Origin of the sequence: Rhizobium sp. NRK18, from assembly GCF_024385575.1 — a bacterium.
Lineage (GTDB): Bacteria > Pseudomonadota > Alphaproteobacteria > Rhizobiales > Rhizobiaceae > JANFMV01.
Genome location: NZ_JANFMV010000001.1, coordinates 2,162,140 through 2,216,808, shown reverse-complemented (window position 1 = coordinate 2,216,808; position 54,669 = coordinate 2,162,140). Strand labels below are relative to the sequence as shown.

General features: G+C 62.2%; 60 protein-coding genes, 1 tRNA gene and 2 riboswitches (2 of these 63 cut by a window edge). Of the genes, 35 read left to right on the top strand and 26 right to left on the bottom strand.

The window, feature by feature from the left end; all coding sequences use genetic code 11:
- From NN662_RS10340 to NN662_RS10315, 6 genes are all read left to right on the top strand, one after another.
- Window positions 1–271: the 3' portion of a YdcH family protein gene (locus NN662_RS10340; protein ID WP_261930189.1), read on the top strand. It extends 8 nt beyond the left edge of the window; only the last 271 of its 279 coding nucleotides appear in the window; its start codon lies off the left edge, out of view; the stop codon is at window positions 269–271.
- Window positions 272–344: 73 nt separating this feature from the next.
- Window positions 345–1,790 carry a dihydrolipoyl dehydrogenase gene (gene lpdA, locus NN662_RS10335; protein WP_261930188.1) on the top strand — a complete coding sequence of 482 codons (1,446 nt, stop codon included), beginning with the start codon at window positions 345–347 and terminating at the stop codon, window positions 1,788–1,790.
- A gap of 34 nt (window positions 1,791–1,824) precedes the next feature.
- Complete coding sequence (locus tag NN662_RS10330) at window positions 1,825–2,079, top strand: GlsB/YeaQ/YmgE family stress response membrane protein (protein ID WP_261930187.1); 255 nt, start codon at window positions 1,825–1,827, stop codon at window positions 2,077–2,079.
- 51 nt (window positions 2,080–2,130) lie between these two features.
- Window positions 2,131–3,099 (top strand): lipoyl synthase, encoded by a 969-nt coding sequence (gene lipA / locus NN662_RS10325; protein ID WP_261930186.1) that lies wholly within the window; start codon window positions 2,131–2,133, stop codon window positions 3,097–3,099.
- A 74-nt stretch (window positions 3,100–3,173) separates the two neighbouring features.
- Window positions 3,174–3,740, top strand: coding sequence for an AAA family ATPase (locus NN662_RS10320; RefSeq protein WP_261930185.1), 567 nt, complete (start codon window positions 3,174–3,176; stop codon window positions 3,738–3,740).
- 9 nt (window positions 3,741–3,749) lie between these two features.
- Window positions 3,750–4,199 (top strand): type II toxin-antitoxin system RatA family toxin, encoded by a 450-nt coding sequence (locus NN662_RS10315; RefSeq protein WP_261930184.1) that lies wholly within the window; start codon window positions 3,750–3,752, stop codon window positions 4,197–4,199.
- Here NN662_RS10315 and NN662_RS10310 read toward each other — a convergent pair.
- Window positions 4,187–4,690 (bottom strand): CinA family protein, encoded by a 504-nt coding sequence (locus NN662_RS10310; RefSeq protein ID WP_261930183.1) that lies wholly within the window; start codon window positions 4,688–4,690, stop codon window positions 4,187–4,189. The two genes, NN662_RS10315 and NN662_RS10310, sit on opposite strands and share 13 nt — an antisense overlap.
- Window positions 4,687–5,901, bottom strand: a complete 1,215-nt coding sequence (locus NN662_RS10305) for a bifunctional 2-C-methyl-D-erythritol 4-phosphate cytidylyltransferase/2-C-methyl-D-erythritol 2,4-cyclodiphosphate synthase (RefSeq protein WP_261930182.1) — start codon at window positions 5,899–5,901, stop codon at window positions 4,687–4,689. Before NN662_RS10305 ends, NN662_RS10310 begins: the two co-directional genes overlap by 4 nt.
- Window positions 5,902–6,206: 305 nt before the next feature.
- On the opposite strand from NN662_RS10305, the gene dusB reads away from it, so the two are divergent.
- From dusB to NN662_RS10260, 9 genes are all read left to right on the top strand, one after another.
- Window positions 6,207–7,169 (top strand): tRNA dihydrouridine synthase DusB, encoded by a 963-nt coding sequence (gene dusB, locus NN662_RS10300; protein WP_261931929.1) that lies wholly within the window; start codon window positions 6,207–6,209, stop codon window positions 7,167–7,169.
- Complete coding sequence (locus NN662_RS10295) at window positions 7,166–8,320, top strand: two-component system sensor histidine kinase NtrB (RefSeq protein ID WP_261930181.1); 1,155 nt, start codon at window positions 7,166–7,168, stop codon at window positions 8,318–8,320. The genes dusB and NN662_RS10295 overlap by 4 nt, the downstream gene beginning before the upstream one ends.
- Window positions 8,317–9,765 carry a nitrogen regulation protein NR(I) gene (ntrC, locus tag NN662_RS10290; protein ID WP_261930180.1) on the top strand — a complete coding sequence of 483 codons (1,449 nt, stop codon included), beginning with the start codon at window positions 8,317–8,319 and terminating at the stop codon, window positions 9,763–9,765. Before NN662_RS10295 ends, ntrC begins: the two co-directional genes overlap by 4 nt.
- A gap of 132 nt (window positions 9,766–9,897) precedes the next feature.
- Window positions 9,898–12,219, top strand: a complete 2,322-nt coding sequence (locus NN662_RS10285) for a sensor histidine kinase NtrY-like (protein ID WP_261930179.1) — start codon at window positions 9,898–9,900, stop codon at window positions 12,217–12,219.
- A complete protein-coding gene (locus NN662_RS10280) occupies window positions 12,209–13,573 on the top strand; it encodes a sigma-54-dependent transcriptional regulator (protein ID WP_261930178.1) in 1,365 nt (454 codons plus the stop codon). Before NN662_RS10285 ends, NN662_RS10280 begins: the two co-directional genes overlap by 11 nt.
- Before the next feature lie 37 nt (window positions 13,574–13,610).
- Window positions 13,611–14,987, top strand: coding sequence for a Trk system potassium transporter TrkA (gene trkA, locus NN662_RS10275; protein ID WP_261930177.1), 1,377 nt, complete (start codon window positions 13,611–13,613; stop codon window positions 14,985–14,987).
- Between the two features lie 242 nt (window positions 14,988–15,229).
- Window positions 15,230–15,472: an RNA chaperone Hfq gene (gene hfq / locus NN662_RS10270; protein ID WP_183799062.1), complete on the top strand. Its 243-nt coding sequence runs from the start codon at window positions 15,230–15,232 to the stop codon at window positions 15,470–15,472.
- A gap of 80 nt (window positions 15,473–15,552) precedes the next feature.
- Entirely contained in the window at window positions 15,553–16,878 is a 1,326-nt protein-coding gene (gene hflX / locus NN662_RS10265) for a GTPase HflX (RefSeq protein ID WP_261931928.1), read from the top strand.
- A gap of 6 nt (window positions 16,879–16,884) precedes the next feature.
- Window positions 16,885–17,847 carry a DUF4424 domain-containing protein gene (locus NN662_RS10260; protein WP_261930176.1) on the top strand — a complete coding sequence of 321 codons (963 nt, stop codon included), beginning with the start codon at window positions 16,885–16,887 and terminating at the stop codon, window positions 17,845–17,847.
- A gap of 27 nt (window positions 17,848–17,874) precedes the next feature.
- Here NN662_RS10260 and mazG read toward each other — a convergent pair whose 3' ends face one another.
- Window positions 17,875–18,696 carry a nucleoside triphosphate pyrophosphohydrolase gene (gene mazG / locus NN662_RS10255; protein ID WP_261930175.1) on the bottom strand — a complete coding sequence of 274 codons (822 nt, stop codon included), beginning with the start codon at window positions 18,694–18,696 and terminating at the stop codon, window positions 17,875–17,877.
- A gap of 26 nt (window positions 18,697–18,722) precedes the next feature.
- Window positions 18,723–19,298 carry a deaminase gene (locus tag NN662_RS10250; protein WP_261931927.1) on the bottom strand — a complete coding sequence of 192 codons (576 nt, stop codon included), beginning with the start codon at window positions 19,296–19,298 and terminating at the stop codon, window positions 18,723–18,725.
- A 126-nt stretch (window positions 19,299–19,424) separates the two neighbouring features.
- On the opposite strand from NN662_RS10250, the gene NN662_RS10245 reads away from it, so the two are divergent.
- The 7 genes from NN662_RS10245 (at window position 19,425) to NN662_RS10215 (ending at window position 26,502) form a co-directional block, all read left to right on the top strand.
- A complete protein-coding gene (locus NN662_RS10245) occupies window positions 19,425–20,048 on the top strand; it encodes a TetR/AcrR family transcriptional regulator (RefSeq protein ID WP_261930174.1) in 624 nt (207 codons plus the stop codon).
- A 41-nt stretch (window positions 20,049–20,089) separates the two neighbouring features.
- A complete protein-coding gene (locus NN662_RS10240) occupies window positions 20,090–21,304 on the top strand; it encodes an MFS transporter (RefSeq protein ID WP_261930173.1) in 1,215 nt (404 codons plus the stop codon).
- Between the two features lie 166 nt (window positions 21,305–21,470).
- On the top strand, window positions 21,471–22,934 hold the full coding sequence (cysG, locus tag NN662_RS10235; protein WP_410010923.1) for a siroheme synthase CysG: 1,464 nt from the start codon (window positions 21,471–21,473) through the stop codon (window positions 22,932–22,934).
- Window positions 22,934–23,248 (top strand): DUF2849 domain-containing protein, encoded by a 315-nt coding sequence (locus NN662_RS10230; protein ID WP_261930171.1) that lies wholly within the window; start codon window positions 22,934–22,936, stop codon window positions 23,246–23,248. Before cysG ends, NN662_RS10230 begins: the two co-directional genes overlap by 1 nt.
- Window positions 23,249–23,256: 8 nt before the next feature.
- Complete coding sequence (locus NN662_RS10225) at window positions 23,257–24,927, top strand: nitrite/sulfite reductase (RefSeq protein ID WP_261930170.1); 1,671 nt, start codon at window positions 23,257–23,259, stop codon at window positions 24,925–24,927.
- 11 nt (window positions 24,928–24,938) lie between these two features.
- Window positions 24,939–25,451 carry a DUF934 domain-containing protein gene (locus NN662_RS10220; protein WP_261930169.1) on the top strand — a complete coding sequence of 171 codons (513 nt, stop codon included), beginning with the start codon at window positions 24,939–24,941 and terminating at the stop codon, window positions 25,449–25,451.
- Between the two features lie 238 nt (window positions 25,452–25,689).
- Entirely contained in the window at window positions 25,690–26,502 is an 813-nt protein-coding gene (locus NN662_RS10215) for a ferredoxin--NADP reductase (RefSeq protein ID WP_261930168.1), read from the top strand.
- Between the two features lie 52 nt (window positions 26,503–26,554).
- Here the strand turns inward: NN662_RS10215 and NN662_RS10210 are convergent, their stop codons facing one another.
- From NN662_RS10210 to NN662_RS10195, 4 genes are all read right to left on the bottom strand, one after another.
- On the bottom strand, window positions 26,555–27,202 hold the full coding sequence (locus NN662_RS10210; RefSeq protein WP_261930167.1) for a GntR family transcriptional regulator: 648 nt from the start codon (window positions 27,200–27,202) through the stop codon (window positions 26,555–26,557).
- 182 nt (window positions 27,203–27,384) lie between these two features.
- On the bottom strand, window positions 27,385–28,239 hold the full coding sequence (locus NN662_RS10205) for a sterol desaturase family protein (RefSeq protein ID WP_261930166.1): 855 nt from the start codon (window positions 28,237–28,239) through the stop codon (window positions 27,385–27,387).
- A gap of 20 nt (window positions 28,240–28,259) precedes the next feature.
- Window positions 28,260–28,532, bottom strand: a complete 273-nt coding sequence (locus tag NN662_RS10200) for a cysteine rich repeat-containing protein (RefSeq protein WP_261930165.1) — start codon at window positions 28,530–28,532, stop codon at window positions 28,260–28,262.
- 87 nt (window positions 28,533–28,619) lie between these two features.
- Window positions 28,620–28,928 carry a hypothetical protein gene (locus NN662_RS10195; RefSeq protein WP_261930164.1) on the bottom strand — a complete coding sequence of 103 codons (309 nt, stop codon included), beginning with the start codon at window positions 28,926–28,928 and terminating at the stop codon, window positions 28,620–28,622.
- A 186-nt stretch (window positions 28,929–29,114) separates the two neighbouring features.
- Here NN662_RS10195 and NN662_RS10190 point away from each other — a divergent pair, with 186 nt between their 5' ends.
- Together NN662_RS10190 and NN662_RS10185 are read left to right on the top strand one after the other, a co-directional pair.
- Window positions 29,115–29,834 (top strand): response regulator, encoded by a 720-nt coding sequence (locus NN662_RS10190; protein ID WP_261930163.1) that lies wholly within the window; start codon window positions 29,115–29,117, stop codon window positions 29,832–29,834.
- Window positions 29,831–31,180: a sensor histidine kinase gene (locus tag NN662_RS10185; RefSeq protein WP_261930162.1), complete on the top strand. Its 1,350-nt coding sequence runs from the start codon at window positions 29,831–29,833 to the stop codon at window positions 31,178–31,180. Before NN662_RS10190 ends, NN662_RS10185 begins: the two co-directional genes overlap by 4 nt.
- Before the next feature lie 12 nt (window positions 31,181–31,192).
- On the opposite strand, the gene NN662_RS10180 is transcribed toward NN662_RS10185, so the two are convergent.
- The 5 genes from NN662_RS10180 to NN662_RS10160 all read right to left on the bottom strand — a co-directional run bounded on the left by NN662_RS10180 (window position 31,193) and on the right by NN662_RS10160 (window position 36,818).
- The gene (locus tag NN662_RS10180; protein WP_410010922.1) at window positions 31,193–31,507 is read right to left on the bottom strand and encodes a flagellar basal body rod C-terminal domain-containing protein; all 315 of its coding nucleotides are present in this window, start codon (window positions 31,505–31,507) and stop codon (window positions 31,193–31,195) included.
- 182 nt (window positions 31,508–31,689) lie between these two features.
- On the bottom strand, window positions 31,690–34,554 hold the full coding sequence (gcvP, locus tag NN662_RS10175) for an aminomethyl-transferring glycine dehydrogenase (protein WP_261930160.1): 2,865 nt from the start codon (window positions 34,552–34,554) through the stop codon (window positions 31,690–31,692).
- Entirely contained in the window at window positions 34,554–34,916 is a 363-nt protein-coding gene (gcvH, locus tag NN662_RS10170) for a glycine cleavage system protein GcvH (protein ID WP_261930159.1), read from the bottom strand. The genes gcvP and gcvH overlap by 1 nt, the downstream gene beginning before the upstream one ends.
- A 28-nt stretch (window positions 34,917–34,944) precedes the next feature.
- Complete coding sequence (gene gcvT, locus NN662_RS10165) at window positions 34,945–36,084, bottom strand: glycine cleavage system aminomethyltransferase GcvT (protein ID WP_261930158.1); 1,140 nt, start codon at window positions 36,082–36,084, stop codon at window positions 34,945–34,947.
- A 67-nt stretch (window positions 36,085–36,151) separates the two neighbouring features.
- Window positions 36,152–36,240, bottom strand: a riboswitch (glycine riboswitch).
- A riboswitch (glycine riboswitch) is annotated at window positions 36,241–36,328 on the bottom strand.
- A gap of 211 nt (window positions 36,329–36,539) precedes the next feature.
- Entirely contained in the window at window positions 36,540–36,818 is a 279-nt protein-coding gene (locus tag NN662_RS10160) for a hypothetical protein (protein WP_261930157.1), read from the bottom strand.
- Between the two features lie 205 nt (window positions 36,819–37,023).
- On the opposite strand from NN662_RS10160, the gene NN662_RS10155 reads away from it, so the two are divergent.
- The 7 genes from NN662_RS10155 to queC are packed head-to-tail and all read left to right on the top strand — an operon-like array spanning window position 37,024 to window position 41,676.
- Window positions 37,024–37,557: a flavodoxin domain-containing protein gene (locus NN662_RS10155; protein ID WP_261930156.1), complete on the top strand. Its 534-nt coding sequence runs from the start codon at window positions 37,024–37,026 to the stop codon at window positions 37,555–37,557.
- A gap of 41 nt (window positions 37,558–37,598) precedes the next feature.
- Window positions 37,599–37,976 (top strand): fluoride efflux transporter CrcB, encoded by a 378-nt coding sequence (crcB, locus tag NN662_RS10150; protein ID WP_261930155.1) that lies wholly within the window; start codon window positions 37,599–37,601, stop codon window positions 37,974–37,976.
- A gap of 20 nt (window positions 37,977–37,996) precedes the next feature.
- Complete coding sequence (locus tag NN662_RS10145; RefSeq protein ID WP_261930154.1) at window positions 37,997–38,986, top strand: RluA family pseudouridine synthase; 990 nt, start codon at window positions 37,997–37,999, stop codon at window positions 38,984–38,986.
- A gap of 3 nt (window positions 38,987–38,989) precedes the next feature.
- Complete coding sequence (locus tag NN662_RS10140) at window positions 38,990–39,658, top strand: HAD-IA family hydrolase (RefSeq protein WP_261930153.1); 669 nt, start codon at window positions 38,990–38,992, stop codon at window positions 39,656–39,658.
- The gene (locus tag NN662_RS10135; protein WP_261930152.1) at window positions 39,651–40,439 is read left to right on the top strand and encodes an ATP12 family chaperone protein; all 789 of its coding nucleotides are present in this window, start codon (window positions 39,651–39,653) and stop codon (window positions 40,437–40,439) included. The genes NN662_RS10140 and NN662_RS10135 overlap by 8 nt, the downstream gene beginning before the upstream one ends.
- A gap of 42 nt (window positions 40,440–40,481) precedes the next feature.
- Window positions 40,482–40,937 (top strand): hypothetical protein, encoded by a 456-nt coding sequence (locus NN662_RS10130; RefSeq protein WP_261930151.1) that lies wholly within the window; start codon window positions 40,482–40,484, stop codon window positions 40,935–40,937.
- Between the two features lie 37 nt (window positions 40,938–40,974).
- Window positions 40,975–41,676 carry a 7-cyano-7-deazaguanine synthase QueC gene (gene queC, locus NN662_RS10125; RefSeq protein WP_261930150.1) on the top strand — a complete coding sequence of 234 codons (702 nt, stop codon included), beginning with the start codon at window positions 40,975–40,977 and terminating at the stop codon, window positions 41,674–41,676.
- A gap of 25 nt (window positions 41,677–41,701) precedes the next feature.
- Here queC and NN662_RS10120 read toward each other — a convergent pair whose 3' ends face one another.
- From NN662_RS10120 to NN662_RS10080, 9 genes are all read right to left on the bottom strand, one after another.
- On the bottom strand, window positions 41,702–42,712 hold the full coding sequence (locus tag NN662_RS10120) for a hypothetical protein (RefSeq protein WP_261930149.1): 1,011 nt from the start codon (window positions 42,710–42,712) through the stop codon (window positions 41,702–41,704).
- Window positions 42,713–42,785: 73 nt separating this feature from the next.
- Entirely contained in the window at window positions 42,786–43,616 is an 831-nt protein-coding gene (gene fghA, locus NN662_RS10115; protein ID WP_261930148.1) for an S-formylglutathione hydrolase, read from the bottom strand.
- A 22-nt stretch (window positions 43,617–43,638) separates the two neighbouring features.
- The gene (locus tag NN662_RS10110) at window positions 43,639–44,295 is read right to left on the bottom strand and encodes a DUF1345 domain-containing protein (RefSeq protein WP_261930147.1); all 657 of its coding nucleotides are present in this window, start codon (window positions 44,293–44,295) and stop codon (window positions 43,639–43,641) included.
- A gap of 2 nt (window positions 44,296–44,297) precedes the next feature.
- Complete coding sequence (locus tag NN662_RS10105; protein WP_261930146.1) at window positions 44,298–44,762, bottom strand: YaiI/YqxD family protein; 465 nt, start codon at window positions 44,760–44,762, stop codon at window positions 44,298–44,300.
- An 18-nt stretch (window positions 44,763–44,780) separates the two neighbouring features.
- Entirely contained in the window at window positions 44,781–45,257 is a 477-nt protein-coding gene (locus NN662_RS10100; protein WP_261930145.1) for a GNAT family N-acetyltransferase, read from the bottom strand.
- Window positions 45,257–46,384 (bottom strand): S-(hydroxymethyl)glutathione dehydrogenase/class III alcohol dehydrogenase, encoded by a 1,128-nt coding sequence (locus NN662_RS10095; protein WP_261930144.1) that lies wholly within the window; start codon window positions 46,382–46,384, stop codon window positions 45,257–45,259. Before NN662_RS10095 ends, NN662_RS10100 begins: the two co-directional genes overlap by 1 nt.
- A gap of 133 nt (window positions 46,385–46,517) precedes the next feature.
- Entirely contained in the window at window positions 46,518–47,780 is a 1,263-nt protein-coding gene (locus tag NN662_RS10090) for an SRPBCC family protein (protein WP_261930143.1), read from the bottom strand.
- A 90-nt stretch (window positions 47,781–47,870) separates the two neighbouring features.
- Window positions 47,871–48,563 (bottom strand): hypothetical protein, encoded by a 693-nt coding sequence (locus NN662_RS10085; RefSeq protein ID WP_261930142.1) that lies wholly within the window; start codon window positions 48,561–48,563, stop codon window positions 47,871–47,873.
- 74 nt (window positions 48,564–48,637) lie between these two features.
- Window positions 48,638–49,585 carry a DMT family transporter gene (locus tag NN662_RS10080; protein ID WP_261930141.1) on the bottom strand — a complete coding sequence of 316 codons (948 nt, stop codon included), beginning with the start codon at window positions 49,583–49,585 and terminating at the stop codon, window positions 48,638–48,640.
- Between the two features lie 307 nt (window positions 49,586–49,892).
- Between NN662_RS10080 and NN662_RS10075 the strand changes: the two genes are divergently transcribed.
- Window positions 49,893–50,285, top strand: coding sequence for a helix-turn-helix domain-containing protein (locus NN662_RS10075; RefSeq protein ID WP_261930140.1), 393 nt, complete (start codon window positions 49,893–49,895; stop codon window positions 50,283–50,285).
- Between the two features lie 70 nt (window positions 50,286–50,355).
- On the opposite strand, the gene NN662_RS10070 is transcribed toward NN662_RS10075, so the two are convergent.
- A tRNA-Leu gene (locus tag NN662_RS10070) sits at window positions 50,356–50,440 on the bottom strand.
- Between the two features lie 198 nt (window positions 50,441–50,638).
- Between NN662_RS10070 and lipB the strand changes: the two genes are divergently transcribed.
- On the top strand, window positions 50,639–51,397 hold the full coding sequence (lipB, locus tag NN662_RS10065) for a lipoyl(octanoyl) transferase LipB (protein ID WP_261930139.1): 759 nt from the start codon (window positions 50,639–50,641) through the stop codon (window positions 51,395–51,397).
- Here the strand turns inward: lipB and NN662_RS10060 are convergent.
- The gene (locus NN662_RS10060) at window positions 51,366–51,863 is read right to left on the bottom strand and encodes a peptide deformylase (RefSeq protein WP_261930138.1); all 498 of its coding nucleotides are present in this window, start codon (window positions 51,861–51,863) and stop codon (window positions 51,366–51,368) included. The genes lipB and NN662_RS10060 overlap by 32 nt on opposite strands.
- 248 nt (window positions 51,864–52,111) lie before the next feature.
- Between NN662_RS10060 and mgtE the strand changes: the two genes are divergently transcribed.
- Window positions 52,112–53,530, top strand: coding sequence for a magnesium transporter (gene mgtE, locus NN662_RS10055; protein ID WP_261930137.1), 1,419 nt, complete (start codon window positions 52,112–52,114; stop codon window positions 53,528–53,530).
- A gap of 73 nt (window positions 53,531–53,603) precedes the next feature.
- Window positions 53,604–53,990 (top strand): MerR family transcriptional regulator, encoded by a 387-nt coding sequence (locus NN662_RS10050; RefSeq protein WP_261930136.1) that lies wholly within the window; start codon window positions 53,604–53,606, stop codon window positions 53,988–53,990.
- A gap of 61 nt (window positions 53,991–54,051) precedes the next feature.
- Here NN662_RS10050 and NN662_RS10045 read toward each other — a convergent pair whose 3' ends face one another.
- Both NN662_RS10045 and NN662_RS10040 read right to left on the bottom strand, forming a co-directional pair.
- Window positions 54,052–54,525, bottom strand: a complete 474-nt coding sequence (locus NN662_RS10045) for a methyltransferase family protein (protein WP_261930135.1) — start codon at window positions 54,523–54,525, stop codon at window positions 54,052–54,054.
- Between the two features lie 18 nt (window positions 54,526–54,543).
- Window positions 54,544–54,669, bottom strand: partial view of a DUF1624 domain-containing protein gene (locus NN662_RS10040; protein WP_261930134.1) — the end only. The gene runs 840 nt beyond the window's last position; 126 of the gene's 966 nt are visible here — the last part of the coding sequence; the start codon falls outside the window, past its right edge — the gene reads right to left on this strand; it ends in the stop codon at window positions 54,544–54,546.

Here is a 54,669-nt window from a genome sequence, read left to right as displayed (position 1 = left end):
CACTCCGCACGAACTGGCAGACGAATTTCCCGAATATGTCAGCAAGATGCGATTTCTTCGCGAGACCGATGGACACTTCCATCGTCTGTGGACGGAATACCACGACGTAAACAGGGCCGTTCATCGCGCCGAAACGAATATCGAGCCGACCGACGACATGCGGATGGAAGACATGCGCAAGACTAGGATGCGGCTCAAGGATGAAATCTACGGGATGCTGGTCAGCCTCGAAGACGTGCCGGATGCCCTCTCCGAAGTGAGCAAGGACTGAAGGCCGGGGCCTCCCACTCCCGATCAGCGGGCGGAACAGCCGTTCGCATAACAATCGAGGAGTGGAAACGCCCATGTCGAATGCTTATGACGTCATCATCATCGGTTCCGGCCCCGGCGGCTATGTAGCCGCCATCCGCGCCGCCCAGCTTGGCATGAAGGTCGCCGTTGTCGAGCGCGAACATCTGGCCGGCATCTGCTCGAACTGGGGCTGTATCCCGACCAAGGCGCTGCTGCGCACCGCCGATGTCATGCACACCGCCGTTCACGCCAAGGATTACGGCCTGACGCTGGAAGGCGCAATGAAGCCGGACGTCAAGGCGATCGTCGCCCGCTCGCGCGGCATCGCCCATCGCATGAACAACGGTGTCGGCTTCCTGTTCAAGAAGAACAAGGTCGACATCATCTGGGGCGAGGCGAAGATCACCAAGCCCGGCGAGATCGTCGTCGGCAAGACGACCAAGAAGCCGATGGAGCCGATGGGCCCCGTGCCGAAGAACACGCTCGGCGAAGGCACCTACACCGCCAAGCACATCATTGTAGCAACCGGCGCCCGTCCGCGCGCGCTGCCGGGCATCGAGCCCGACGGCAAGCTTATCTGGACCTATTTCGAGGCGATGAAGCCTGAGGAGATGCCGAAGTCGCTGCTGGTCATGGGCTCGGGAGCGATCGGCATCGAGTTTGCGAGCTTCTACCGCACCATGGGCGTCGATGTGACCGTCGTCGAGATCATGAAGCAGGTGATGCCGGTCGAGGACGCCGAAATTTCGGCGCTCGCCAAGAAGCAGTTCGAGAAGCAGGGCATCAAGATCCTTCTCGAGGCGAAGGTCGCCAAGGTCGAGAAGGGCGCGAACTCCGTGACCGCGACCATCGAGCTGAAGGACGGCAAGACGGAAAAGATCACCGCCGACCGGATGATCTCGGCCGTTGGCGTTCAGGCCAATATCGAGAACATCGGCCTTGAGGCCGTCGGCGTGAAGACCGACCGCGGCTTCATCGTCGCCGACGGCTACGGCAAGACCAGCGTCCCGGGTATCTATGCGATCGGCGATGTCGCCGGCCCGCCGTTGCTCGCCCACAAGGCCGAGCATGAAGGTGTCGTCTGCGTCGAGAAGATCGCCGGCCTGCCGAACGTGCATGCGACCGACAAGAGCAAGATCCCCGGCTGCACCTACTGCAACCCGCAGGTCGCCTCCGTCGGCCTCACCGAAGCCAAGGCCAAGGAGCAGGGCCGCGACATCCGCGTCGGCCGCTTCTCCTTCGTTGCCAACGGCAAGGCCGTGGCGCTCGGCGAGGACCAGGGCATGGTCAAGACGATCTTCGACAAGAAGACCGGCGAGCTGATCGGCGCGCACATGGTCGGCGCGGAAGTCACCGAGCTCATCCAGGGCTTCGTCGTCGCCATGAACCTGGAGACGACCGAGGAAGAACTGATGCACACCATCTTCCCGCATCCGACCCTTTCTGAAATGATGAAGGAAAGCGTGCTCGATGCCTATGGACGGGCACTGAACGCCTGATTTCGGATCAACTCTCTATTCGGAGGAAATGTCGATGGACTTGAATGGTGTGGGCTGGCTCGGCGCGATCATTGTCGGTGGCATCGCCGGATGGCTTGCCGAACGCGTGATGAAGAGCAATATGGGCATCTTCATGAACATTCTGCTGGGGATCATCGGCGCGGCGCTCCTGAATTTCCTTCTGCGGAAGTTCGGCATCTATGCAGGAACCGGATTGCTGACCTACCTGATTGTGGGTTTCGGCGGCGCCTGCATTCTTATATTTCTCGGACGCGCCATCAGGCGCTGACGAACTAGGCACGATGCGGCGGGTGAGAAGACCCGTCGCGGAAGGACAGACATGGTCACGATTCTCGACAGGGTTTCTCCCGACGCCAAGCGCGTGCGGCATCCGGAAAAGGCACACCGCCCGGACACGGAAGTCATGCGCAAGCCGGACTGGATCCGGGTGAAGGCGCCGACGTCGAAGGGCTATATGGAAACCCGTTCGATCGTGAAGGAAAACAAGCTGGTGACGGTCTGCGAGGAAGCGGGCTGCCCCAACATCGGCGAGTGCTGGGACAAGAAGCACGCCACCTTCATGATCATGGGCGAGATCTGTACCCGCGCCTGTGCCTTCTGTAACGTTGCGACGGGCAAGCCAAACGCGCTCGACCTCGACGAGCCGGAAAACGTCGCCAAGGCGGTCCGCGAGATGGGCCTGCAGCATGTTGTCATCACCTCCGTCGACCGCGACGATCTGGATGATGGCGGTGCCGAGCATTTCGAGAAGGTGATCTTCGCGATCCGCGCGGCTTCGCCGGGGACGACGATTGAAATCCTGACCCCGGACTTCCTGAAGAAGCCCGGCGCGCTGGAGCGGGTCGTCGCCGCCAAGCCGGACGTCTTCAATCACAATCTGGAAACGGTCCCGGGCAATTACCTGACCGTGCGTCCGGGTGCCCGCTACTTCCACTCGATCCGGCTTCTGCAGCGGGTCAAGGAACTCGACCCGACCATGTTCACCAAGTCCGGCATCATGGTCGGCCTCGGCGAAGAGCGGAACGAAGTCCTGCAGCTGATGGACGACCTGCGTACAGCCGACGTCGACTTCCTGACGATCGGTCAGTACCTGCAGCCGACCCGCAAGCACCACAAGGTCGAGCGCTTCGTCACGCCGGACGAGTTCAAGTCCTACGAGACGGTCGCCTACACCAAGGGCTTCCTGATGGTCTCGTCCTCGCCGCTGACCCGCTCCTCGCACCACGCCGGCGACGATTTCGCCCGCCTCAAGGCCAACCGGGAAAAGAAGCTGGCCGCGGCGGAGTAACGCTGCACTCTTTGGTTGCGTAAAGCCAAATTCGCCCCTATTTTCCGCGGCCCTTTTGTGCCGCGGAGATCGCCATGAAATTCATTACAGTTGAAAACGCCGCAGCCATTCTGCCGGCGGCCAATCGCATCCTTGTCTTCGGTTGCTCGGGCAGCGGCAAGAGCACGCTTTCACGGAAATTGTGCGATCTGTTTGATCTGCCGTATCTCTCCATGGACAAGGAGTTCTTCTGGTTGCCCGGCTGGAAGATGCGCGAGCGCGGCGAGATCCGCCGGCGTATCGGGGAGGCGGTCGAGCATGAGCGCTGGCTGATGGACGGCACCAGTCCCGGAACGATGGATCTGAGGGTGCCGCGGACGGATCTCGCCATCTGGTTCCGTCCGCCGCGCTGGCGCTCGCTCTGGGGCGTCTACAGTCGCGTCTGGAAGTCTTACGGGATCGTCCGGCCGGAGATGGCGGAGGGCTGCCCGGAGCACTGGCCGGAGTGGAACTTTCTCACCTACATCTGGAACTTCGAACGCAGGGAGGTGCCGGAAATCGAAGAAAAATTCTCGACATACGGTCCGGATGTCCCGGTTTTGGTGTTGAAATCGCACAAGGATAGCAACCGCCTCCTTGAGATTTCGTCGCGCGCTCGCTAGCTCTGAACCATGCCGAAGTTCGAGACAGTCCGCTCCGTTCCCCACACGCCCGATCAGATGTTCGCGCTGGTGGCCGATGTCGAGCGCTACCCGGAATTCCTGCCGCTCTGCGAGGCGCTGACGGTGCGCTCGCGCAAGGAGCGGGACGGCAAGACCCTGCTCGTTGCCGATATGAGCATCGGCTACAAGGCGATCCGCGAGACATTCACGACCCAGGTTCTGCTGAAGCCGGACGAGCATGCGATCGACGTCAAATACATCGACGGGCCGTTCCGCTATCTCGACAATCGCTGGCGCTTCGAGCCCGAAGGCGAGGGCGGTTGCCAGATCCGCTTCTATATCGATTACGAATTCAAGAGCCGCATTCTCGGCGCGATGATGGGCGCCATGTTCGATCGCGCCTTCCGGATGTTCGCCGAAGCCTTCGAGAAACGGGCGGCGTCGATCTACTCCGCCTGAGCCAGTTCGAGAAGCAGGTCGAGCGCCACGCGGATCGTGGCAACCCTGACCTCATCGCGCCCGATTTCGCCGAACCGCATTTCCAGATGCTGGCTGCGGCCGTCCTTGCGGCACGCCGCGAGATGAACGAGGCCGACCGGCTTTTCCGCGGTCCCACCACCCGGCCCGGCAATGCCGGTGACCGCGACCGACAGGTCCGCGCGAGACTTGGCGAGCGCGCCTGCCGCCATCTCCAGTGCCGTTTCCTTCGAAACGGCGCCATGGGCTGCAAGCGTTTCCGCCTTGACGCCGATCATCTCCTGCTTGGCCTCGTTGCTGTAGGTGACGAAGCCGCGATCGACGACGGCGGACGAGCCGGCAATCTCCGTCAGCGCGCCGGCGATCAGCCCGCCGGTGCAGGATTCCGCCGTGACGACCATCAGTCCGCCGGCGGAAAATTCGTAGATGACCCGGGCGGCGAGTTCGCCGATCTCGTCGGGAAAGCGTGTCATGCCCTTTTCCTTCCATAGACGACTGTCGCCGTCGCGATTGCCGCGATGCCCTCGCGCCGGCCGACGAAGCCGATGGTCTCGTTGGTCGTCGCCTTCACCGAGCAGCGATCGATGGTGATGCCAAGCATGTCGGAGAGCGCCCGGCGCATGGCGTCTCGGTGCGGTCCGACCTTCGGCGCTTCCGCGATCAGCGACACGTCAGCATTCATGATCGTGCCGCCATTGTCCCGGACGATTTTTGCCGCATGCTCGATGAAGATGCGCGAGGCGGCGCCCCTCCATTGCGGATCGGAGGGCGGGAAATGGTCGCCGATGTCGCCGGCGCCGCACGTCGCCAGCAGTGCATCGGTCAGCGCGTGCAGGGCGACGTCCGCATCGGAATGCCCCTTCAGCTTCTGGTCGTGCGGGATGAAGATGCCGCAGAGCGTCACGCCGTCTCCCGCTTCCAGCTGGTGGACGTCGTAGCCGTTGCCGGTGCGCACATCAGGAAGGAGCCCGCCGCCGAGCTTTTCGTCCGCCATGATCATGTCCCGCCTGACTGTGAGTTTGACATTGTCCGGTGATCCTTCCACGAGCCGAACCGGAATGCCGGCCCATTCGGCAATCGCCGCGTCGTCGGTAAAGTCGTCACGGCCGAGATCGGATGCCCTGCGATGGGCATCGAGGATCGTCTCGAAGCGAAAGGCTTGCGGCGTCTGGGCGGCAAACAGTCCCTGCCGGGAAACGGTTTCGCTCACCAGTCCATCCGAGGTGCCGCGCTTCAGGGTATCCGCGACCGGCAGGACGGGCAGGGCGGCATCCGCTACGTTGGCCAGTGCCTGCTCGATGCGATCGAGAAGCCCGTCGTCGATGAAGGGGCGCACCGCATCCTGGATAAAGACATGGGTGACGCCGGCCGATTGCAGCGCTTCCAGGCCGTTCAGCACCGATTGTTGGCGCATCGGACCGCCGGTGACAACGACAAGGTTCCTGTGGCCTGCAAAGGGGGAGAGCGCGTCGTTGCAGAGGGCGCGATCATCCGGATGAATGACGACGACGATCGGCATGTCGGGCCGCCAGGTGACAAGGCGCGCCAGCGTTTCGGCGATCACCGGCCGACCGCCGATCCGCTGATACTGCTTCGGTCCGTCCTTGCTCGCGCCGGCCCGTTCGCCGCGGCCAGCCGCGACGACCACCGTGCCGATCGAAAGCGGGATTTTCGGGGATTGCATCGCGCACCATGCCTGAAAGCGTCAAACCTTTCGCCGTCCTAGCGATTCTGCCCGGATTTTGCCAGCGCAAATGCCGGATTGCCTGTTGGCGGGTTGAGCCTGGAATGTTAGGAGGGCGCGATTCAGTCACCAGAATGTCGATAAAGCGTGCCATTGGTGCATTTGCCTAAAAATTACCTTGGCCATCCGATTTCTCTTGGCAAATCTTGCTGGAGTGTCTAAAAATAGTGCAAAATGTAGACTGCCCGAAAGATGGTCATTTGTTGGCGCGCAATCCCAATTCAGCCTTCCACATTGGTCCGGTGATGGTGCGCAACCGTGTGGTGCTCGCGCCCATGTCCGGCGTGACGGATCTGCCGTTCCGCCGCCTTGCCTGGCGTTATGGCGCTGGACTGGTGGTCACCGAGATGGTGGCCTCGCGCGAGCTGGTGATGAGCCGCGGCGAGAGCTGGGCGCGGCTGAAGGCAGGCGACACCGGGCCGCATGTCGTCCAGCTCGCCGGTCGCGAACCTCACTGGATGGCGGAGGCGGCGAAGATCGCGGCCGACAACGGCGCTGAAATCATCGATATCAACATGGGTTGCCCGGCCAAGAAGGTCATCGGCGGCTATTCCGGCTCGGCGCTGATGCGGGATCCGGAACTGGCGCTTGCGATCATTGATGCGACGGTCGCCGCAGTCGACGTGCCGGTGACGGTCAAGATGCGGCTTGGCTGGGACGAGACCTCGCTGAATGCCGCCGAGATCGCCCGGCAGGCGGAACAGGCAGGCGTTCGCCTCATCACCGTTCATGGCCGTACCCGCATGCAGTTCTACACCGGAACGGCGGACTGGGAGGCCATTGCCCGGGTGCGGGAGGCCGTTTCGCTGCCGTTCATCGCCAACGGCGATGTCGAAACCGCAGACGATGTTGACAGACTTTTGGCCATTACGGGCGCCGATGCGGTCATGGTCGGCCGGGCCTGCCAGGGCAGGCCCTGGCATTCGGGCGTTCTTGCCGGCGCCAAGGAGCCCGCCCTCGAGGAAATCACGGACATCATATTGGAACATTACGAATCGATGCTGGAATTTTACGGCCGCGAAGGCGGTCTGCGCCATGCGCGCAAGCACCTCGGCTGGTATCTGGAGCGCCATGCGCCTGATCTGAACGGCAACGACAAGGCAGCCATCATGACCTCGACCGACGCGGCATTTGTCTCTGCCCGCATGGCGGAAGCCCTTGGTCGTGAGGCTCGCATGCCGGCCGCAGCGGTGGGAGAAGCCGCATGAGCGATCTTCCCGCCAACGCCTTCGGAGACGGTGAAAACGGCGTTCTGGCGCTTTCCGTCCTCAACGCGATGCAAAACCCGGTCATTCTCGTCAACGAGAAGGGCTTCATCGCATTCGCCAACTGGCAGGCCGAAGCCTTCTTCGGGGCCAGTGCGTCGCATCTGGCCCGCTACAAGATTTCCACCTTCATCCCGTTCGGCAGTCCGCTTCTGGCGCTGATCGACCAGGTGCGTGAACGTCGGGCGCCGGTCAACGAGTACCGCGTCGACCTGAGTTCGCCACGCCTCGGCCAGGAGAAGCTTGTCGACATCTATGTCGCGCCGGTCGGCAACGACTTCGGCTCCGTCGTCATCGTCCTGCAGGAACGGACGATGGCCGACAAGATCGACCGGCAACTGACCTCGCGCGCGGCAGCCCGCTCGGTGACCGGCCTCGCCTCCATGCTGGCGCACGAGATCAAGAACCCGCTGTCCGGCATTCGTGGCGCGGCGCAGCTGCTGGAAACATCGGTGGGCGACGATGACCGGGCGCTGACGCGTCTGATCTGCGACGAGACCGACCGCATCGTCTCGCTTGTCGACCGGATGGAAGTGTTTTCCGACGAACGGCCGATCGACCGCATTCCGATCAACATCCATTCGGTGCTCGATCACGTCAAGGCGCTGGCATATGCCGGCTTTGCCCGCAACATCAAGATCACCGAGGATTACGATCCGTCTCTGCCGCTGGTATTTGCCAACCGCGACCAGCTGGTGCAGGTCTTCCTCAATCTGGTGAAGAACGCCGCCGAGGCGATCGGCGACAATCCGGATGGCGAAATCCGCCTGACGACGGCCTATCGTCCGGGCATCCGCCTTTCCGTCGCCGGCACCAAGGAAAAGATCTCGCTGCCGCTGGAATTCTGCGTGCACGACAATGGCGGCGGCATTGCGCCCGACCTCGTGCCGCATCTCTTCGATCCCTTCATAACCACGAAAACCAATGGCTCGGGTCTCGGGCTTGCCCTGGTTGCCAAGATAATTGGCGCGCATGGCGGCATTGTCGAATGCGACAGCCAGAACCAGAAGACGACGTTCCGGGTTCTCATGCCGGCCTCCAAGCCCAATGCACGCAATGCCGATGGCAAAACGAAAACAGGAAGTGACATATGACAGCCACGGTTCTCGTTGCTGATGACGATGCAGCCATCCGCACGGTGCTCAACCAGGCGCTGAGCCGCGCCGGTTACGACGTGCGCATCACCTCGAATGCGGCAACGCTCTGGCGCTGGGTGTCGGCCGGCGAGGGCGACATCGTAGTGACCGACGTCGTCATGCCGGACGAAAATGCCTTCGACCTGCTGCCGCGCATCAAGAAGGCGCGTCCGGATCTGCCGGTCCTCGTGATGAGTGCGCAGAACACCTTCATGACCGCCATCAAGGCGAGCGAGAAGGGGGCCTACGACTACCTGCCGAAGCCCTTCGACCTGACCGAGCTGATCTCGATCATCGGGCGGGCGCTGGCCGAGCCGAAGCGCCGTCCGACCAAGCCGGAAGACGACGTGCAGGACGGCATGCCGCTGGTCGGCCGGTCGGCCGCCATGCAGGAAATCTACCGTGTCCTGGCGCGCCTGATGCAGACGGACCTGACGCTGATGATCACCGGCGAATCGGGCACCGGCAAGGAACTGGTCGCACGCGCGCTCCACGACTACGGCAAGCGCAGCAGCGGACCGTTCGTTGCCATCAACATGGCGGCGATCCCACGCGACCTGATCGAATCGGAACTGTTCGGCCATGAAAAGGGCGCCTTCACCGGTGCCCAGGCGCGTTCCACCGGCCGGTTCGAGCAGGCCCAGGGCGGTACGCTGTTCCTCGACGAAATCGGCGACATGCCGATGGATGCCCAGACGCGCCTGCTGCGCGTGCTCCAGCAGGGCGAATACACGACGGTCGGCGGACGCACGCCGATCCGCACCGACGTCCGTATCGTCGCCGCGACCAACAAGGACCTCAAGGTTTCGATCAACAAGGGCCTGTTCCGCGAGGATCTCTATTACCGTCTGAACGTCGTGCCGCTGCGTCTGCCGCCGTTGCGCGACCGCGCCGAGGACATTCCGGATCTCGTCCGCCACTTCATCCAGCAGGCGGAGAAGGAAGGGCTCGGCTCAAAACGCTTCGACGGCGAGGCGCTGGAGGTCATGAAGGGCTATCCCTGGCCGGGCAATGTGCGCGAACTGGAGAACCTCATCCGCCGCCTGATGGCGCTTTACCCGCAGGACGTCATCACGCGCGAGATCATCGAATCCGAACTGCGCACCGACATCCCGGACAGCCCGATCGACAAGTCGTCGTCCAACGGTTCGATGACCATTTCGCAGGCGGTCGAGGAGAACATGCGCAGCTATTTCGCGAGCTTCGGCGAAAACCTGCCGCCCCCCGGTCTCTATGAGCGGGTGCTGTCGGAAATGGAGTATCCGCTTATTCTGGCGGCTCTGACGGCCACCAGGGGCAACCAGATCAAGGCGGCCGATCTGCTCGGGCTGAACCGCAATACGCTGCGCAAGAAGATCCGCGAGCTGGGGGTCACGGTCTACCGGAGTTCCCGCGGCGCTTGACATTTGTCCAGATTGCGTTGCAATTTCGCCACAAAATGTTGCTTGGAAGTCACTCGGTCTCGGGATCGCGAATTTCGCCCCAGGATAGGTGCGGCAACATGAATACGATCTTGGTTCGTCGGAAAATCTGTCATGAGTGACACGCCGGCGCTGCAGGGCTCGACAGGGGAGCAGCCTTTGGAAGGCCATTCTGGCAGACGTTCTTTCCTCAAGAAGGAAGTGGTGGCGGCGGTTCACGACCGGCATGCCTCGTTTGCGTTGCCGGGTCTGGCATTGGCGGCCGGCGCGCTGGTCAGCGCCATTCTCACCCTGTTCGTGCTTTTGGGCCTGACGCCCATCAAGCCGACCACGCATGTCGTGATAGCGTCCGCCGTCATCAACGCGATTTTTGTCGCCGGCCTGCTCTTCCTGATCGGCCGCGAGGTCTATCGCCTGATCAGCGCACGCAGCCGCGGGCGGGCTGCCGCCCGGCTGCATATTCGCATCGTCGGTCTCTTTTCCGTGGTCGCCATCACGCCGGCCATTCTGGTGGCGATCTTCGCCAGCCTGACGCTCAATGTCGGCCTCGACCGCTGGTTCTCCATCCGCACGCAGTCGATCATCGAATCCTCGCGCGACGTGGCCCAGGCCTACATGCTGGAGAACGCCAGCTACCTGCAGGGCCAGACGGCATCGATGGCAAACGACCTCGAGCGCAACCGCGCCGTTTTCTACCTCGACCGCACCGGATTCGTGGATTTCCTGACCCGCCAGGCCAAGGGCAGGGGCATGCTTGGCGCCTTCCTGGTGCGCGGCGATGGTTCGGCAGTCGTCCAGGCGGACATCAAGACCGACAAACCCTTGCCCGCCATCCCGCAGGATGCGCTGGCGAAGGCGAAGGAAGGGCAGCCGACGCTGATTCCGCCGGGCATCACCAATCTCGTCGGCGCCATCATGCCGTTGAATGCGATTTCCGGAACCTATCTCTACACGGTGCGCGCCGTTGACCTGAAGGTCATGCGCGCCATGCGGCAGATGGAAGAAAACACGGCCGAATACAAGGCGATGGAAGCGGGCCGGACCTCGCTGCAGATTGCCTTCGCGATCCTCTATCTGGGCTTTGCGTTGATCGTCCTTCTGGCCGCAATCTGGGGCGCCATCGCGATCGCCGACCGCATCGTTAGGCCGATCCGGCTGCTGATCAGCGCCGCCGACAGCGTGGCATCGGGCAACATGAATGTCGTGGTCCCTGTTCGCGTTGCCGATGGCGACGTCGGCAACCTGTCGCGCACCTTCAATAAGATGATTTCTGAAATCCGCAGCCAGCAGCAGGAAATCCTGGTGGCCAAGGACGACGTCGACGATCGTCGGCGGTTCATCGAGGCGGTGCTGTCGGGTGTCACCTCGGCAGTCATCGGCGTCGAGGCGGACCGCACTGTCAGCATCGTCAATGCGGCAGCAGAAGTGCTGTTCGGCACGGCGACCGAAAACCTGATCGGCCGCAAGCTGCAGGATGTCGCCCCCGAGGTGGACAAGGTGCTGACAGAGGCCGCCAGCCGCTACCGGCGCGATTTTTCCAAGCACATCCAGTTCATGCGCGGCGGCAGCGAACGGACGCTGAGCGTTCAGGTCACCCGCGAGGAATCGCGGGATTTCAACGATTCCTACGTCGTGACGATCGACGACATCACGGATCTCGTCATCGCCCAGCGTTCAAGCGCCTGGGCCGATGTCGCACGCCGCATCGCTCATGAGATCAAGAACCCGCTGACCCCGATCCAGCTGTCGGCCGAGCGCCTGAAGCGCCGCTACGGCAGGCAGATCGACGAGAGCGACCGGGCGGTCTTCGACCAGTGCACGGACACGATCGTCCGGCAGGTCGGCGATATCGGCCGCATGGTCGATGAATTCTCCGCTTTCGCCCGCATGCCCAAGCCGACGAAGGAACGCTCCGACCTCCGCGACATCCTGAAGGATGCCATGTTCCTTCGGGAGATGGGGACGACGCACATCGATTTTCACCGGGAGTTCGGCGATGAACCGCTGGTCGGTGATTTCGATTCCCGCATGCTCGGTCAGGCCTTCACCAACATCATCAAGAATGCCGTCGAGGCGATCGATGCGGTGCCGAGCGACGAGATCGGCGACGAACGCAAGATCCTGGTGCGGGCGAGGAAGGCCGGCGACGGCGAGACCCTCATTGCCGAGGTGATCGACAACGGCCGCGGACTGCCGAAGGAAAATCGCAGCCGTATTCTCGAGCCGTACATGACGATGCGCGAGAAGGGCACCGGGCTGGGCCTGGCGATCGTCAAGAAGATCATCGAGGAGCACGGCGGCCAGATTGAACTGCACGACGCGCCGCCCGAATTCGACCGCGGTCGCGGCGCAATGATCCGCATCGTTCTGCCGGCGATCAATGCCGTGGCGAACGGTGACAAGAACAAGAACGAGGAAGATGTAAATGGCGTCTGATATTCTTGTCGTAGACGACGAAGAAGACATCCGCGAGATCGTATCCGGCATCTTGTCCGACGAGGGGCACGAGACCCGCACCGCCTTCGACAGCGACAGCGCACTGGCAGCAATTTCCGACCGCGTGCCGCGGCTGATCTTCCTCGACATCTGGATGCAGGGCAGCAAGCTCGACGGGCTGGCGCTTCTGGAAGAGATCAAGAACCGCCATCCGGAGGTGCCGGTCGTGATGATCTCCGGCCATGGCAACATCGAGACGGCCGTCGCGGCGATCAAGCGCGGCGCGTTCGATTTCATCGAAAAGCCGTTCAAGACCGACCGGCTGATCCTTGTTGCCGAGCGCGCGCTGGAAAACTCCAACCTCAAGCGTGAAGTCTCCGAGCTGAAGAAGCGCGCCGGCGACGGTATCGAGCTGATCGGCACGTCTGTGGCCGTATCCCATCTGCGCCAGACCATCGAGAAGGTCGGACCGACCAATTCGCGCATCATGATCCTCGGACCCTCCGGTTCCGGCAAGGAGCTTGTCGCGCGCACGATCCACAAGAAGTCGCAGCGCGCCAATGGACCGTTCGTGGCGCTGAATGCGGCGGCCATCACGCCCGAGCGCATGGAGATCGCGCTGTTCGGCACGGAAGGCATGCCGGGCCAGCCGCGCAAGACCGGCGCGCTGGAGGAAGCCCATCGTGGAACGCTCTATCTCGACGAGATCGGCGAAATGCCGCGCGAGACGCAGAACAAGATCCTGCGCGTGCTGATCGACCAGCAGTTCGAACGCGTCGGCGGCAACAAGCGGGTGAAGGTGGACGTCCGCATCATTTCCTCGACCGCCATGAACCTGGAAAACCGGATCGCCGAGGGCCTGTTCCGCGAGGACCTCTACCATCGTCTGGCCGTCGTGCCGGTCAAGGTGCCGTCGCTTGCCGAGCGGCGCGAGGACATTCCCTTTCTCGTCGACAGCCTGATCCGGCAGATCTGCGAGCAGGCCGGCATCCGGCTGCGCAACATCGGTGACGATGCCATGGCGGTCCTGCAGGCCAATGAATGGCCCGGCAACATCCGCCAGCTGCGCAACAACATCGAGCGTCTGATGATTCTCGCGAGTGGCGACAATCCGGAAACCACGGTCACGGCCGACATGCTGCCGCAGGATCTGAGCGACATGCTGCCGAAAGTTTCGGCCCAGAACGACGTGCACATCATGACCTTGCCGCTGCGCGAGGCGCGCGAGATGTTCGAGCGCGATTATCTGGTCGCCCAGATCAATCGCTTCGGGGGTAATATTTCCCGTACCGCCGAATTCGTCGGCATGGAGCGCTCGGCGCTGCATCGCAAACTGAAGTCGTTGGGCGTATAAGGCCGGTGATAGACTCCGGCATATTTGGAAAGATGCGATGAAAGTCATTATTTGCGGTGCAGGGCAGGTCGGTTACGGCATTGCCGAACGCTTGTCCCAGGAAGGCAACGATGTTTCGGTCATTGACGTCTCGGCTTCCCTGATCAGCGCCACCACCGATATGCTGGACGTGCGCGGCTATGTCGGCCATGGCGCCCATCCCGATGTTCTGGCCAAGGCCGGGGCCGACCAGGCCGACATGATCATTGCCGTCACGCTCTATGACGAAATCAACATGGTCGCCTGCCAGGTCGCGCATTCGCTGTTCAACGTGCCGACAAAGATCGCCCGCATCCGCGCCCAGAGCTATCTGCAGTCGCATTATTCTGACCTGTTTTCGCGCGACCACATGCCGATCGACGTGACGATCTCGCCCGAGGTCGAGGTCGGCAAGATGGTGCTGCGGCGCATTTCCTATCCGGGTGCGACGGATATCGTCCGCTTCGTCGACGACAACGTCGCCATGCTGGCGATCGAGTGCACGGAAGACTGCCCGGTTCTCAATACGCCGCTGGCGCAGCTCGCCCAGCTTTTCCCGGACCTGATGGCGACGGTGACCGGTGTCTACCGAGAAGGACGCCTGTTCATCGCCCGGTCCGGCGACCAGCTGCGGGCCGGCGACCTCGCTTATGTCATCTGCCATCGCGACCACACCCGTCGTACTCTGAGCCTTTTCGGCCATGAAGAGACCGAAGCGCGCCGCATCGTCATCGCCGGCGGCGGCAACATCGGTTACTACGTCGCCAAGACGATCGAGGAGATGCAGCCGAAGACGTCGCTCAAGATCATCGAGGCGAACCGCGACCGGGCGATCGCCATTTCCGAACAGCTGAACCACGCGATCGTCCTCAATGGATCGGTTCTCGAACAGAACATACTCCAGCAGGTCGACATTCAGGACGCCGAACTTCTCGTCGCACTGACCAACAACGACCAGACGAATATCCTGAGCGCCGTCATGGCCAAGGAACTTGGCTGCAAGTCGAGCCTGGTTCTTTTGAACAATCCATCCTTCCATGACATGACCAAGGCCGTCGGGATCGATGCCCACATCAATCCCCGTGCGGTGACGATCTCGCGCGTGCTGCAGCACGTCAGAAAGGGCCGCATCCGTTCCGTCTACGCGGTGCAGAAGGGCGCGGCCGAAGTGATCGAGGCCGAGGCGCTGGAAACCTCGCCGCTGGTCGGCGTGCCGTTCCGCGATCTCGAATTGCCGAAGGGCATCCGTCTCGGCGCCATCTACCGCGACGGCAAGATGCTTACGTTGAACGGCGATACGAAAATCAAGGCGAAGGACCGCGTCGTCTTGTTCGCGCTGGCGGAATCCGTCCGACATGTCGAACAGATGTTCCGGGTATCCATTCAGTATTTCTGATCGATCGATCCGTACCGATTTGGCCGGTAGACGACTTGCCTATCCCGTGTTGGATAGTGCACTGTTTATGTCTGGGGTGCCGTCTCGGATTCCCGCATTGCGGAAGCAGCGGTGATTTGATACCAAGTCATCATACGGGAGGCGTGTGAAATTCCGATTACACATGCGAGGCAATTTGGATTTGGCATGACACTGGATCGGCAGAACCGCTCCGGCAAAAAAGGAAAGAAAGAATCGGCGCAATGGCGGAACGTTCTCAGAATCTGCAAGACCTGTTTCTCAATACAGTTCGCAAGCAAAAAATCTCACTGACCATCTTCCTGATCAACGGCGTAAAGCTGACGGGAGTGGTGACATCTTTCGACAATTTCTGTGTGCTTCTTCGTCGTGACGGGCATTCCCAGCTCGTCTACAAGCATGCGATCTCGACCATCATGCCGGGTCAGCCGTTGCAGATGTTCGAGAGCGAAGAATCGGCATCCTGACAGGATTAGCGGCTATTTCCGCCAAGCGAAGTACAACACCGGACATGATCGTCCCGGAGCAGGAAATGCGCCGGGACGATATGCGTGCCGTGGTGCTTGTTCCGGTTCTCAAGGAGAGCCGCAACAATAAGTCCAACCAGCCGCCGAAGCCCGAGCGCCTTCCGGAAAGCCGGTTGGAAGAGGCGATCGGCCTCGCCCGCGCCATCGATCTCGAAATCGTCCACGGCGCAGTGGTCTTCGTCAATGATCCGCGTCCGGCGACCCTGATCGGCACCGGCAAGATCGAGGAGATCAAGGCGGTTCTCGATGAGCTGGACGCCGGCCTCGTGATCGTCGATCATCCGTTGACGCCTGTCCAGCAGCGCAATCTGGAACGCGAATGGAACGCCAAGGTCATCGACCGGACGGGCCTCATTCTCGAAATCTTCGGCCGCCGCGCCTCCACCAAGGAAGGCCGGCTGCAGGTCGAGCTGGCGCATCTCAACTACCAGAAGGGCCGGCTGGTCAGGAGCTGGACCCACCTTGAACGCCAGCGCGGCGGTGCCGGCTTCATGGGTGGTCCCGGTGAAACACAGATCGAGGCCGACCGCCGCATTCTGCAGGACAAGATCGTCAAGCTGGAGCGCGAGCTGGAGCAGGTCGTGCGTACACGCCAGCTGCATCGCGCCAAACGCCGCAAGGTGCCGCATCCGATCGTGGCGCTCGCGGGCTATACCAATGCCGGCAAGTCGACGCTGTTCAACCGCATCACCGGCGCCGGCGTTCTTGCCGAGGACATGCTGTTTGCCACCCTCGATCCGACCATGCGCCGCATGAAGCTACCGCATGGGCGCACGGTGATCCTGTCCGATACCGTCGGCTTCATCTCCGACCTGCCGACCCATCTCGTCGCTGCCTTCCGCGCCACGCTGGAAGAGGTGCTCGAAGCCGATATCATCCTGCATGTGCGCGACATGTCTGACCCGGACAACGCCGCGCAGGCCGAGGACGTGACGCGCATTCTCGCCGATCTCGGCATCGAGGAGGCCGCCCAGGGCGTCCGCGTCCTGGAAGTCTGGAACAAGATCGACCGGCTGGAGCCGGAAGCGCGCGAGACGCTTTTGGCCAAGGCCCAGCCGAACGAAGGCAAGTTTGCCGTCTCGGCCGTCTCGGGCGAGGGGCTGGACGCGCTCCTGGACAATATCGCTGACCGGCTGTCGGGCGTGCTCACCGAGACTTCCGTCGTTCTGCAGCCCGATCAGCTGAAACTGTTGCCGTGGCTCTATGAAAACGCCATCGTCGATGGCCGCGAGGATCTCGAAGACGGGTCGGTCAGGATCGACCTGCGTCTTTCGGGCGAACTGGCGACGACGCTCGAACGCCGTCTTGGCAAGGCGATCGAGCCGCCGAAGGAAGACTGGGAGTAGGGCGGTATGGCAAGTAGGCAGCGCCGGATCGGATTTTTGCCGGCCCTGATGCTGGCCGCCACAGCCGCCGCCGGACCGGCTCATGCCAATGGTTCCGTCTCCGAATTCGCCGCCGGCGGTGTCACCTTCAAGGAAGAGCCGCAGATTTCCATCGCCCGCGAGGACCTGTCGCTCTCCGTCGACAGCGTGAAGGTCCATTACGACTTCAAGTCCGACGCCAAGGGCGCGCTCACCCGTACGATCGGTTTTCCGCTTCCGAAGGTTCCGCAGGACGATTCGCCCGACAGCCTCGGCGGCGGCATGGAAAATGACGGCGATCCCCGCAACTACATGCATTTCGAAGTGTCTGTGAACGGCCAGCCGGTGGCGCCGACCCTGCACGAATATGCCTGGTTCAACGGCGAGAACATCACCGAGCGGCTGAAGGCCCTCGGCGTTCCGGTGTTTGCGCCGCCGGACGAAGATCTGTCCGACCTGCCGGAGGCAACGGTCAAGGCGCTGGAGAAGGACGGGCTTGCCCACATGGACGGCGATTTCCTGATCGTCCGCTGGGACTATCAGGCCGTCTACGAATGGAGCCAGGATTTCGCACCCGGCGTCACGAAGGTCGATATCGCCTACCAGCCGCTGACAGGCGCGCCGTCCGACTACGGCGATTTTTTCGAAGCGGGCGAGGGGGCGAAGACCTATTGCGTCGATGATGCATTCCGCGAGCGCTTGAAATCGCTACGGGACACCGGCAAGTATCCGGATGCACTGACTTTGGGCTACATCCTGACGACCGCCAACAACTGGCAGGGGCCGATCGCCGAATTCAATCTGAAGGTCGAGAGCGGCAAGGACAGCATCGCCTCGCTTTGCCCGCCTCAGGGGACGAAAGCCGGCGGGCCGTTCGAATGGCATGCGATGGATTTCACGCCAGAACAGGATCTGAAGGTCCTGTTCTTCGCCTATTCCACCGGCGAATAGCGGGACGCCAGACAAGGCGCTGGTTTCTCAGACCTTTCCCTTGGCTTCCTGCCAGAGCGCTTCCATCTCGTCGAGCGTGGCCCCGCCAAGCGTTCGGCCTTCGGCCTTGAGCCTGTCCTCGATATAGCCGAAGCGGCGGCGGAACTTGGTGTTCGTGCCGCGCAGCGCGTTTTCCGGATCGGCCTTCACATGGCGGCCGATATTGACGACGGCGAAAATCAGGTCGCCGAGTTCATCCGCGACCTTCTCCTGCTCATTGCTTGCCAGGGCTTCCCGCAGTTCGCCGATCTCCTCCTCGATCTTGTCGAGGATAGGTGCGGCCTCGGACCAGTCGAAGCCGACCTTGGCGGCGCGTTCCTGGATCTTCAACGCCTCGGTGAGCGCGGGAAACGACCGCTGCACCGAGCCGAGATGACGATCGGTGGCGTCGGCTGTCAGGCCGCGCCGGGCTCGGCGTTCCGCCCGTTCGGCCTTTTCCTGACGCTTGATCTCGTCCCATTGCAGCTTGACCTGGTCGGGCGTCTGCGCGTCGGAAACGGCAAACACATGCGGGTGCCGGCGGATCATCTTGCGGGTGACGGCATGGACGACATCGCCGAAGCTGAACTCGCCGGCTTCCTCCGCCATACGGGAATGGAACACCACCTGCAGGAGCAGGTCGCCGAGCTCCTCGCAGAGATCGTCCATGTCGTTGCGCTCGATCGCATCGGCGACCTCATAGGCCTCCTCGACCGTATAGGGCTTGATCGTCTCGAAATTCTGCACGATGTCCCACGGGCATCCCGTCTCGGGATTGCGCAGCGCCGCCATGATCTCGATGAGGCGCGAGACGTCTTTCGAAGGTTCCATGCGAATCTCTCTGGTCGGTGACGGGCTCAGGCGAGCGGGATCTGGCTTTCGCCCTTCTTGGACTGATAGACGCCGGAGGCGTCGTCGTACATGGCCTTGATGCGGGCGATCTGCGCTTTCAGATCGCTTTTCATCGGCTCGTCCGCCGTCTCGACCATGTCGGTGATCCAGGCGGAATGCCAGAAGGCGTTGTTGCGCCGGTAGCCGCCGGGCTCCAGCCCGAACACCTCCTTGAGGATCTTCAGATCGTGGGGAATGGCGAAGGCGTCGCGGCTGTCTTCATGGCTGAAGAAATAATAGAAATTGTCGAAGCCGGCCCAGGTGATCGCCGACATGCACATGGTGCAGGGCTCGTGTGTCGACAGGAAGATCAGATCCTTCGTCACCGGCGGTTCGGCCATCTCGTAGAACTGCTTCAGCGTATGGACTTCGCCATGCCAGAGCGGATTGGCGGTCTCGTTGTTGGTTCCCGCGATGACCAGCGACAGGTCCGACTTGCGCAGGATGGCGGCACCGAAAACCTTGTTTCCGGTCGAAACACCGGCTTGTGTCAGGGGAAGGATGTCATTCTCGATCACGTCGAGAAGACGGGCGGCAAGCATGGTTTGATTCACGGAGATAGCCTGAATGGTTGAGGTTCCTCAGCCTATAACCCGATTCCGGACGTGTAAATCATCAGTTTTGTATTTGCTCTTGATTTGGAAATGATCATTTCCTAATTATGCGGCATGAACGATTTGAGCACAGCAGACATCGCGGCTTCTCGCGGTCCCGGCCGGCCCCGCAGCTTCGACATGGAGGCGGCGCTGGACAAGGCGATCGTCGCGTTTTCGGAACGTGGCTATCATGCGGCATCCATTGCCGAACTGACGTCCGCCATGGAATTGACGCCCGGCAGTGTCTACAAGGCATTCGGCGACAAGAAGGGCGTCTTTCTGGCGGCCTTCGATCGCTACAAGTCCGTGCGCAACGCGCTACGGGATGGAGCGGTCGGAAAAGGCGCCAATGGGCGCGACAAATTGCGGCGGCTGCTGCAATTCTACGCCGATGCCTCGTGCGGCGAGGAGGGCCTCAGGGGCTGTCTCGTGGTCGGCACCGCGACCGAACTGGCGATCGCCGACGATGAAGCCGCCGAACGCGTCCGCCGTTCCATGGCGGCCACCGAGGCCTATGTATTCGACTTGATCGGGGAGGGCCGGGAGGACGGCTCGATAGCTCCGTCGATCGATGGGAGGGCGACGGCAAGGCTGATGGTGAGCATCCTGCAGGGGATGCGCCTCGTCGGCAAGGCCGGACGCAGCCGGGAGGAGATGACTTCCATGGTCGAGGCGGCGATGCGCCTCTTCGACTGATTTTCTTCAACCGTTTTCAGCTAGCCCTTTCGGAGACAAGAATGGCCCCGCCCATCGCCACCGCCTCAGCCACTGAAGGTCTCGAGGACCATCCGACCATGTCGGCCGCATTGACGCTGCTCTTCGCAGCCGCCTGCGGCCTGATTGCCGCCAACCTCTATTATGCCCAGCCGCTGGCCGGACCGATCGGCCAGTCGCTCGGCATGTCGCCCGGTGCCGCAGGCCTCGTCGTCACGCTGACCCAGATCGGCTACGGCCTCGGCCTTCTGCTGATCGTGCCGCTCGGCGATCTTGTCGAGAACAAGCGGCTGGTGCTGATCCTGACGGGGCTCGCCGGTCTGGCGGCGCTCGGATGTGCGCTGTCCGGCAGCCCGGCGCCATTCCTCGTATCGTCGCTCCTTGTCGGCATCGCGTCCGTCGCCGTCCAGGTTCTGGTGCCCTTTGCGGCCCATATGGCGCCACATGAAAGCCGAGGGCGCGTTGTCGGCAATGTCATGAGCGGCCTGATGGTCGGCATCATGCTGGCGAGGCCGGTCGCGAGCATGATTGCCAACTTCTTCTCATGGCATGCCGTCTTCCTGTTCTCGGTCGCCGCCATGCTGGTCATCGGCGTCGTGCTGGCGGTTGCGCTGCCGAGCCGGCGGCCGACATCGAAGATGACCTATCCGGCGCTGCTGGCCTCGCTCGGACATCTGTTCGTCAGCGAACCGGTGCTGCGGCGGCGCGCGCTCTACCAGGCCGGCCTGTTTGCCGCGTTCAGCCTGTTCTGGACCGTCACGCCGCTGGTGCTGGCCGGCCCGGCCTTCGGGATCGGTCAGGACGGCATCGCGCTCTTCGCGCTGGCCGGTGCGGCAGGCGCGATAGCATCGCCGATCGCCGGACGGCTCGCCGACCGAGGCCTGATCAGGCCGGCCACCGTTTTCGCCATGCTGTCGGTTGCCGCCGCATTCCTGATCACGCATCTGACCGGCGAAGGATCGACGCTGTCCCTTGCGCTCTTCGTCTTTGCCGCGATCCTTCTCGACTTCGGCGTCACGACCAACATGATCGTTGGGCAGCGCGCGATCTTCGGCCTGAGCCCCGAACACCGCAGCCGCCTCAACGGCGTCTTCATGGCGACCTTCTTTACTGGCGGTGCGATCGGCTCCGCCGTTGGGGGCTGGGCGTTCGCCGAGGGCGGCTGGCTCTTTGCCTCGCTGATCGGCACCGCCCTGCCGTTGCTGGCGCTCGCCGGATTCGCCACCGAACGCCGCTGAACCGGCCGATACCGAAGCCCAAGACCGGGCGAACCGTTTGCCCGGTCACTTTTGCTCAAAAGGCAGGGTCTTGGAGCAAAGAAATATACGCGCTAGAAGGCCGAAGAATTTCTGTTCCTTCTTTTCAGCGCACCGAAAAGCGATAGTGCGGCCAATATCGAGGAGTATGGGTCGCATGCCAGCTGCCAAGGACAAGCTTGCCGTCTTTCCCGCCTTCTTCCGCGTTGCGGATGAGGTTGCGGCCGTATTCGGCAATGGCGACGAGGCTTACGCCAAGGCGCGGCTGCTGGCCAATACGCAGGCCCGCATTGTCGCCTACGCGACCGATCCCGAGCCGGACTACGCCGCCTTCCTGTCCGCAAACGGCTTTGCACTGGTTGCGGAGGAATTTTCTCCAGAACAGCTGAACGGCGCAAAGCTCGTCTTCGCCGCGACCGGCGATGCCGCCCTTGACCGGCAGATCGTGACTGCGGCGCGCGTAGCCAAAATTCCGGCGAACGCCGTCGACCAGCCTGATTATTGCGATTTCTTCACCCCGGCTCTCGTCAATCGCGCGCCGGTGGCCGTGGCCATCGGCACGGAAGGGGCGGGCCCGGTTCTCGCCCAGCTGATCCGCGCCCAGATCGACCAGTTGCTGTCGCCCTCGCTCGGCCGGCTCGCACGTCTGGCGATCGACTACCGTTCCGCTGCCGAGCGCATGACCGAGAAGGGTTCGGCGCGGCGCGGTTTCTGGCGCAATTTCTTCTCCGGCCCGGTCGCGCGGGCCGTCGAGCGCGACGACATGGCCGGCGCCCGGCGCGAGGCCACGCATCTTCTGTTGCAGTCCTACGCAAAGGCCGTCGGGCATGTGTCGCTCGTCGGTGCCGGTCCGGGTGCGGTCGATCTGCTGACGCTTCGTGCCCAGCGCCTGCTGATGCAGGCCGATGTCATCGTCTTCGACGCGCTGGTGCCGCAGGAGATCGTCGACATGGGCCGTCGTGACGCGGAGCGCATTTCCGTCGGCAAGCGCAAGGGTTGCCATTCGAAGTCGCAGGACGAGATCAACGACCTACTCGTCGAACTTGGCCGTGAAGGCAAGCGTGTTGTTCGCCTGAAATCGGGCGATCCGCTGGTCTACGGCCGGGCGGCGGAAGAGATGGCCGCGCTGCGCGAGGCGAATATTTCCTATGAGGTCGTCCCGGGCATCACGTCGGCTTTTGCCGCGGCCGCCGACTTCGAACTGCCGCTGACGCTGCGCGGCATCGCCTCGTCGCTGATCTTCACCACCGGCCATGACCTCACCGGCGATGTCCTGCCCGACTGGGCCTCGCTTGCCGTGTCCGGCGCGACGATCGCCGTCTATATGGGCCGCACGGTCGCTGCATCGGTTGCCGGGCGTCTGATGAAGGCGGGTCTCTCCGCCGAAACCACGGTTGCCGTGATCGAGAATGCCAGCCGCGACGATCGCCGCCTGCTACATGGCACGCTTTCCGACCTGCCGGGCCTTGAGACGCGTGACGATCTGACCGGACCGGTCATGGTGGTCATCGGCGACGCGGTTGCCGGCGCTAATTTCGACCATTCCGAACCTCTGGCCGTGGGCCGCGCACCGGCCCCGAAGGCCGCCGAATTTTCTGCAAGGAGTGCATGATGACCGACAAGGTTTTGACCGCCAACCGTCTTGGCGACGGTATCGCCGTCTGGTTGACGGCCGCCGGCGAGTGGAGCGAGAAACTGCAGGACGCGCTCGTCGCCCGCCATGCCGAGGCGGTGGAAGCCCTTGAAGCGATCGGCAAGCGCGACTATGCCGGCAACAAGGTGGTCGACGTCAATGTGATCGACGTCGAGGAGATTGACGGCGCCATCCGCCCGCAGCGTCTGCGCGAACGCATCCGCGCCGCCGGACCGACCATGGAATACGCCGTCGGCTACCAGCCCGCAGACCCCAAATTCATCGCCGTTTGAGGATAAATATGTACCGTTACGACGAATTCGACCACGCCTTTGTCGGCGAGCGCGTCGACCAGTTTCGCGACCAGGTCGGCCGCCGCCTCTCGGGAGAAATCTCCGAGGACGCCTTCAAGCCGCTGCGCCTGATGAATGGTGTCTACCTGCAGCTGCACGCCTACATGCTGCGCGTCGCCATTCCCTACGGCACGCTGAATTCCAAGCAGATGCGCATGCTGGCCCATATCGCCCGCAAGTATGACCGCGGCTATGGCCATTTCACCACCCGCCAGAACATCCAGTACAACTGGCCGAAGCTGTCGGACACGCCGGATATTCTCGATGAACTGGCGTCCGTCGAGATGCATGCCATCCAGACGTCCGGCAACTGCATCCGCAACGTGACCGCCGACCATTTCGCCGGAGCTGCCGCCGACGAGGTCGCCGATCCGCGTCCCTATGCCGAAATCCTGCGCCAGTGGTCCTCCGTCCATCCGGAGTTCTCCTTCCTGCCGCGCAAGTTCAAGATCGCCGTCACCGGTGCCGAGCGCGACCGCGCCGCCATCCAGGTGCACGATATCGGCCTGCACCTGAAGAAGAACGACAAGGGTGAACTCGGCTTCGCCGTCTATGTCGGCGGCGGGCAGGGGCGTACCCCGATGATCGCCAAGAAGATCTGCGACTTCCTGCCGGAAGAAGATCTCCTGACCTACACGACGGCCATCCTGCGGGTGTATAACTTGCACGGCCGCCGCGACAACAAGTACAAGGCGCGCATCAAGATCCTCGTCCACGAAACCGGTACCGAGGAACTGAAGGCGCAGGTCGAGGCCGAGTTCGCCAATCTGAAGGACAGCGAGCTGAAGCTGCCCGATGCCGATGTTCAGGCGATCGCCGCCTATTTCGCGCCGCCGGCTCTCGCCGAGCGTCCGGAAGGCTGGGCCAATCTCGCCGCCTGGAAGAAGGCCGATCCGGCATTCGCCGAATGGGTTGGCCAGAACGTCCACCCGCACAAGCATCCCGACTACGCCTCGGTGACGATCTCCCTGAAGCCGATCGGCGGCATTCCGGGTGACGCCACGGATGTGCAGATGGAGGCCGTCGCCGATATCGCCGCCGAATACGCGTTCGACGAAATCCGCATCAGCCACGAGCAGAACATCATCCTGCCGCATGTGGCGATCGCCGATCTCGAGGCCGTATACCGTGCGCTCGTATCCTACGGGCTGGCGACCGCCAATGCCGGCCTGATCACCGATATCATTGCCTGTCCCGGGCTGGATTACTGTGCGCTTGCCAATGCGCGCTCGATCCCGCTGGCTCAGGAACTCTCCACCCGCTTTGGTTCGTCCGAGCGCCAGGCCGACATCGGCGAACTGAAGATCAAGATTTCGGGCTGCATCAATGCCTGCGGCCACCACCATGTCGGCCATATCGGCCTTCTGGGCGTGGAAAAGAAGGGCACCGAGCTCTATCAGATCACGCTTGGCGGTTCCGGCGACGAGAACACCTCGATCGGCGAGATCATCGGCCGCGGTTTCGAGCCGGAAAAGGTGACGGATGCGGTCGAGACGATCGTCGACACCTATCTTGGTCTGAGGCAGTCGAAGGAGGAGACCTTCCTTCAGGCCTATCGCCGCGTCGGCGCGCAGCCCTTCAAGGATGCGCTTTACGGCAACGAAGCCAAGGCAGCCTGAGGAGACCGATGATGACGAAAATCTGGAAGGAAACCGGCTTCGTTGAGAACGATCCCTGGGTGATCGAGACCGAAGAGGTCAAGGCGGACGGCAGCCAGAAGGCGATCCTGCCGCTCGATGCTTTTCTGGCGAAGGCCGAGGAGAGCAACGACACCGGCCTCGGCGTTCTGATCCGCCCGGCCGACGACGTGACCCGGCTTGAGCCCTATCTCGGCCGCATCGCTCTGGTCGCCGTCGAGTTCCCGGCCTTCAACGATGGTCGCGCTTTCAGCCATGCGTCGCTATTGCGCGATCGCCTGGGCTACAAGGACGAAATCCGCGCCGTCGGCGACGTCCTGATCGATCCGCTGGCCTTGATGCTGCGCGTCGGGATCGACAGCTTTGCGGTCACGAATGCGACGGCGTTGAAGCGGCTTGCCGAAGGCCGCATTCCCGGCATCTCGCTGCATTACCAGCCGGCAGCGCGGGAAGCAGCCAATCCCGGCAGCTACAGCTGGCGGCGTAGCGCCAAGCCGGCCGCTTGATATAGAGAAATTCCTATATTCCAATCACGGATTGATGGAAATCAAGGAACCTGCCGCCGACCGCTGAGACGATCGGCGGCCGGCCAAGAAGACTGGCTGAGCGGCGCGATAAATCAGTGCCGAATGCATATTCCCCGCTCTGCCTTTGCGTTGAAATGCGTTGCCTTCCATTTTGCCGCTGTTTGTAATATTCGCCTACGAACACGCACGAAATCGACTTTGAGGATCGAAGAGACTGATGAACGCGCCCGCTAAAGCCGAGAATTTCGCCCCCGCCATTCCGGACGGCGTCTATGCGGAAAAGGTCCTGAGTGTGACCCACTACACCGACCATCTTTTCCGCTTCTCGATGACGCGTCCCGACGGGTTCCGCTTCCGTTCGGGCGAGTTTGCCATGATCGGCCTGATGGTCGGCGAGAAGCCGATCTACCGCGCCTATTCGATCGCCAGCCCGGCCTGGGCCGAGGAACTCGAATTCTTCTCCATCAAGGTACCGGATGGCCCGCTGACCCAGCATTTGCAAAAGATCGCGCCCGGCGACACCGTGCTGATGCGCAAGAAGCCGACAGGCACGCTGGTTCTCGATGCGCTCGTTCCCGGCAAGCGTCTCTACATGTTCTCGACCGGCACCGGCATTGCGCCATTCGCCAGCCTGATCCGCGATCCGGAAACCTATGAGAAGTTCGACGAGGTCATCCTGACCCACACCTGCCGCGAGGTCGCCGAACTGAAATACGGCTTCGACCTCGTTGAGGAGATCAGGAACGACGAACTGCTGAGCGAGATCGTCGGTGACAAGCTGAAGCATTACGCGACGGTCACCCGTGAGGATTACCCCTTCCAGGGTCGCATCACCGACCTGATCGAGAGTGGCAAGCTGTTTTCCGATCTCGGCGTTCCGCCGCTCGATCCCGCAATCGACCGCGGCATGATCTGCGGTTCGGCCGCCATGCTGAAGGATACCAAGGCGGTCCTGGAAAAGGCGGGTCTGACCGAAGGCGCCAACAACAAGCCGGCCGAATTCGTGATCGAACGCGCTTTCGTCGGCTGAAGGCTGCCAGATACGATGAACTGAAAGGCGGCCTCGGGCCGCCTTTTGCGTCTCAGCCGGTGGTCGGCAGCGGTGGCTGTTCTGCGATCAGCGTCGAGACGAGGTTGGCCATGGCCGATTGTGCCTCCTGAGGCAGAGACCTGTCGATCGCTCGCATGACGGCGACGTGCAGCGCGATGGATCTGTCCATCCGCTCCGGCGTCGCCGTTGCAAACCAGATGCGCCGGGCATGCGTTTGCAATGGAAACAGCGTCGATGTCAGGAACTGATTGGGACAGGTATTTTCGACAATCCTGTCAAAGCGTTTGTCCGCGGCGAGGAAGCTCTCGATGTCACCGGTATTCGCCGACGCGCTCATCTGTCTCGCACAATCGGCGATCGCGGCGCGTTGCACGCTGTTGGCATATTGCGCTGTCAGCCGCGCGGCGATCGGTTCCAGTTGCTGGCGCACCTGCATGATCTTTGCGTAGTCCAGCTCGTCGATCGCCTTGATCTGCATTCCGGAACGTGGGCGGATGATGATCAGCCCCTGCCATGCCAGTCGCTGGATGGCTTCGCGAACAGGCGTCCTGCCTTGTCCGGCAATTTCGATCAGTCGCTTCTCATTGACGGAAGCGCCCGGCGGCAGCCGAAGCGTGACGATCTGGTGTTCAAGCGTAAGATAGGCCTTAGTGCTGAACGATTCCAATGAATCGGGCATGTAATACTCCGCAATATTCACAATTGCTTTGCATGCCCCATATCTCGGCGCAATATCTTTGATATATCAGATAAAGTTTTTAACATGTATAGTTGTATTTTGCTATTTTCTCTCAATTGCTTTCCGTTGGCCACCAACTTGATGTTTTCGAGGTTCTGACCGGTGAAATCCCGCAGTCGATTTCATGCCGCGTCCCGCTTGGGTTTTCGCTTCATGCTGAAGATGGCGCGAAATGCTGCCGCGACCGAGCGGCTGGCAACGGCGTCCCTGATGATCGCCGTCCATTCGTGAAAGAGAATGACGACGGGATTGTTGGTGTTCATGTCGGCGGCCTTCAGACCGAAGCGGAGCGGCTCGTTATCAGGCGCTTCGGCGTATGTGCCGAACATCCGGTCGAAGATGATGAAGACGCCGCCGAAGTTCTTGTCCAGGCATTCGGTGTTGGATGCGTGATGGACGTGGTGGTGCTTCGGGGTGTTCAGGACATATTCCAGCGGCCCGAGATCGGGCGCATGGGCCGGGTGCAGGAACAACTGGTAGATCAGGCCGAGCGCCAGCATTCCGTAGATGACGAGCGGCGAAAAGCCGATGAGCACCAGAGGCGCATAGAACAGAAAGCCACCGGCGACGTGTCCCCCAAGTCCGAGGCGCACCGCGGCCGTCAGGTTGAGCCGCGTCGGCGAGTGATGCACGCTGTGGCTGGCCCACAGCAGGCGCACCTTGTGCATGGCGTAGTGATGCCAGTAGTAGCAGAGATCGGTCAGGAAAAACGCCGCTACCAGCGCCGCCGGATTGCTCGCCGGAATGTCGAACAGCGCGAATTGGTGCAGCCAGATCAGCGGCACGGCGGTGACGCCCGCCGTCAGGGCGCCAACGGTCTTGTTGATGACGGCGATCGTCAGAGAGGCGGCGGTCTCCTTCAGGTCGTGCGTATCATCGTCCGAAAGCCAGCCCGAGATGAACTCGACGAGCATGGCGACGCCGGCAACGGCTGCAATTGGCCAGGGGTGGGTGAAGAATTCGCTGAGAGAGTGCATTGCGTTTGCTCCGTTCGTGATCAGTGGCCGGCGGGGGCGGGCATGCCTTTCAGCTTGTCCGCCTGATCGCGGTAAGGCCCGGCGGCCTCGATGCAGCCGGCAGAGACCTTGCTTTGCTGTGTCTTAAGGCAGGCGAGGATGCGCCCCTCGCCAGGCTCAACGCTCGGGCAAAGCGCCTGAATGTCGGCCTTGCAGGCGTTCATGACCTTCATCAGTTCGAAATAGCTGGGCTGCGCGGCGGCGGCGGATGTCGCGAGCAGGCAAATGGTCGTGGCGGTGAATGCGCTTCGCATTGCGTGTCTCCATTCGGTGACGGGGAGCCGGCCCGACAGCGGAGAGAGCTGCTGTCGGGCCGGAGACTTCCCGCCGGGGTGGGACGATTAGCGGGAAATCGTCGAAGAGCGCTTCACCTGACCGCCATAGGGGCCGGTGACTGTCGAGTTGCGGGTGCAGCTCTGCGTGGCGGGATCGCAGACGGTGGCGCTGTTGCGGGTCGCGGTCTGCCCGTATCGGCCGGTATAGGTGCCGGTAGAGCTGCAGTTGTAGCCGCTGCAGCTGCCGCTGCCGGAGGAGTGGACGCTGCCGCCATAGGGACCGGTCGTCGTGGAGTTGCGGGTCCAGGCATTGGCGTCTGCGACGGCTGCAAGCGAAAGCGTGGCGGTTGCCGCGGCAATCAGAAGGGCTTTCATGGTTTTGTCTCCGTTGATCGTTTGCGCCGGCTATCCGGCTTGACGAGATGGAGAATGAGGCCCGAATATCTTTGTCCTATCACCGGCAGGCGGGGTTTTGTCGAATGTTGTCTTTGCCGCGTAACAGTGTGTAACAACGGCCGGCGGCCACTTGCGAAACGCATTGCGCTGGAAAATGATGGCGCCATGAACACGACCGGTCTCGACATAGTGATGGTAGAGGACGATCCGGAGGTGAGCCGTCTCGTCGGCGCCTTCCTCGAGCGGGAGGGCTTTGTCGTCCGCGCCGCCGGTGACGGCCGCGAGCTCGATGCCATGCTCGCCGCATCCGAGCCTGATCTGATCGTCCTGGACCTGATGCTGCCCGGCGAGGACGGCCTGTCGATCTGCCGCCGGTTGCGGGCAACGTCGAATGTGCCCATTCTCATGCTGACGGCGAAGAGCGACGAAATTGACCGCATTGTTGGACTGGAGGTCGGTGCCGACGATTATCTCGCCAAGCCTTTCGCCCCGCGCGAATTGCTGGCCCGCATTCGTGCCATCCTGCGCCGCGCCCACCCGCGAGCGCCGGAAGACCGGCCGAACCGCTGCGCCGTCGATGCATTCCTGGTGGATTTCGACAGCCGCAGCGTGGAGACGGTGGGCGGCACGCCCGTGGTGCTGACCAGCGCGGAGTTCGACTTGCTGGCCTGCTTTGCCAAGCGTCCGCGCCGGGTCTTGAGCCGTGAGACGATCCTCGATTGGGTGCACGGTCGCAATGCCGATCCGTTTGACCGATCCGTCGATATGCTGGTGTCGAGATTGCGCAAGAAGCTCGATCAGCATGGCGGCAGTCCGAACCTGATCACGACGGTGAGAAACAGCGGCTACATGCTGACCGCCAAGGCCGTCGCGGAGGTCTCGTGAAACGTATCCTGCCGAAGCCGCGGTTCGTGGCGATTGCCGCGCTTGTCGTGATCATTCTCTGGATCGCGGTCGCCGCCATCCTCTATATTGCAGCCATCCGCCGGCAGCCGCCGCCGGTCTCGCCGCTGCGGTTTGCCGCCATAGTCCGCCTTGCCGAAACGCTGAACAGCGAGGGCAGGGCGGATCTGGCCCGCTTCGTTGGCGAGCCCGGTGTGACCCTGCAATTCGAGCCGGGAGACACCTTGCTGAAGGAGCCGCCGCCGTCACCGGATCTCGGCGCGCTGACATTTGCCGCCTATGCCATGCGCGTCGCGCCACGGAAGCTTGAAATCGTCACGCCGCAACCGGATGGCCTGCGCCGCATCGCCCCCCGTTTCCTCCTCCGGTATCCGCCGATCACCATCTTTCGGGTCGCTTTGCTGACCGGCGATACGCTGACGATCACCGCCAGAAGTCCGCTGTTGTCGAATGTGTTCGCCGTGCCGCCCGGCATTCTTGCCGGCCTTGTCGGCTCGCTGCTCGCCCTGGCGGTTCTCTTCGGCGTCGTTCGCGCCACGCGCTCTCTGGAACGGCTGGCGGATGCGCTCGACCGCACCGATCTCTCCGGTACGCCCGAGAGGCTGCCGCCTTATCGCGGCTTCGGCGGCGAGGTCGGCCGGTTGGTGGAGGCCTATAACCGCCTGCAGGATCGCTTGACGGTTCTGCTTCAAAACCGCATGGCGCTGATCGGCGGCATTTCGCATGACGTGCGGACCTTCGCGACGCGGCTGCGCCTGCGGCTGGATGCGATCGAGGATGAAGCCGAGCGCGAGAGAGCGGCTGCCGACATCGACGACATGATCCGTCTTCTTGACGATGCGCTGATTGCCTCGCGCATCGGTGCCGGCGAACTGACGGAAGAACTGGTGGATGTTCGCGAGATCCTCGCCCAGGAATTTGCGGCACGTCGCGAAGCCGGCGCCGCGATCGCCATGTCCCTGGACGGTGACGACGATGCGCTGCAGATCCTGGGAGATCGTCTCGCCGTGCGCCGCATCATCGCCAATCTCGTCGACAACGGCCTGAAATACGGACAGCAGGTGCATCTGTCGGGCGGTGTGAGCGATGGCAAGGTCATGATTGTCGTGGAGGACAATGGGCCCGGCATTCCGGCGGACCAGCGAGAGGCGGTCATGGAACCGTTCTTCCGCCTCGAGGCGTCGCGCAGCCGGGGGACGGGCGGAGCCGGTCTGGGGCTTGCGGTGGTCAAGGCGCTGACGGAGGGACTCGGCGGTTCTGTAGCGCTGGACTCGGCCGCCGGCGGCGGCGCGCGCGTCGAGGTGCTTCTGCCGGAATTCAGCGTTTGAGGCGGAGGCGGTCTACTGGTCGTCCCCGCGATTGATGGTCATCAGCACGTCCCACATGTCGGCGCCGGCTTCGAAGACCGAGGCGTTGGCCTTGAAGCTGGTTTCCGCTTCCATCATGTCGAGCATTTCGGTGCCGAGATCGACATCGGAGGCGCTGCCTTCCGCTGCGTCATTTTCCGTAACGGAGGTGGATACGCCGCCGCCTTCCGTCGCCGAGGAAGACGCATTGATGCGACGATAGCCGGGCGTGTCCATATTGGCGACGTTCTGGGCTGTCGCACTCAGCCGATTGGTGCTCGCCAGCATGCCAAATATGGCAACGTTCATCACCCCGGAAAGACCCATTTCGCGAAACCTCATATTTGGACGAACGCATTTTCGCACGATGGCTTTAGCAAAGGCTGAAGCGGCAACGTCACCAAAGGGTGAACTGTCCCGCCCGGATGTGTCAGGCTGAAACAGAAACGGCCCGCCGGGGGCGGGCCATCTCAAAAATCATGCGTCCGATGCTACTCGGCGGCTTCGGCGTAAGCCTCGACCGGCGGGCAGGTGCAGATCAGGTTGCGGTCGCCATAGACGTTGTCGACACGGTTGACCGGCGGCCAGTACTTGTCGACGCGGAAGGCGCCGGGCGGGAAGCAGGCCTGCTCGCGCGAATACGGCCGGTTCCACTCGCCGACGAGGTCTTCGACCGTGTGCGGCGCGTTCTTGAGCGGATTGTCGGCCTTGTCCATGCGGCCGTCCTCGATGGCGCGAACCTCGTCCCGGATCGCCAGCATGGCGTCGCAGAAGCGGTCGAGTTCCGCCTTGGTCTCGGACTCGGTCGGCTCGATCATCAGCGTGCCGGCAACCGGCCAGCTCATGGTCGGCGCATGAAAGCCGCAGTCGATCAGACGCTTGGCGACATCGTCGACGGTGACGCCGGCGCTATCTGCCAGCGGCCGCGTGTCGATGATGCATTCATGCGCCACCCGTCCATTCTTCGACGTGTAGAGCACGTCGTAAGAGCCTGCGAGACGGGCCGCGATGTAGTTGGCGTTGAGGATGGCGACCTTGGTCGCCTGCGTCAGGCCTTCGCCGCCCATCATCAGGCAATAGCTCCAAGAGATCGGCAGGATGGACGCCGAACCGAAGGGAGCCGCCGAGACCGCGCCGGAGCGGCCGTCGGTCGCCTCGTGGCCCGGCAGATGCTTGGCCAGATGCGCCTTCACGCCGATCGGGCCCATGCCGGGGCCGCCGCCGCCATGCGGGATGCAGAACGTCTTGTGCAGGTTGAGGTGGCTGACGTCCGAACCGATGTCACCGGGCCGTGACAGTCCGACCATGGCGTTCATGTTGGCGCCGTCGAGATAGACCTGGCCGCCATGCTGGTGGGTGATCTCGCAGATCTCCCGCACCGTCTCTTCGAACACGCCATGCGTCGAGGGATAGGTGATCATGCAGCAGGAGAGGTTCGCCGAATGCTGTTCGGCCTTCGCCCGGAAGTCCTCCATGTCGACATCGCCGTTCTCGGTCGCCTTGACCGGGACGACCACCATGCCGGCCATCTGCGCCGAGGCCGGGTTGGTGCCGTGCGCCGATGTCGGGATCAGGCAGATCGTGCGGTGCGCTTCGCCATTGGCGACATGGTAGTCGCGGATGGTCAGCAACCCGGCATATTCGCCCTGCGCGCCGGAATTCGGCTGCATGGAGATCGCGTCATAGCCGGTGATCGCGCAGAGCTTGTCGGAGAGATCATCGATCATCGCCTTGTAGCCCTCGGCCTGATCCGCCGGGACGAAGGGATGCAGGTCGGAGAATTCCGGCCAGGTGATCGGCAGCATCTCCGCGGTCGCGTTCAGCTTCATCGTGCACGAGCCGAGCGGGATCATGGACCGGTCGAGTGCCAAATCGCGGTCGGCGAGGCGGCGCATGTAGCGGGTCATCTCGCTTTCGGCGCGGTTCATGTGGAAGATCGGATGCGTCAGATACTCGCTCTTGCGCAACTGTCCCTTCGGCAGCCGGTATTCCGGCTGGAAGTCGCCGATCTGGAACGTGCCGCCAAAGGCGCGCCAGACGGCTTCGAGCGTCGCCGGCCGCGTCCGTTCGTCGAGGCTGATGCCGATCTTCGTCGTGCCGACCTTGCGCAGGTTGACGCCTTCGGCGACGGCTGCCCGCAGGATCAGCCCCTGCATGTGGCCGACATCGACGGTCACCGTGTCGAAGAAGGTCTCCGGTTCGACCGTGTAGCCGAGCTTTTCAAGCCCCTGCACCAGCCGGACGGTCTTCAGGTGAACGCCTTGCGCGATCGCCTTCAGACCCTTCGGTCCGTGGAAGACGGCATACATGGACGCCATGACGGCGAGCAGCACCTGCGCGGTGCAGATGTTCGACGTCGCCTTTTCGCGGCGGATATGCTGTTCGCGGGTCTGCAGCGACAGGCGGTAGGCGCGGTTGCCGCGCGCATCAATCGAGACGCCGGCAAGGCGGCCAGGCATGGAGCGCTTGTAGGCGTCCTTGACTGCCATGTAGGCGGCGTGCGGCCCGCCATAGCCCATCGGCACGCCGAAGCGCTGGGTGCAGCCGACGGCAATGTCGGCGCCCATTTCGCCCGGCGGCTTCAGGAGCGTCAGCGCCAGGATGTCGGCAGCGACGATGGCGATCGCGTTCTCCGCATGCAGGCTAGAAATCGCATCGCTGAAGTCGGTCAGATGGCCGTATGTGCCGGGATACTGGAAGATCGCCCCGAAGACGTCCGCCGGCACGAGATCCTCTACCGGATCGCCGACGACGACCGTCCAGCCGAGCGGTGCGGCGCGGGTCTGCAGGAGTTCGATGGTCTGCGGATGGCAGTTCTCGTCGGCGAAGAACGTGTTCGACTTCGACTTTGCCACGCGCTTGGCCATGGCCATCGCTTCCGCCGCCGCAGTTGCTTCATCCAGCAGGGAGGCGTTGGCGACGTCGAGCGCGGTGAGGTCCGACACCATGGTCTGGAAGTTGATCAGCGCTTCCAGGCGGCCCTGGCTGATTTCCGGCTGGTAGGGCGTGTAGGCCGTATACCAGGCGGGATTTTCCAGGATGTTGCGCTGGATGACCGGCGGGGTGATGGTGCCGTAATAGCCCTGGCCGATCAGCGAAACCAGAACCTGATTGCGGTTGGCGGTGTCGCGCAGCGTGTCGAGCGCTTCGCGCTCGGTCATCGGCGGCGCCCATTTCAAGGGCTCCTTGAGCCGGATCGCTTCGGGCACGGTGGCGTCGATCAGCGCATCCAGGCTGTCAAAGCCGATCGTCTTCAGCATCGACGCCATTTCATCGGGGGAGGGACCGATGTGGCGGCGGTTGGCGAAGTCGTAGGGCTGGTAGTCCGTGAAGGTGAATTCGGTCGGCGTATCCATTATCCGACGAGCTCCTTGTAAACGGCTTCGTCGAGCAGCGCGTCGGCGTCGGACGGATTGGCAAGCTTCAGCTTGAAGAACCAGCCGTCGCCCTGCGGGGCGGAATTGACGAGCGACGGATCGTCGGCGATCGCCTGATTGACTTCGACGATTTCGCCGTCGAGCGGGCAGTAGACCTCGGAGGCAGCCTTGACCGACTCGACCGTTGCAGCGTCGTCACCCTTCGAGAAGCTGGCGCCGACATCCGGCAGTTCGACGAAGACGAGGTCGCCGAGCTGTTCGGCCGCGTGCTGTGTAATGCCGACCGTCGCAACGTCGCCTTCGATCTTCAGCCACTCGTGTTCTTCGGTAAATTTCAACATGGATCAATCCTTCTGGAAAAAGTTGCGGTCAGCGCTTGTAGGAGGAGGGAGTGAAAGGCATCGCCGTGACGGTGACAGGGAGGTATTTGCCGCGGACTTCGGCGAAGATTTCCGTGCCTTCGGCGGCATGGCTGGTCGGCACGTAGCCCATGGCGACGGGGCCTTCGACGGTCGGCCCGAACGTGCCCGAGGTCACTTCGCCGAGTTCCGTCTGTCCGGTGTCATCGGCATAGAGTTTTGTATGCGCGCGGATCGGCGCGCGGCCTTCGGGCTTCAGGCCCACCCGGCGGCGGGTGGCACCCTCGTCGAACTCGCGCAGGATGCGCTCGGTGCCGGGAAAACCGCCGGCACGCGCGCCGCCATTGCGGCGCACCTTCTGCACCGCCCATTCGAGGGCTGCTTCCACCGGGGTCGTGGTCTGGTCGATGTCGTTGCCGTAGAGGCAGAGGCCGGCCTCAAGCCGCAGCGAATCGCGTGCGCCAAGCCCGATGAACTGGACATCGGGATGTTCCAGCAGCTGGATGACCACCGATTCGGCCTTGTCGGAGGGAACGGAGATTTCGAACCCGTCTTCGCCGGTGTAGCCAGAGCGGGAGATGATGCAGTCGGTGTCGTGAAGGTCGCCGCCTCGCACATCCATGAAGCGCATCGAGACGACGTCCGGACAAAGCTCCGACAGCACCTTCTCGGCAAACGGTCCCTGCAGCGCGATCAGCGAGCGGTCTTCCAGCATCTCGACATCGCAGCTGTCGCCGATCCCTGCCTTCAGATGGGCGAAATCCTGCGCCTTGCAGGCGGCGTTGACGACGAGGAAGAAATGGTCGTCACGGTTGGCTATCATCAGGTCGTCGAGAATGCCGCCGTCATCATTGGTAAAGAGCGCATAGCGTTGACGGCCCGGCTTGAGGCCGAGGACATTGACAGGCACCAGGCTTTCGAGTGCCAGCGCCGCCGTTTCCATGTTGCCGTCCTTCGGCGTCACACGGATCTGGCCCATGTGCGACACATCGAACAGGCCGGCGGCCGTGCGCGTATGCACATGTTCCTTCAGCACGCCGAGCGGGTATTGCACCGGCATGTCGTAGCCGGCGAACGGCACCATGCGCGCACCGGCGGCGCGATGGAGCGAATGCAGGGATGTTGTCGATAGGGTTTCGGTATCCGACACTACAGGGCCTCCAGGTTCTTGCGCGAACGCCGCGCGAGCGGGTTGACGGCATGCGCCGCCTCCAAGTCGCGCCCCCTCTGTCCTTTGGCCTGAGATTGTTATCCCTTCGGCGCGCAACGGCCTTTCCAAGCCGCCACTCTCTCCAGAGTCCTTAGTGGCCCACCGCTGGTCCTTTGGCCTGAGAGTTTCCGGGGCGGTTGCTCCTTCGGCACCGGATCGAACCGGCTTCTCCCAACGGGGTCGCGTTCATTATCGGGGAGACGGTGGGATTGGCAAGGCCTCCATGGCGTTTTCGGACAAATATTTGTCGTAGGGAAATTGCCCCGGTGCAATGGCGCGGCCATCCTGTCGGAAGCGGTCGCAAATGCGGGAGGAGAAGCGCTGTGGTCGGGGCATGAAAAAGGCCGCCATGCGGGGCGCGCGGCGGCCGTCGGAAGTGTTGCGGTCGAGGAGACTTATTCTTCCACTTCTTCGTAAGCTTCTTTTGCCTCCTGCAGGGTCACCTGCGGCTGCACTTCTTCGTGTCCTGCAGTCAGGAAGAACAGGGCAAGCGCCGGCGGCTGGATCACGTTGACGATCGCGCGCAGCTGAAAATCCCCGCTTTCCAGGGCTTCCTTGGCAAATGCATTGACACTTTCCTCGACAAAACTGCTGCGTGGAACCTTGATTGGCGGTTTGTTTGCCTCGCTCACATATGCAGCGGTGTTTGCCGAAACAGTCAGAACCTGGGCCATGTCCATATCCGCTTCGATTACACTTATTAGAAAACATATCAACTATACGTATCGCGTCTGTGAATATAATCTGTTGTATTTAAGTATAATTTTATTTTTACATAAGTTTATGTTTTGTCTTGTTTTTTCAGGCGATTGACGCACGTCAAATGTCCGTCCGGTGACCTGCAATATCCTTGCCTTATTCAGGTGGAGGTAGGCTCTGATGAAGATTGTCATTGGTTATGTGAGCGTCGAAGGTCAGACCCGTCGGATCGCCGGCGAGATAGCCGCACATGCGGAGAATGCCGGCCATGCAGCCGTGATCATGAACATTGCCGAGATGCCGGAATACACGCTGGAGCGTCCGGATCGCATCATCCTGTGCTCGCCGATTCATGCGGGTCGCTATCCCTCGGCATTCGTGGACTTCGTGCATCGGGAGGCCGAGTGGCTGAATGCCGTGCCGAGTGCCTTCGTCTCGGTGACGCTGTCGATCATCAGTGAGGATGCCGGGGAGAGGGCGGCGGCGCGGCATTATCCGCAGCAGTTGCTGGCGGAAACAGGGTGGACGCCAATGGCGATCCACGATGCCGCCGGCGCGCTGCGCTACACCGAATACGACTTCTTCAAGCGCTGGATGATGAAGCGCATTTCGAAGGCGGAGGGCGGCCCGGTCGACACGTCGACGGACCATGAGTTTACGGATTGGGCGAAGCTCCACGAATTTGTCGACACCTTCCTGTCCGCTGCGTCCTAAAAGCGCTTGGAATCCCGGCTTCCGTAGACTAAACGGAGGCGATGACACACATACTTCTGGCTGCCCTTGGCGGCGCATTTGGCTCCGCTCTCCGCTACCTCGTCGGTAACTGGACATTCCGGCTGTTCGGCCCCGGCTATCCGTGGGGGACGATGACGGTGAACGTCATCGGTTCCTTCGTGATCGGCCTGTTTGCCGAACTCGTGGCGCGCAAGCTCAATTCCTCACCGGAACTGCGGGTGTTGCTGATCACCGGCTTCCTTGGCGGCTTCACCACCTTTTCAGCCTTCTCCCTTGATGCATTCACGCTCTACGAGCGCGGTGAGCTGACCTTGGCGGGCGTCTATGTCATCGGCAGCGTGCTGATTTCGCTGTGCGCTGTCTTTGCCGGCCTGATGCTCGGCCGTGCGGTTTTTTGAGGGAACGGTGCGAGACGATCATGGCGGGAATTGAACATATCAAGGTTGACCAGGACGAGACGGGCATGCGCCTCGATCGCTGGTTCAAGATCCACTTTCCGGGCCTCGGCTTCGGGCAGTTGCAGAAGCTGCTGCGCTCCGGCCAGGTGCGCGTCGATGGCGGACGCGTCAAGACCGATACCCGCGTCCAGCCGGGACAGATGGTGCGCATTCCGCCGCTCGACGTCGATGCGAAGGACAAAGGCAAGCCGCTCTCCGGCAAGGATCTGAAGCATTCCGGCGACGGCGAACTGCTGGCCCGCATGCTGCTGCACGAGGACGACAAGGTCTTTGTGCTCAACAAGCCGGCCGGACTGGCGGTTCAGGGCGGATCGGGTGTTACCCGGCATATCGACAAGATGCTCGATGCTTGGACCAACCAGCGCGGAGAAAAGCCGCGGCTCGTCCACCGGCTCGACCGCGACACATCCGGCGTGCTGGTGATCGCCCGCACGCGCGGCGCGGCGCAGAAGCTGACCGCCGCCTTCCGCGAGCGCGACACCAAGAAGACCTACTGGTCGCTGGTCAAGGGCGTGCCGCGCAAGCGCGACGACAAGATTTCGACCTGGCTGGTCAAGGAAGCGACGCCGGACGGCGACCGCATGCGGATCGCAAAGCATGGCGAGGATGGCGCCGACCACGCCGTGTCCTATTACCGCGTTCTCGAGACGGCGGCCCAGAATTTGGCCTGGCTGGAGATGGAGCCCTATACCGGCAGGACGCACCAGTTGCGCGTTCATGCACTCCATATCGGTCACCCGATCATCGGCGACCCGAAGTACTTCATCGACGATCCGAACTGGGATTTCCCGGGCGGCGTCCAGAAGCGCCTGCATCTGCATGCGCGCCATATCGACATTCCCCATCCGAACGGCGGTCGGCTGAAGGTCACCGCACCACTGCCGCCGCACATGGTCCAGACCTGGAACCTGCTCGGCTTCCCCATCGACGGTCCGGAAGACGAGGACTGAGAGATGAAGCTCGTTCTTTTCGATTGCGACGGGACACTGGTCGACAGCGGCGCGCTGATCCATGAGGTGATGGCCCGCACTTTTGAGGCCTTCGGTCGCGAGCGGCTGGAAATTGCCCGGACGCGTTCGATCATCGGCCTGACGCTGGACATCGCCATCGCCCGGCTGATCGGCAACGAGCACGTCGACGAAGAGGCACTGCGAATGACGGCCCATTACAAGTCGATCTTTGCGGATGTGCGCCGCGAGCCGGGTTTTCAGGAGCCGATGTTCGAAGGGATCGCCGACCTGCTCTCCGCCCTTGCGGCGGAGGAGGACCTGCTGCTCGGCGCAGTCACCGGCAAGTCACGGCGTGGCCTCGAGGTCATCATGGACACACATGGCCTTCGGCAGCATTTTGTCGTCTCGCGCACCGCTGACGATTGCCCGTCCAAGCCGCATCCGGCAATGGTGACCGAGTGCTGCGACCAGATGGGCGTGCGCCCGGCGGATACGATTGTCATCGGCGATGCCATCTATGATATGCAGATGGCCAAGGCTGCCGGCGCTTCGGCGATCGGCGTGTCCTGGGGCTACGAGACCGTCGACAAGCTGATCGAGGCCGGAGCAGACCGCATCGCGCTGAAGCCGGCCGATCTTGCCACACATGTATTCGAGACTGCCTATGCGTGATTTCATTTCCGACATTTCGGCTCATCAGAAGGATCCGTCGAAGATCGCCCAGGAAGGTCAGAAGCAGCAATTGCCGAAGCGCTTCTACAAGCAGGCGACCGTCGAGGCCGGCGATGAGGGCGCGTTCCGCGTTGTTCTCGACGGCAGGCCGGTAAAGACACCCGGCCGATCTGACCTTGCCGCACCGACGCCGGCGCTGGCCGAACTGATCGCGGCCGAATGGAATGCGCAAGGCGAGGTCATCGATCCCTTTTCGATGCCGGTCACGCGTCTCGTCAACACCGCGATCGATGGCGTGAGCACCGATCCGCAGGCGGTTCACGAGGATATCCTTCGCTTCTCGTCCAGCGACCTTCTCTGCTATCGTGCCGGCGAGCCGCACGAACTCGTGGAACGGCAGGCCGAACGCTGGGATCCGGTTATCGACTGGGCCGCCAATCAGCTGGGCGCCCGCTTCATCCTGATCGAGGGCATCATGCATCAGGAGCAGCCGCGCGAGGCGATTTCAGCCTTTGCCGTGACGCTGCGCAAATACGACACGCCGCTGGCTCTGGCCGCGCTGCATTCCATGACGACGCTGACGGGATCGGCGATCCTGGCGCTGGCGCATGCGGAAGGCGTGTGGACTCTGGACGAGGTCTGGGCTTTGGCTCATCTTGACGAGGACTGGACCATTGAGCACTGGGGCGAGGACGCGGAGGCAAAGGCCCGCCGCGACAAGCGTTTCGAGGAGATGCGCGCCGCATCGCAGACATTGTCTGCGTTGATGACGAGCGAATAGGTTTTGGGCGACAGGTTGGACAGGGGCTGGCTGATGATCGGGATGACGAAGATTTTGCGAATGATCGGCGGGGTAGCGGTGATCTGTGCGGCGCTTGCGGCCTGCACGCTTCTGCCCGACCAGAACAATCTGCGCTCCCGCAACTACAATGTCCGCCAGGTCGCGGTTCTCGGCGCCGCCAATGTGCCCGTGGTCGTCGTCGATCGGGTCAACAAGCAGTTGCAGCAGGCGATCGCCGTGACCCGCTACGACGATGTGCGTCCCCGTGTGGTGATTACGGTCAACATCCTCAAGGTCCAGAAGGACATGGGCATCCACAAGACGGACAATATCGCGTCGGTCCTGGTCAAGGCGACCTATGTCGACAACGGCGCGGAGGCGGGCGAGGGCGGCTTCGAAGTGTCGACGCAGGCACTTAATTCCGACGTTGCCGACCAGGCACTGGCCGAAAAGATTGCCGGCCGCGTCCGCTATCTCTTCGGTCTCGCGCACCCCTGACAGGGGCCTTCCAATCGCATCAATGTCTGGATCTTGAATGCAGGGAAAAGCACTCGTTCTGTTTTCGGGCGGTCAGGATTCGGCCACTTGCCTTGCCTGGGCGCTTGAAAATTTCGACACGGTCGAAACCGTCGGCTTCGATTACCGTCAGTCGCATTCCGTCGAGCTGGACGTGCGCAAGACCTTTCTCGCCGAATTGCGCGACGCCTTTCCGCACTGGTCGGAGAGGCTCGGCGAGGACCATATGATCGACATGGGGCTGCTCGGCGCAATCTCGGAGACGGCGCTGACCCGCGACATGGAAATCGAGATGACCGAGGCCGGCTTGCCGAACACTTTCGTGCCCGGCCGCAATCTCCTGTTCTTCACCGCCGCCGCAGCGCTTGGCTATCGCCGCAAGGCCCGCCATCTCGTCGGCGGCATGTGCGAAACAGACTATTCCGGTTATCCGGATTGCCGCGACGACACGCTGAAGAGCCTGCAGGTCACCCTGACGCTCGGCCTCGACAGCCGCTTCGTCGTCCACACGCCCTTGATGTGGATCGACAAGGCCGAGACCTGGAAGATGACTGCGGATCTCGGTGGCGAGACGCTGGTCGACCTCATCCGCCGCGAAACGCATACCTGCTACAAGGGCGACCGCACCACGCTGCACGCCTGGGGCTACGGCTGCGGCGTCTGCCCCGCCTGCGACCTCCGCCGCACCGGCTGGGAACGCTACAAGGCGATTGCGTGTTGAACGGCCACGTCATGGGGGCGGTCGGCTAAGACAGCCATTTGCCGACCTGCCCGGCGAGCTTTTCATTCATGAGATAGCCGTACATGTCATGCGGATTGGACACGAGGCGGCCGGAATGAAAGTCCGTGTATGTCCAGCAATTGTATATCTTTCCGTCCGAGATGGCGCGCAGATCGTTATCTTTCACCAGCCTTCGGTAGATCGGTGAAATCTTTTCCACATGTGCGACGAAATCGTCCTCTGCGAAGATATTCAACCAGTCGACGATCTGCCGCCGCGGATATTTTTCCTTCAGATCAGTGTAGCGGCCGTCCAGCAGCTTTTGTTGCACACCTGTTTCCCCCAGCGGACAGCCAAATGTGAGCCAAAGGGAAACCGCTGACTTCCGTTCTTTCAACAGAGGCACGTATTCGCTCATGTGCGCGTATTTCCAAAGGACATCATAGGCGACGATACAGCCCATGCTGTGCGTCAGCAGGCATATTTCATCGCCCGCAAGCATGGCAGGCATGAGAATGGCGTTCAAACGGCTTCGAATTTCAGAGCCGACATCGTGGGAAACCAGATAGGCGTAAAGGTCGGCAGTCGCGCTGCTGATCATGGCGGCGTTCAGCAGCCCAGCCGTAAAGAGAGCGCCGAGCAGACTTGCCACATCAGCGGCCTCGTCAAGAAGCCGGTTGTCGTCGGCTTCCTCAAGAACCCCGTCGTAAGTTGCCTTGTCGAAGCGGGGACGGGCAACGGTGCGGTCGAACCCCTCTTTCAGGAAGGCGGCGTCTAAACAGGGGCTGTTGCCGTGTTCGGGGTCTTTGGCCGTCAATTTCTCGGCCGTCTTCTTGCTCTTTCCGGCCAATATGGCGTTGTTGATGTCGCCATAATAGGCCGTTGAAAATCTGATGTCGCCGTTCTTCAAGGCGTCGGCTTTGGCTTGATGGCCGGCCCGACGCAATCCAGCTTCCATCGCCTGTTTGGACATCTCTTCCAGCGCCTTTTGCGCCGGCTTTATGCTGCGTCCATGCATGAGGATAAGGTGTTTCATCGAAAATCCCCCAGCTTTCAAAAGCAAAGGAGAATATATCGAGAACTTACCGAATGTGCAATTAAAGGTTTATTTAGATCCTTGAATAATGCCACCTGAGGTGGTCTTCCATGAAGGTCGAGATGAAGTAGTAGGAATGATCGTAGCCGTCGCGCATGTTGAGCGTCAGCTTGATGTCCGTGCCCTTGATCACCTCCTCGAACAGCCAGGGCTTCAGCCCGTTGTCGAGAAAGCCGTCGGCCTTGCCCTGGTCGATCAGGAATTCGGGGAACCGCGCGCCGTCTTCGACCAGTGCGCAGGCGTCGTACGGGCGCCATGCGGTGCGGTCGGAGCCGAGATATTTCTCGAGGCCCGGTTCCGACCAGAAAGACGTCATCGGATTGACGATCGGCGCGAAGGCCGAACAAGACTTGTAGCGGTCGGGGATCTTCAACGCGATCGTCATCGCGCCGTGGCCGCCCATCGAGTGTCCGAATATGCCCTGGCGGTCCATGTCGGCCGGAAAGTGAGCGGCGATCAGGGCCGGCAGTTCCTCGGTTATGTAGCTGTACATGCGGTAGTGCTTCGCCCACGGCTCTTCGGTCGCATCGAGATAGAAGCCCGCGCCCTTGCCCATCTGCCAGTTGTCCGCCTCGTCGGCCACATCATCACCGCGCGGACTGGTGTCGGGGCAGACGATGATCAGCCCGAGCTCGGCGGCAAGCCTGCGATATTCGCCTTTTTCCATGACATTGGCATGGGTGCAGGTGAGACCGGAGAGATACCAGAGCACCGGCCGCGGGCCGTCCTTGGCCTGCGGCGGCACGAAGACGGCGAAGGTCATGTCGCAGCCACAGACTTGCGAGGCGTGGGAATAGACGCCCTGCGTGCCGCCGAAGGACAGGTTTTCCGAAATGGTCTTCATGAGGTAACTCCGCAGATTTTGTTCAGGCGATCGACACCGCAACATTGACGGCGGCGGCGATGAGAATGGTGTTGAAGAAGAACGAGATGACGGCGTGAATGAGGTTCATGCCGCGCATGCGTGACGTGGTGATGCCGACATCCGAAGTCTGTGCCGTCATTCCGATGACAAAGGAGAAATAGAGAAAGTCGAGGCCGTTAGGCTCGTCGTTGCCGGGGAAATCCAGCCCGCCGGCCGTGCCGCGGCTCCCGTCCTTGGCGGCCGGTCCGGGCTGCCAGTAGCGGTGGGCATAGTGCATGGCGGTCATGGTGTGGATGGTCATCCAGCCGAGAATGACGGAGGCGAGCGCGAGCACGAGCGTGCCGGCGGATCCCTTTTCGATCGTCAGCGTGAACAGGGATACGACGCAGACGGCCACCGCCACCAGGGCGACAACGACGATGAGCCATGTCGGCTCATCGGAATTGGCCGCGTGCTTTTTCAGCTGCGCCGCGGTCAATTGGGGGATCTTCACCGCCATGCTCGCGAGGTAGGCGACGAAGAAGGCGATCGTGATTAGCTGAACGGCGATGGCGGGCGTGACGAGGATGGACGGAATGGCGGCGATTGCTGCGGCGCCGACGCCGATGAGGAACGGTCCATGGCGCGTGTGAACGAAACTCGTGAGTGCGTTCGCCATGGTCAGGCTCGGTCCTCGTTTGACCCGGTGCTGATGGCTCGACGGCAGAGCTGGTCGAGCACCTGCAGGAAATTGGAGCGGTCGCGTTGGGAAAAGGCGGCGTTATAGCCCTTGCTTTCACCGGTTTCGCGCAGGTGCTGGGACAGGTCGCGCATGGCGCTCGCCATGCCGATATTGGTGCTGTCGAAGATGCGGCCGGTCGGCCCGGTCACCATCGCGCCGGCCTCGACACACCTGACCGCGAGCGGCACGTCGGCCGTGATCACGATATCGCCGGCACCGGCGCGTTCGGCAATCCAGTTGTCGGCTGCATCGAAGGCGGCCGAGACGATGACGATCTTGACCATCGGATCACGCGAGGGCCGTAAGCCGGAATTGGCGACCAGTGTCACCGGCAGGTGATGCCGCTCGGCCACCTTGAGGATTTCCGGTTTGACGGGACAGGCGTCGGCGTCGACATAGATCATTGCGAAGCGGCCATTCTGTCAGGCGACCGCTGCGGCGGCAGGCCGCAGCATGTCGATATGCGGGATGTCGTCTTCCAGATATTCTTCCGAGACCGCCTGAAAGCCGAGCGACGCGTAGAAGCCGGCGAGATGGGCCTGGGCAGAAAGGGCGATGCCGCTGCCGCGAGCCTCTGTCTCGCAGACCTTCATTGCTTCGTGCATCACCGCCTCGCCGAGGCGCCGGCCGCGATGGTTAGGCGAGACGACGACGCGCCCGATGCGGGCCGGCGTCTCTGTTTCGGAGGGGATGAAAAGGCGGGCGGCGGCCAGCAGTTGCGCGCCATCGAGCAACCGCAAGTGCAAGGCATCGACATCCTTGCCATCCAGCTCGGGGTAGGGGCAGGCCTGCTCGACGACGAAGACGTCGACGCGCAGTTTCAGAAGGTCGTAGAGATCACGTGCGGAAAATGCCTCCATCCTCCGCACGTCGACCTGATAGCTGCCCCCGGCAGGCATCAGTAGAGCACGACCGAACGGATGCTCTCGCCCGAATGCATCAGCTCAAAGCCCTTGTTGATGTCTTCGAGCGGCATGGTGTGGGTGATCATCGGATCGATCTGGATCTTGCCTTCCATGTACCAGTCGACGATCTTCGGCACGTCGGTGCGGCCACGCGCGCCGCCGAAGGCGGTGCCCATCCAGCTGCGACCAGTGACGAGCTGGAACGGACGGGTCGAGATTTCCTGGCCGGCGCCGGCAACGCCGATGACGACCGACTTGCCCCAGCCGCGATGCGAGCATTCGAGCGCCTGGCGCATGACCTTGGTATTGCCGGTGCAGTCGAATGTGTAGTCGGCGCCACCGATCTGGTCGGCCCCGCGCTTCGTCATGTTGACGATGTAGGGCACGATGTCCTCGCCGATCTCGGACGGGTTGACGAAGTGGGTCATGCCGAACTTCTCGCCCCATTCCTTCTTGCCGTTGTTGAGGTCGACGCCGATGATCATGTCGGCGCCAGCAAGCTTCAAGCCCTGGATGACGTTGAGGCCAATCCCGCCGAGACCGAAGACGACGGCGGTCGCGCCGATCTCAACCTTGGCGGTGTTGATGACGGCGCCGATGCCGGTCGTGACACCGCAGCCGATGTAGCAGATCTTGTCGAAGGGAGCGTCGGGGTTGACCTTGGCGACGGCGATTTCCGGCAGGACCGTGAAATTGGCAAACGTCGAGCAGCCCATGTAGTGATGGATCTTGTCCTTGCCGATGGAGAAGCGCGACGTGCCGTCCGGCATCAGGCCCTGGCCCTGGGTGGAGCGGATGGCGGTGCAGAGGTTCGTCTTGCGCGACAGGCAGGAGGGGCAGGAGCGGCATTCCGGCGTGTAGAGCGGGATGACGTGATCGCCCTTCTTCACAGAGGTCACACCCGGACCGACGTCGACGACGATGCCCGCGCCTTCGTGGCCGAGGATTGCAGGGAAAAGACCTTCCGGATCGGCGCCCGAAAGCGTGAAGTCGTCCGTATGGCAGATGCCGGTCGCCTTGACCTCGATCAGGACTTCGCCGGCCTTCGGGCCTTCGAGCTGTACGGTCATGACTTCGAGAGGCTTGCCGGCCTGCGTGGCGACGGCGGCGCGAACGTCCATGGATGTATCTCCCTTTTTGGATGCGTTGATTGGCGCGGACTTTGCCACGGGGAGCGCGCCAATCTCAAGGGCAAAGACGACGTGCGAGGGCCTTTTCGCGCCGCAGCCGTTTGAAGGCGGAGGGGGTGACCGTTCAGCCGAAAAGACGGTCGCAGGCATAGATCACGGCGAAGCCGTGAATGAAGAGGGCCGCATAGAGCCCGAAGCCCGCCATCAGCCGCTCCGCCGGCCGCATCTCCTCGAGGGCGAAGCGCGGCTTGACGTTCGAAGCACCGAGCAGGCTCACAAGCGTGAAGACCGCCATCCCGGCCAAGAGCGCGTTCTGCGGAAGATCGATGCGATAGCCGACCCATAGGATGACGCAGGCGATCCCGAAGCTGGCGGTCACGAGCATGCGCTTCGAATCGAACAGCTGGCGGATGATCTGGCCGCCGTCGAAGCGCGACATCGGCAAGAGGTTCAAGAGGTTGAAGGCGCCGAGGATGAGCAGGAACATCAGCGCCGGATGGTCGAAGGCCTGCGACAGCCATGCGGCCTCCACCGCCTGATGAAACAAGACGGCGACCGGAAACAGGAGGGCGGACATGCCGGCGCCAAGGAGTGCGCAGGTCGCGACCTCGAACCGCGTGTCGTAAGGCCTGCCGCCGATGGCGACGCCGCCAAGGAGCGGGATGAAGATCATCCGGGCCGAGGTGTGGCCGAATGCACGATAGGCGGCCATGTGCCCGAGTTCGTGGATGACGATCACCACCGTCAGCATGGTCGAGAGCATCAGCCCCGCCGGATGGAGGCCGAAGAAGGGCCAGAGGATCAGCGTCGAGAGGATTGCCATGCCCGTCTGCGTCAGCGGATGCTCGAAAACTCCTGCCGTCGAACTGCGGCCCGATTTCAGCCATTGTCCCAACGCCCGGACTTCACGGCGCATCGCGAAATAGCGGAAGATCATAAAGGCCAGGCCGCGATAGCGGTCCGTGTGTTCGATCGTCACCTCGCAGCCGCCTTCCGACGGTGTCACGGCCGTCCGTTCGACATAGGCCTGCCAGAAGGACGGATCGAGGGCGCTGTCCTCGACGATGCGGGCTTCGTAGGCCAAGGCCGCGCCGGGCAGTTTTTCGACGGCAAGGCGGCGGACGATTGGGCGACCCTTGCTGTCGAGGTGCGACAGGCTGCGTTCCACGAGACCCGGTTCGCCAGGCAAAGGTTGGCTGGAGATGACGGAAGGATGCCAGTCGGCCGCCTTGCCGAGCGGGTACAATGCCTCCCAGATGCGATTGGGTTCGCTGTCGAAGTGACGCCGGACCCGGATCGTCCGCAGCCCTATGGGCGCGGCCATCAGCAGCCAGAGAATGCCGAGATTGAGGACCAGGAGGGAAACCGCAGCTATCGCGTAGTTCATGAACGACCTCTTCCCATCGTTTTCCAGCCCGGATCAACCTGCCATGGGCGGCTTAAGAAAGCCGCGCCATCATTGGCGCAATTTTAGCCGTCATGCGCCTTCCCGCCTCCTTGCGGCAAGATGCAGGGCAGGCGCGCGCATCGGGACAGTGCCACGGCGCAGGCTGACCGCCTTCAGCAACGGCTCCCACCCATCGACGTTCTGGCGGCCCGCCACGACGTCGGCGATGCGCAACAGCGCGCCGATCTGCTCGCTTGCGAGGCGGAGGTGTTCTCCCGCGAAATCATTGCGCAACACCTTGATGATGAAATCCATGTCCGCGCTGTCGATGCCTTTTTCCTCCGGCCTCGGCGCTGACCGAAGCGGGCCCGTATTGTCCCGCAGCGCATGGTGGAGCTGGTCGAGAGCCAGCCGCGACAGGCTTGGCGGAACCTCGGCCGACAGCTCCATGATGTGCAGCAGGGCATCGAGTTCGAGCCGTGAATTGATGACACCGTCCGTCGCGAGCGTCGCTTCGATCCAGTCGGCGTTGACCTCATCAAGCGACCCTTGCGGGTAGCAGTAGTGGAGGACGAACTGGGCGAGAGATTCGACGAAATAGCGTTCCCATTCGGGACACTTGACGGGACAGCAGCCGTTCAGCACCAGAAGCGTCGTCGCGTCCTGATGGCACAGCACGCCGTTAGGAAAGATATATTTGCGCAGCACGGCCACGTCAGCAGCCGTCAGCTCGTCTTTTCCGGCAATTGCACTGGCCGGAAAAGCGAGGCGAAATCCATTCATGGTTTTCTCCGGTTTCATCATGAAACTGCAGAAAGCCTAAAGGCCATTCGTTGAGATAGTGGAAAATGCGATGGTTAATGAAGGCTTGCCGAGGCTTTTGCGGCCTTGCTTGCGCGCACCTGTTCACGCCAGATGATGAACAGGCCGGATCCGACGATGATGCCGATCCCCAGCCACTTGCTGCCGCTGGGAAATTCGCCGAACAGGAAATAGCCGAGCAGGCTGGCGGCGATGATCTCGAAATACTGCAGCGGCGCGAGCAGGGACATCGGCGCCAGCCGGAAAGCGCGTACCACGAGGATGTGACCGTAACCGGAGATCGCGCCGAGCAGGAGCAGTAGCAGCAGGCCGGACAGTGACTTCGGCAGCGATGGCGCGAAATCCGGCAGGCCGGCGCCGCCCGCGGTCCCCAGCGCCACGGCCATGATCGCCATGCCGCCGATCGCGGCCATGGTCTGCATCGTCACCGGTGCATCCTTCACCCCGGCGGCGCGGTTGAGGAACATGTAGAAGGCGAAAAGCGCGGCACAGGCAAGCGGCAGTAGCGAGATCAGGCCAAACTTCTCGAAGCTCGGCTGGATGACGATGAGGGCGCCGATGAACCCGATGCCGATCGCCGTCCAGCGACGCCATCCGACCTGCTCCTTGAGGAACACGGCAGAGAGGCCGGTCAGGATGAAGGGTTCGACGAAGTAAATTGCGAACACGTCCGCGAACGGCATGTATTTGACGGCGGTGAAGAAGCAAAGCGTGGCGCCGCCATGCAGGACGCCGCGAAAGATGTTGAGCCAGGGCCGCTCGGACCGCAGCGTTAGCCGCGTGCCGGGAATGAGGAAGAAGGGAATGATGGCCACAAGCTGGAACAGGAAGCGGTAGAATGTGACCTGCGCCGGCGCCATGCCTTCGCTGACTGCCATATGTCTGGCGATTGCATCCATGATCGGCAGGATGAACATGGCGGAGCCCATCAGAATGACGCCCTGCAGCGGGCTTTCCGTGGACGAGGAGGCGGCGTGTGACATGAGAGATTCGACCGGATGATGGGGCCGGCAATCTCAATCATCAAGCGGCGCGCGAATCAATAGCGCAACCCGCCTTCCGGTCGCTATCGGCCTGCAGGGGTGGCTCTTTTGCACTCAAGGCCTTATGAAGACCTATCCCGACAACTGAAGGGGGCGGAAAGGTTGCCGACGGGCACCGCCTTCTTGGGACGTAGATTGTTCCGGCCGCGTGGCTCGATGCCGCGCTGATTGCGCCGGAGCGCCTCGTAACCGCGCGTACTTCTGTCCCACTCATGGGACGGCAGGCGCCAGAAAAGGAGAGATCAGAGTGGAAGCAGCGATAGAATCCGGCGTCATGGGCCGGGACAGCGACGATACGCTTGGCGGTCGGCTGTTGACGGCACGAGACGCCGCCGGCCTGGAGATCAAGGCGGTTGCCAACCAGCTCGGCGTCAAGCTCGCAACCCTGCAGGCCTGGGAAAGCGACCGTGCGGAACCGCGTCCGTCAAGGCTCGTCAACCTCGCGGGCATTCTCGGCGTGTCGCCGGTCTGGCTGATGACGGGGCAGGGTGCGGGCCCGGAAACGGATGCCGGCGCGTCGATCGGACTGATGCGTGCACAACTGTCGCGCCTTAACGACATGTATGGCGAAATGGGCCGGCTGATCGAAGGCCTGTCCGCCAATATCGCTCGGCTGGAATCGGCCCGGCAGGACGCCTGACGCCATCACGGCCTTCAGGGCGCAAGTCATTTGCAGGCAACAAAAAACCCGGCTGAAAGCCGGGTTTTTTTGGTGCGGTCGAGAAGACTCGAACTTCCACGGGTTGCCCCACAGCGACCTCAACGCTGCGCGTCTACCAATTCCGCCACGACCGCATCGTGGTAGGCCGATTTGCTGTCGGCGCGGTGCATGTAGCAAAAGCATGGGGGGTGCACAAGAGCAGTATGACAGATTTTTTTCCCGTGCCGCGGACTGGGGATTTTCGCCGACCTTGCCTATGTATGGCAAGCTTGCTGGACGGTGCCATTTCTGCCAGAAAGCGCCGGTAAATTGGTCCAAAACGGTTTGAAGCGATGCAGCGGACGGAAATCACCACATCGATGTTGCCTGTGGATGGCACGCCGCCGGTGCGCTGGCGGATCGCCCGCACGCCCGTCGATTACGATGAGGCGCTCGCCACGATGGAGCGCGAGGTTGCGGCGATCGCCGATGGCAAGGCCCCCGAACTCGTCTGGCTGCTCGAACATCCGCCGCTCTATACCGCCGGCACCAGTGCCGATGAAAAGGACCTCGTCATGCCCGGCCGGTTTCCGGTCCATGCGACCGGGCGAGGTGGTGAATACACCTATCACGGCCCCGGCCAGCGCGTCGGTTACGTCATGCTCGACCTGAAGAAGCGCAAGCAGGACGTCCGCGCCTTTGTAGCGGCGCTGGAAGAGGTGGTCATCGGTGCGCTCGACTTGATGAATGTCCGCGGCGAGCGGCGCGAGGATAGGGTCGGCGTCTGGGTGCGCCGTCCGGAAAAGCCGCTCCTGCCGAATGGCGCGGTGGCCGAGGACAAGGTGGCGGCTCTGGGCATTCGCTTGCGCCGCTGGGTGAGCTTTCACGGCTTTTCGCTAAATGTGGACCCGGATCTCGACCATTTCACCGGCATTGTACCATGCGGCATCAGCGAATTCGGCGTCACGAGCCTCGTCGATCTCGGCCTGCCCGTCGCCATGCATGACGTGGACATCCTGCTGCGGCAATCCTTCGAATCGGTATTCGGGTCGACAGTCACCGACGATGCCGACCAGTCCGTTAGCGAGCTCTGTCCTTCGTCCACTTCTTGACGAGCCGGTCCCGTTTCAGTTTCGATAGCCGCTTCAGCCAGAAGATGCCGTCGAGCTGATCGACCTCATGCTGGATGCAGGTGGCGAGAAAGCCATCGACATCCTCCTCCATCACGTCACCCGTCAACGTCTGGTAGCGCACGCGAATCGCCTTCGGGCGCATCACCGGCGCGATCGCGCCCGGCATGGAGACACTGCCTTCGTCGTGGGTCGACTGTTCGGCCGATGCGTCGACGATCTCGGGATTGACCAGGATCATGGCCGGTACGCTGCGGTCGAGTTCGATCACCGTCAGCCGCTGCAGGACGCCAATATGCGGCGCCGTGATGCCGACGCCGGGCGCTGCACGCATGGTATCGAGCAGATCATCGGCAAGCTGCTTCAACCTCTCGTCGAATTCCGTGACGGTTTCTGCCTTCCGCTCGAGTTGCGGGTCGGGGAAGACGAGGATCGGTCTGACGGCCATGGCGGCTCCTGCGGGTCGCAAATGCGGATCGTTCTAGAGCCAGACTCAAGTGGGTCAAGGCAATTTGCAAGGGAACCATCAACAAAGGTGGACGTTCCCATTCTAATGGGTTAGCAAAGTTAAAGGGGGCCCGGCGCGGATACCGCGCGGTCTTTTCATCGTGTTGTTCACATTGGGTTTTCAGTCGCCATTGCCATGAGAGAAATCGGGCTGGGCGGCTGCTTGGGAATTGCGGAGACAGCCGGCACATGACAGAGACCGACGAAGACATCCGCGAGCGTCCCGCCGAGACCGAGCAGGAGGACATCTACGACGAGGACGGTTCGATTCGTTCCGACTTCCTCGCCATGGTCGGCGCCGCCATTGCCGACCGCGATCTGCTGTATCTTCGCCAGCATGTCGTCTCTCTGCACGAATCCGAACTCGGTGACCTGCTTGAATCGCTGATGTCCGAGCAGCGCCTGGCGCTGGTCCATCTGCTCGGCGACGAGTTCGACATGACTGCGCTGACCGAGGTGGATGAAGCGATCCGCCTCGAGATCGTCGAACAGCTGCCGAACGACAAGGTGGCGGCTGCGATCACCGAGCTGGATTCGGACGACGCCGTCTTCATTCTGGAAGACCTTGACGACGAGGACCGGGAGGAAATCCTCTCCAAGCTGCCGTTCACCGAACGGGTAAGGCTGCGGCGCGCCCTCGATTATCCGGAAAGCTCGGCCGGTCGCCGGATGCAGACGGAATTCGTCGCGGTACCGCCATTCTGGACCGTCGGCCAGACCATCGACTACATGCGCGAGGACGAGGACCTTCCCGAAAGCTTCACCCAGATCTTCGTTGTCGATCCGACCTTCAAGCTGCTCGGTGCCGTCGATCTCGACCGCATTCTGCGCGCCAAGCGGCAGACCAAGGTCGAAGACATCATGCGCGATACCAACCATCCGATCCCGGCCGAGATGGACCAGGAAGAGGCCGCGCAGCTTTTCGAGCAGTACGACTTGCTGTCTGCCGCCGTCACCGACGAGAACGGCCGTCTGGTCGGCGTCCTGACCATCGACGACGTCGTCGACATGATCCATGAGGAAGCCGAAGAAGACATCAAGCGCATGGGTGGTGTCGGTGACGAAGAACTGTCGGACAATGTCGCCTCGACGGTCCGCTCGCGTTTCCTCTGGCTGTTGATCAATCTTGGTACGGCGGTCCTCTCGGCATCCGTCATCGGCCTGTTCGACGGCTCGATCGAGAAGATGATCGCGCTGGCCGTGCTGATGCCGATCGTTGCCTCCATGGGCGGCAATGCCGGCACGCAGACGATGACCGTGACGGTGCGCGCGCTCGCGACCCGCGACCTCGATATCTACAATGCCGGCCGCATCATTCGCAGGGAGGCTGGCGTCGGTCTGGCGAATGGATTGCTGTTCGCCGTCATCATCGGCATAGTCGCGGGCCTCTGGTTTGGAAATCCGCAATTGGGCGGCGTCATCGCCGCGGCCATGATCATCAACATGATGGCCGCCGCCATGGCGGGGATCCTGCTGCCGCTGCTCCTCGACAAGCTCGGCGCCGACCCGGCCATCGCATCGTCCGTTTTCGTGACGACGGTTACCGATGTGACCGGCTTCTTCGCCTTTCTCGGCCTTGCGAGCTGGTGGTTCGGCTTCGGCATCTAGCTACAGTGCTGCAAAAATTGACTTTTACGTAACAGTCAATAAAATGGCCGCCTGATTGGAAGGGCGGACGACAGTGGAAAAGTATTACAGCATAACCGAGCTTACGCGCGAATTCGGGGTTTCGACGCGGACCTTGCGCTTCTACGAAGACGAAGGTCTCATTCATCCTGAGCGTCGCGGCAGGACCCGTCTGTTCCGCGCGGCGGATCGTCGTCTCATTCAGGAAATCCTGCGCGGCAGGCGGATCGGCTTCACCATTGCCGAAATCCGGCAGATCATTCAGGTCTACAAGGAGCCTCCGGGCGAGGCGGGCCAGCTTCGGCTGCTGATGGCGCGCGTCGACGAGAAGCGGGATGACCTGCGCCAGAAGCGCAAGGACATCGAGGAGACGCTGGCCGAGCTCGATGCTGTCGAGGAAGCGTGTCTGACACGCCTGGCAGAGATCGGCGTGGGTACCTGAGCACAGCCATCCGGCAGCATGGCGTTTCCACCAGGCCGGAAGTCTTCCGGAAAAGGGAAAATCAGATCCAGCGACGGGTTCGCTGGCAGTAGCGCTCGAACTCGATTCCGAAACGGGCGAGCAGATGCTTTTCCTCGGCCTTCACCGCCACAAGATTGGTTGCGACTGCCGCGGCAATACCGAAGATGGCAAACCAGACATTTTCCGTGCCCAGAGCCAGTGCTGCCAGCACCAGCGTATACCCCAGATAGATCGGGTTGCGGCTGATGCGGAACGGTCCGCACGTCACGAGATGACGGGCGCTGGCGATCGGCAGGACCGGCGTGCGATGGCTGAGCAGGACCCCGATCGCCCAGACGACCAGTGTTACACCCGTAAGCGCCAGGAGAAGGCCGACCGACAGGGCCAGCACATGACCGTGCCTGACGTTGGACATCGGCAGGAGCGCGCCACAGCCCGCGGCTGTCAGGCCGGCGGCCAGATAGTAGACCGGAGCCCAGGGAAAGCGGAGCGGCTTGATACGATATGCGTTCATGATGCTGAAGGTGAACCTTTATTCTTGCACCAGGCTGCATTCGTTGGCGATTGTGGCAATCCTTTGGTCCTTGGCGTCGATTTTGCCGGTCGTGAACTCTGTGAACAGGTTTTGTTCAAGCATGCGGTTCACGGTGCAGCCGCA

Bases quoted from the DNA above. Each gene is read 5' to 3' on its own strand.
- lpdA (WP_261930188.1), top strand. From the start codon at position 345: ATGTCGAATGCTTATGACGTCATCATCATCGGTTCCGGCCCCGGCGGC.
- NN662_RS10330 (WP_261930187.1), top strand. From the start codon at position 1,825: ATGGACTTGAATGGTGTGGGCTGGCTCGGCGCGATCATTGTCGGTGGC.
- lipA (WP_261930186.1), top strand. From the start codon at position 2,131: ATGGTCACGATTCTCGACAGGGTTTCTCCCGACGCCAAGCGCGTGCGG.
- NN662_RS10320 (WP_261930185.1), top strand. From the start codon at position 3,174: ATGAAATTCATTACAGTTGAAAACGCCGCAGCCATTCTGCCGGCGGCC.
- NN662_RS10315 (WP_261930184.1), top strand. From the start codon at position 3,750: ATGCCGAAGTTCGAGACAGTCCGCTCCGTTCCCCACACGCCCGATCAG.
- NN662_RS10310 (WP_261930183.1), bottom strand. From the start codon at position 4,690: ATGACACGCTTTCCCGACGAGATCGGCGAACTCGCCGCCCGGGTCATC.
- NN662_RS10305 (WP_261930182.1), bottom strand. From the start codon at position 5,901: ATGCAATCCCCGAAAATCCCGCTTTCGATCGGCACGGTGGTCGTCGCG.
- dusB (WP_261931929.1), top strand. From the start codon at position 6,207: ATGGTGCGCAACCGTGTGGTGCTCGCGCCCATGTCCGGCGTGACGGAT.
- NN662_RS10295 (WP_261930181.1), top strand. From the start codon at position 7,166: ATGAGCGATCTTCCCGCCAACGCCTTCGGAGACGGTGAAAACGGCGTT.
- ntrC (WP_261930180.1), top strand. From the start codon at position 8,317: ATGACAGCCACGGTTCTCGTTGCTGATGACGATGCAGCCATCCGCACG.
- NN662_RS10285 (WP_261930179.1), top strand. From the start codon at position 9,898: ATGAGTGACACGCCGGCGCTGCAGGGCTCGACAGGGGAGCAGCCTTTG.
- NN662_RS10280 (WP_261930178.1), top strand. From the start codon at position 12,209: ATGGCGTCTGATATTCTTGTCGTAGACGACGAAGAAGACATCCGCGAG.
- trkA (WP_261930177.1), top strand. From the start codon at position 13,611: ATGAAAGTCATTATTTGCGGTGCAGGGCAGGTCGGTTACGGCATTGCC.
- hfq (WP_183799062.1), top strand. From the start codon at position 15,230: ATGGCGGAACGTTCTCAGAATCTGCAAGACCTGTTTCTCAATACAGTT.
- hflX (WP_261931928.1), top strand. From the start codon at position 15,553: ATGCGTGCCGTGGTGCTTGTTCCGGTTCTCAAGGAGAGCCGCAACAAT.
- NN662_RS10260 (WP_261930176.1), top strand. From the start codon at position 16,885: ATGGCAAGTAGGCAGCGCCGGATCGGATTTTTGCCGGCCCTGATGCTG.
- mazG (WP_261930175.1), bottom strand. From the start codon at position 18,696: ATGGAACCTTCGAAAGACGTCTCGCGCCTCATCGAGATCATGGCGGCG.
- NN662_RS10250 (WP_261931927.1), bottom strand. From the start codon at position 19,298: ATGCTTGCCGCCCGTCTTCTCGACGTGATCGAGAATGACATCCTTCCC.
- NN662_RS10245 (WP_261930174.1), top strand. From the start codon at position 19,425: ATGAACGATTTGAGCACAGCAGACATCGCGGCTTCTCGCGGTCCCGGC.
- NN662_RS10240 (WP_261930173.1), top strand. From the start codon at position 20,090: ATGGCCCCGCCCATCGCCACCGCCTCAGCCACTGAAGGTCTCGAGGAC.
- cysG (WP_410010923.1), top strand. From the start codon at position 21,471: ATGGGTCGCATGCCAGCTGCCAAGGACAAGCTTGCCGTCTTTCCCGCC.
- NN662_RS10230 (WP_261930171.1), top strand. From the start codon at position 22,934: ATGACCGACAAGGTTTTGACCGCCAACCGTCTTGGCGACGGTATCGCC.
- NN662_RS10225 (WP_261930170.1), top strand. From the start codon at position 23,257: ATGTACCGTTACGACGAATTCGACCACGCCTTTGTCGGCGAGCGCGTC.
- NN662_RS10220 (WP_261930169.1), top strand. From the start codon at position 24,939: ATGACGAAAATCTGGAAGGAAACCGGCTTCGTTGAGAACGATCCCTGG.
- NN662_RS10215 (WP_261930168.1), top strand. From the start codon at position 25,690: ATGAACGCGCCCGCTAAAGCCGAGAATTTCGCCCCCGCCATTCCGGAC.
- NN662_RS10210 (WP_261930167.1), bottom strand. From the start codon at position 27,202: ATGCCCGATTCATTGGAATCGTTCAGCACTAAGGCCTATCTTACGCTT.
- NN662_RS10205 (WP_261930166.1), bottom strand. From the start codon at position 28,239: ATGCACTCTCTCAGCGAATTCTTCACCCACCCCTGGCCAATTGCAGCC.
- NN662_RS10200 (WP_261930165.1), bottom strand. From the start codon at position 28,532: ATGCGAAGCGCATTCACCGCCACGACCATTTGCCTGCTCGCGACATCC.
- NN662_RS10195 (WP_261930164.1), bottom strand. From the start codon at position 28,928: ATGAAAGCCCTTCTGATTGCCGCGGCAACCGCCACGCTTTCGCTTGCA.
- NN662_RS10190 (WP_261930163.1), top strand. From the start codon at position 29,115: ATGAACACGACCGGTCTCGACATAGTGATGGTAGAGGACGATCCGGAG.
- NN662_RS10180 (WP_410010922.1), bottom strand. From the start codon at position 31,507: ATGAACGTTGCCATATTTGGCATGCTGGCGAGCACCAATCGGCTGAGT.
- gcvP (WP_261930160.1), bottom strand. From the start codon at position 34,554: ATGGATACGCCGACCGAATTCACCTTCACGGACTACCAGCCCTACGAC.
- gcvH (WP_261930159.1), bottom strand. From the start codon at position 34,916: ATGTTGAAATTTACCGAAGAACACGAGTGGCTGAAGATCGAAGGCGAC.
- NN662_RS10160 (WP_261930157.1), bottom strand. From the start codon at position 36,818: ATGGCCCAGGTTCTGACTGTTTCGGCAAACACCGCTGCATATGTGAGC.
- NN662_RS10155 (WP_261930156.1), top strand. From the start codon at position 37,024: ATGAAGATTGTCATTGGTTATGTGAGCGTCGAAGGTCAGACCCGTCGG.
- crcB (WP_261930155.1), top strand. From the start codon at position 37,599: ATGACACACATACTTCTGGCTGCCCTTGGCGGCGCATTTGGCTCCGCT.
- NN662_RS10145 (WP_261930154.1), top strand. From the start codon at position 37,997: ATGGCGGGAATTGAACATATCAAGGTTGACCAGGACGAGACGGGCATG.
- NN662_RS10140 (WP_261930153.1), top strand. From the start codon at position 38,990: ATGAAGCTCGTTCTTTTCGATTGCGACGGGACACTGGTCGACAGCGGC.
- NN662_RS10135 (WP_261930152.1), top strand. From the start codon at position 39,651: ATGCGTGATTTCATTTCCGACATTTCGGCTCATCAGAAGGATCCGTCG.
- NN662_RS10130 (WP_261930151.1), top strand. From the start codon at position 40,482: ATGACGAAGATTTTGCGAATGATCGGCGGGGTAGCGGTGATCTGTGCG.
- queC (WP_261930150.1), top strand. From the start codon at position 40,975: ATGCAGGGAAAAGCACTCGTTCTGTTTTCGGGCGGTCAGGATTCGGCC.
- NN662_RS10120 (WP_261930149.1), bottom strand. From the start codon at position 42,712: ATGAAACACCTTATCCTCATGCATGGACGCAGCATAAAGCCGGCGCAA.
- fghA (WP_261930148.1), bottom strand. From the start codon at position 43,616: ATGAAGACCATTTCGGAAAACCTGTCCTTCGGCGGCACGCAGGGCGTC.
- NN662_RS10110 (WP_261930147.1), bottom strand. From the start codon at position 44,295: ATGGCGAACGCACTCACGAGTTTCGTTCACACGCGCCATGGACCGTTC.
- NN662_RS10105 (WP_261930146.1), bottom strand. From the start codon at position 44,762: ATGATCTATGTCGACGCCGACGCCTGTCCCGTCAAACCGGAAATCCTC.
- NN662_RS10100 (WP_261930145.1), bottom strand. From the start codon at position 45,257: ATGCCTGCCGGGGGCAGCTATCAGGTCGACGTGCGGAGGATGGAGGCA.
- NN662_RS10095 (WP_261930144.1), bottom strand. From the start codon at position 46,384: ATGGACGTTCGCGCCGCCGTCGCCACGCAGGCCGGCAAGCCTCTCGAA.
- NN662_RS10090 (WP_261930143.1), bottom strand. From the start codon at position 47,780: ATGAACTACGCGATAGCTGCGGTTTCCCTCCTGGTCCTCAATCTCGGC.
- NN662_RS10085 (WP_261930142.1), bottom strand. From the start codon at position 48,563: ATGAATGGATTTCGCCTCGCTTTTCCGGCCAGTGCAATTGCCGGAAAA.
- NN662_RS10080 (WP_261930141.1), bottom strand. From the start codon at position 49,585: ATGTCACACGCCGCCTCCTCGTCCACGGAAAGCCCGCTGCAGGGCGTC.
- lipB (WP_261930139.1), top strand. From the start codon at position 50,639: ATGCAGCGGACGGAAATCACCACATCGATGTTGCCTGTGGATGGCACG.
- NN662_RS10060 (WP_261930138.1), bottom strand. From the start codon at position 51,863: ATGGCCGTCAGACCGATCCTCGTCTTCCCCGACCCGCAACTCGAGCGG.
- mgtE (WP_261930137.1), top strand. From the start codon at position 52,112: ATGACAGAGACCGACGAAGACATCCGCGAGCGTCCCGCCGAGACCGAG.
- NN662_RS10045 (WP_261930135.1), bottom strand. From the start codon at position 54,525: ATGAACGCATATCGTATCAAGCCGCTCCGCTTTCCCTGGGCTCCGGTC.